38 protein-coding genes (1 of these 38 running past the window's edge) are annotated in these 57,671 nt (G+C 54.2%); 5 read left to right on the forward strand and 33 right to left on the reverse strand.

Annotation, left to right across the window (positions count from 1 at the left end; all coding sequences use genetic code 11):
* Both KI809_RS19525 and KI809_RS19530 read right to left on the reverse strand, forming a co-directional pair.
* Nucleotides 1-2,732, reverse strand: a 2,732-nt coding sequence (locus KI809_RS19525) for a CxxxxCH/CxxCH domain c-type cytochrome (RefSeq protein ID WP_214173286.1), incomplete at its 3' end; no start/stop codon positions are given.
* 8 nt (nt 2,733-2,740) lie between these two features.
* Nucleotides 2,741-10,240 (reverse strand): CxxxxCH/CxxCH domain c-type cytochrome, encoded by a 7,500-nt coding sequence (locus KI809_RS19530; RefSeq protein ID WP_214173287.1) that lies wholly within the window; start codon nt 10,238-10,240, stop codon nt 2,741-2,743.
* Between the two features lie 734 nt (nt 10,241-10,974).
* Here KI809_RS19530 and KI809_RS19535 point away from each other — a divergent pair.
* Together KI809_RS19535 and KI809_RS19540 are read left to right on the forward strand one after the other, a co-directional pair.
* Nucleotides 10,975-12,195 (forward strand): hypothetical protein, encoded by a 1,221-nt coding sequence (locus tag KI809_RS19535; RefSeq protein WP_214173288.1) that lies wholly within the window; start codon nt 10,975-10,977, stop codon nt 12,193-12,195.
* Nucleotides 12,196-12,277: 82 nt separating this feature from the next.
* On the forward strand, nt 12,278-13,858 hold the full coding sequence (locus KI809_RS19540; RefSeq protein WP_214173289.1) for an ArnT family glycosyltransferase: 1,581 nt from the start codon (nt 12,278-12,280) through the stop codon (nt 13,856-13,858).
* A gap of 10 nt (nt 13,859-13,868) precedes the next feature.
* Here KI809_RS19540 and KI809_RS19545 read toward each other — a convergent pair whose 3' ends face one another.
* The 11 genes from KI809_RS19545 to KI809_RS19595 all read right to left on the reverse strand — a co-directional run bounded on the left by KI809_RS19545 (nt 13,869) and on the right by KI809_RS19595 (nt 25,351).
* Nucleotides 13,869-15,746 carry a tetratricopeptide repeat protein gene (locus KI809_RS19545; RefSeq protein ID WP_214173290.1) on the reverse strand — a complete coding sequence of 626 codons (1,878 nt, stop codon included), beginning with the start codon at nt 15,744-15,746 and terminating at the stop codon, nt 13,869-13,871.
* Between the two features lie 11 nt (nt 15,747-15,757).
* Nucleotides 15,758-16,525, reverse strand: coding sequence for a formylglycine-generating enzyme family protein (locus KI809_RS19550; protein ID WP_214173291.1), 768 nt, complete (start codon nt 16,523-16,525; stop codon nt 15,758-15,760).
* A 95-nt stretch (nt 16,526-16,620) separates the two neighbouring features.
* Entirely contained in the window at nt 16,621-17,523 is a 903-nt protein-coding gene (locus KI809_RS19555) for a radical SAM protein (protein ID WP_214173292.1), read from the reverse strand.
* A gap of 9 nt (nt 17,524-17,532) precedes the next feature.
* Nucleotides 17,533-18,759, reverse strand: coding sequence for an FkbM family methyltransferase (locus KI809_RS19560; protein WP_214173293.1), 1,227 nt, complete (start codon nt 18,757-18,759; stop codon nt 17,533-17,535).
* A complete protein-coding gene (locus tag KI809_RS19565; RefSeq protein ID WP_214173294.1) occupies nt 18,756-19,601 on the reverse strand; it encodes an SDR family oxidoreductase in 846 nt (281 codons plus the stop codon). Before KI809_RS19565 ends, KI809_RS19560 begins: the two co-directional genes overlap by 4 nt.
* Nucleotides 19,602-19,620: 19 nt before the next feature.
* Complete coding sequence (locus tag KI809_RS19570; RefSeq protein WP_214173295.1) at nt 19,621-20,676, reverse strand: radical SAM/SPASM domain-containing protein; 1,056 nt, start codon at nt 20,674-20,676, stop codon at nt 19,621-19,623.
* Nucleotides 20,677-20,745: 69 nt separating this feature from the next.
* Nucleotides 20,746-21,735 (reverse strand): GDP-mannose 4,6-dehydratase, encoded by a 990-nt coding sequence (locus KI809_RS19575; protein WP_214173296.1) that lies wholly within the window; start codon nt 21,733-21,735, stop codon nt 20,746-20,748.
* Nucleotides 21,732-22,661, reverse strand: a complete 930-nt coding sequence (locus KI809_RS20900; RefSeq protein WP_214173297.1) for a transketolase family protein — start codon at nt 22,659-22,661, stop codon at nt 21,732-21,734. The genes KI809_RS19575 and KI809_RS20900 overlap by 4 nt, the downstream gene beginning before the upstream one ends.
* Nucleotides 22,658-23,434 carry a transketolase gene (locus KI809_RS19585; RefSeq protein ID WP_246559525.1) on the reverse strand — a complete coding sequence of 259 codons (777 nt, stop codon included), beginning with the start codon at nt 23,432-23,434 and terminating at the stop codon, nt 22,658-22,660. Before KI809_RS19585 ends, KI809_RS20900 begins: the two co-directional genes overlap by 4 nt.
* Before the next feature lie 8 nt (nt 23,435-23,442).
* The gene (locus tag KI809_RS19590; protein WP_214173298.1) at nt 23,443-24,228 is read right to left on the reverse strand and encodes a glycosyltransferase family 2 protein; all 786 of its coding nucleotides are present in this window, start codon (nt 24,226-24,228) and stop codon (nt 23,443-23,445) included.
* A 46-nt stretch (nt 24,229-24,274) separates the two neighbouring features.
* On the reverse strand, nt 24,275-25,351 hold the full coding sequence (locus KI809_RS19595) for a radical SAM protein (RefSeq protein ID WP_214173299.1): 1,077 nt from the start codon (nt 25,349-25,351) through the stop codon (nt 24,275-24,277).
* 196 nt (nt 25,352-25,547) lie between these two features.
* Here KI809_RS19595 and KI809_RS19600 point away from each other — a divergent pair, with 196 nt between their 5' ends.
* From KI809_RS19600 to KI809_RS19610, 3 genes are read left to right on the forward strand one after another with little or no spacing between them, the layout of a single operon-like run.
* Complete coding sequence (locus KI809_RS19600; protein WP_214173300.1) at nt 25,548-26,483, forward strand: glycosyltransferase family 2 protein; 936 nt, start codon at nt 25,548-25,550, stop codon at nt 26,481-26,483.
* Nucleotides 26,484-28,409 (forward strand): asparagine synthase (glutamine-hydrolyzing), encoded by a 1,926-nt coding sequence (gene asnB / locus KI809_RS19605; protein WP_214173301.1) that lies wholly within the window; start codon nt 26,484-26,486, stop codon nt 28,407-28,409.
* Nucleotides 28,406-30,778, forward strand: a complete 2,373-nt coding sequence (locus KI809_RS19610; protein ID WP_214173302.1) for an NAD-dependent epimerase/dehydratase family protein — start codon at nt 28,406-28,408, stop codon at nt 30,776-30,778. The genes asnB and KI809_RS19610 overlap by 4 nt, the downstream gene beginning before the upstream one ends.
* Before the next feature lie 10 nt (nt 30,779-30,788).
* Here the strand turns inward: KI809_RS19610 and KI809_RS19615 are convergent, their stop codons facing one another.
* The 20 genes from KI809_RS19615 to KI809_RS19710 all read right to left on the reverse strand — a co-directional run.
* Nucleotides 30,789-31,751 (reverse strand): SGNH/GDSL hydrolase family protein, encoded by a 963-nt coding sequence (locus KI809_RS19615; RefSeq protein ID WP_214173303.1) that lies wholly within the window; start codon nt 31,749-31,751, stop codon nt 30,789-30,791.
* A 10-nt stretch (nt 31,752-31,761) separates the two neighbouring features.
* Nucleotides 31,762-33,408, reverse strand: a complete 1,647-nt coding sequence (locus tag KI809_RS19620; protein ID WP_214173304.1) for a tetratricopeptide repeat protein — start codon at nt 33,406-33,408, stop codon at nt 31,762-31,764.
* A 46-nt stretch (nt 33,409-33,454) separates the two neighbouring features.
* Entirely contained in the window at nt 33,455-34,387 is a 933-nt protein-coding gene (locus tag KI809_RS19625; protein WP_214173305.1) for a glycosyltransferase family 9 protein, read from the reverse strand.
* A 40-nt stretch (nt 34,388-34,427) separates the two neighbouring features.
* Nucleotides 34,428-36,062, reverse strand: coding sequence for a tetratricopeptide repeat protein (locus KI809_RS19630; RefSeq protein WP_214173306.1), 1,635 nt, complete (start codon nt 36,060-36,062; stop codon nt 34,428-34,430).
* A 91-nt stretch (nt 36,063-36,153) separates the two neighbouring features.
* Nucleotides 36,154-37,635: a hypothetical protein gene (locus tag KI809_RS19635; RefSeq protein ID WP_214173307.1), complete on the reverse strand. Its 1,482-nt coding sequence runs from the start codon at nt 37,633-37,635 to the stop codon at nt 36,154-36,156.
* A 41-nt stretch (nt 37,636-37,676) separates the two neighbouring features.
* Nucleotides 37,677-39,560, reverse strand: a complete 1,884-nt coding sequence (locus tag KI809_RS19640; RefSeq protein ID WP_214173308.1) for a tetratricopeptide repeat protein — start codon at nt 39,558-39,560, stop codon at nt 37,677-37,679.
* A 10-nt stretch (nt 39,561-39,570) separates the two neighbouring features.
* A complete protein-coding gene (locus KI809_RS19645; protein ID WP_214173309.1) occupies nt 39,571-40,947 on the reverse strand; it encodes a B12-binding domain-containing radical SAM protein in 1,377 nt (458 codons plus the stop codon).
* Nucleotides 40,948-40,980: 33 nt separating this feature from the next.
* Entirely contained in the window at nt 40,981-42,462 is a 1,482-nt protein-coding gene (locus KI809_RS19650; protein WP_214173310.1) for a hypothetical protein, read from the reverse strand.
* A 48-nt stretch (nt 42,463-42,510) separates the two neighbouring features.
* On the reverse strand, nt 42,511-44,439 hold the full coding sequence (locus tag KI809_RS19655) for a tetratricopeptide repeat protein (RefSeq protein ID WP_214173311.1): 1,929 nt from the start codon (nt 44,437-44,439) through the stop codon (nt 42,511-42,513).
* A gap of 11 nt (nt 44,440-44,450) precedes the next feature.
* Nucleotides 44,451-46,073: a tetratricopeptide repeat protein gene (locus KI809_RS19660; RefSeq protein ID WP_214173312.1), complete on the reverse strand. Its 1,623-nt coding sequence runs from the start codon at nt 46,071-46,073 to the stop codon at nt 44,451-44,453.
* Nucleotides 46,073-47,731, reverse strand: a complete 1,659-nt coding sequence (locus KI809_RS19665; protein ID WP_214173313.1) for a tetratricopeptide repeat protein — start codon at nt 47,729-47,731, stop codon at nt 46,073-46,075. The genes KI809_RS19660 and KI809_RS19665 overlap by 1 nt, the downstream gene beginning before the upstream one ends.
* 48 nt (nt 47,732-47,779) lie before the next feature.
* Nucleotides 47,780-50,050, reverse strand: coding sequence for a tetratricopeptide repeat protein (locus tag KI809_RS19670; RefSeq protein WP_214173314.1), 2,271 nt, complete (start codon nt 50,048-50,050; stop codon nt 47,780-47,782).
* Nucleotides 50,051-50,138: 88 nt separating this feature from the next.
* Nucleotides 50,139-50,816 (reverse strand): FKBP-type peptidyl-prolyl cis-trans isomerase, encoded by a 678-nt coding sequence (locus KI809_RS19675; protein WP_214173315.1) that lies wholly within the window; start codon nt 50,814-50,816, stop codon nt 50,139-50,141.
* A gap of 74 nt (nt 50,817-50,890) precedes the next feature.
* Complete coding sequence (locus KI809_RS19680) at nt 50,891-52,363, reverse strand: B12-binding domain-containing radical SAM protein (protein ID WP_214173316.1); 1,473 nt, start codon at nt 52,361-52,363, stop codon at nt 50,891-50,893.
* Nucleotides 52,364-52,386: 23 nt separating this feature from the next.
* Nucleotides 52,387-53,115 (reverse strand): class I SAM-dependent methyltransferase, encoded by a 729-nt coding sequence (locus KI809_RS19685; RefSeq protein ID WP_214173317.1) that lies wholly within the window; start codon nt 53,113-53,115, stop codon nt 52,387-52,389.
* Between the two features lie 2 nt (nt 53,116-53,117).
* On the reverse strand, nt 53,118-53,876 hold the full coding sequence (locus KI809_RS19690; RefSeq protein WP_214173318.1) for a glycosyltransferase: 759 nt from the start codon (nt 53,874-53,876) through the stop codon (nt 53,118-53,120).
* A gap of 20 nt (nt 53,877-53,896) precedes the next feature.
* Nucleotides 53,897-55,048, reverse strand: coding sequence for a DegT/DnrJ/EryC1/StrS family aminotransferase (locus KI809_RS19695; RefSeq protein ID WP_214173319.1), 1,152 nt, complete (start codon nt 55,046-55,048; stop codon nt 53,897-53,899).
* Nucleotides 55,045-55,467: a cupin domain-containing protein gene (locus tag KI809_RS19700; protein WP_214173320.1), complete on the reverse strand. Its 423-nt coding sequence runs from the start codon at nt 55,465-55,467 to the stop codon at nt 55,045-55,047. Before KI809_RS19700 ends, KI809_RS19695 begins: the two co-directional genes overlap by 4 nt.
* A gap of 100 nt (nt 55,468-55,567) precedes the next feature.
* Nucleotides 55,568-57,178 (reverse strand): tetratricopeptide repeat protein, encoded by a 1,611-nt coding sequence (locus KI809_RS19705; RefSeq protein ID WP_214173321.1) that lies wholly within the window; start codon nt 57,176-57,178, stop codon nt 55,568-55,570.
* 15 nt (nt 57,179-57,193) lie between these two features.
* Nucleotides 57,194-57,671 carry the end of a glycosyltransferase family 39 protein gene (locus tag KI809_RS19710; protein ID WP_214173322.1) on the reverse strand. 1,241 nt of this gene lie beyond the right edge of the window, so the window shows 478 of its 1,719 coding nt (coding positions 1,242-1,719); its start codon lies off the right edge, out of view; the stop codon is at nt 57,194-57,196.

A 57,671-nucleotide genomic window follows, 5' to 3' on the forward strand; every position in this document is an offset into this window, starting at 1 on the left:
CCCCAGGTGGCGCTGTTGCCGAAGTGGCAGTTGATGGTGGAACAGGTCCGGTTGACGCCGTTGTCCCAGACAAACTGGGCGGTGGTACCGTTCTGGACGACGTTCCTGGTGCCGTTTATGTGGGTGGTGCTGCCGCTCTTGATGGCCGTGCCGTTAGTGGTGGTGTCGCCATGGCAGTTGGAGCAGGTGACCGCTCCGCTTTTGGTGTGCTTCTTGTGGCTGTTGGCCCGGAGTCCGACGTACCCGGCGTTCGCGTAGTTCGGCTCGCCGGCATGGGTGGAGTAGTGACCGAACTGCTCGTCATTACCGTGGCACTGCTTGCAGTCGGCATAGGTCGCTGCCGAGTTCCAGCCGTTGCCCGCAGTGAATGCTACGTTCTGACGCCCTTTACCGTCGCTGTGACAGTAGACGTTGGCGCAGATCCCGTCGGTGGCGTTGTAGCTTCGTCCGGCACGAACGCCGGAGTAGTCGCCCATTACCCCATTGGTGTGAACCAGCGGGTTTTTGATGGTGGTGTTGCTGGATACCGTCTTGGCGTGGCACTCGGCGCAGCCCAGCGCCGTGCCCAGCGACGGGTTGGCGCTGGTGGAGATGTGGGCGCTGTGCTTCTTGGTGGTCAGGGTGGCCGCATCGCTGCCGTGGCAACCGCTGCAATTCAGGGTTCCGCCCCACTGCAGGGTTTTGTTGAAGTGGCAGGAGGTGCTGGAACAGGTCTTGGAAACCTTTGCCCAGGTAAAGGTAACCGCAGGGCTCTTGACTACGTCGAGGGAGCCGTCGATGTGACGGGAGATTCCGGAGATTACTGCGCCGCCGGCGGTAACGGTCTCATAGTGGCAGTTTACGCAGGAGGAAGCGCCATAACCGGAAACATGCTTTCTGTGGCTGTTGGCCGAGTAGCTCCCCTGGGCGCCGCTCTTGTAGTTAGGTTCGCCGGCGATACTGGAGTAGCGACCTAAGCGGACGTCATTGCCATGGCACTGGGCGCAGTTCGCGTACACCGCTGAGGAGTTCCAGCCGTTGCCGGCAGTAAACGGTACATTCTGGCGCCCTTTGCCGTCACTGTGACAGTAGACATTGCTGCAGACACCGGTGGCCCGGGCGTAGTTCTTGCCGGCGCGCTGGCCGGAATACTCGGCAAAGGTGCTGATATGAGTGGCTACGGAAACAATGGTGGTGTTGTCATTGCTGACGGTCTTGGCGTGGCAGGCCACACAACCGATGGCGTTGCCGAGAGAGGCGTTGGCAACGGTGTTGACGTGCGCCGAGTGTTTGCCGGTCGCGATCGGGTTACCGTTCGCCAGGGTGCCGCCATGGCAACCGAGGCAGTTTGCAAACCCGCTGCTGTCACCCCAAGTGGGGGTGGCGACATTGGCCGGGGCCCCTTTGCCGTTGCTGTGACAGTAGACGTTGGCGCACTGGCCGTACGGTGCGCTCCGGGCAAGGTTGGTCCAGTTGGTTGTGGCAGAACCGCGATAGGTTGCTGCTGCCCCGAACTTGGGATCACTGGTCTGGAGCTGCCAGCGGATGGTGCCCTGAACGTGGGAGGAATCAGTAACAGGATGGCACTGGTCGCAGCCGACTTCATAGTAGCCAAGGCTCTGGAGACCGGCATGCTTTAAGTGGCTGCCGGTAGTCGGTGGATTGTTTTTGTCGGCATAGTGGCAGCTGCCGCAGGCAGCCTGGCCGGTGGCCGTCCATGACGGGTTCTTGTTGCTGCCACCGTCAAGCGGGAGAACAATCTGGGTGCCACCGACTGTTACACCGCCACCATGGCAGTACAGGTTGGCGCATTTGTTGGCGGCAGGATAGGTGGTGGCGACTGCGGCCAGGGTGGTGTTGGGGGTGCTGGCGCGAACCGCATAACCACGGTTAGTGGAGGAATAAGGTACGTAGACGCCGCTGGTGACCTTGCCGCCGAATCCGTAAAAACCGATCTGGAGGGTGTTTGACAGGTTCGGCATCTTGATGCTGCCGTCAGAGATATAATGGCAGTTGTCGCACACTGAAACACCATGCTGGGAATGTGACCGGTGCGCACCGACCTGGTTCGGTTCGAGGAGATGGCTGGCCCTTGGGGTGCCCACCATCCCGGAATAGCCGCCAAGAACTATGGAGGTCGGAGGATTGCCGTGGCAAGCGTTGGTCCCGTTACCGCACGAGGCCTTGAAGCCGGTGTTATGAGTATGGCAGCTGGTGCAGACACCCGCCTGTCCCCCTTGGGCAGGGTGCCCGAGTTTGGGGACCCCTTGGTTGTTCGCGGTGTCTGCGTTATGATAGGTCAGCTGACTGTGGCAGACTTCGCAGATCCGATTGGAGCTGCTGTGGGCCGCACGGTCGTTACCCATGCTGGTATTGCTCATGAATATGACATTCACCGACTTGCTACCGCCGGGAAAGGTATGGGTCGAAATCGGGTTCATGACCGATATGGTCCGCCGGATGTTCTTGATGTTCTCGGCATCGGGCTCATGGCAGGTGGCGCAGGTGAACTCACCGTATTTACCGCCGGAGATCCCCCACCGCCCGTTCCAGCGGCTGGAACCGGTATCCTTGCTGTTGTGCATCAGGTCGGCGGCGAAAGCTGCGTTGGCTATGAACAGCAATGCCAGCAGAGCTGCCGCCAATGTGACCGTTCCGTACATTCTGCCTGGAATACCGTGTGCCTTTTTCATGATCATTACACCCTTGGCTTTAGTCGTCATTTTTATATCGTCATCTTCTATTGGTAACATTAACCCTGCTACTGGTTCGCGTGGCAGCTGGAACACTTGAGCGGGTAACCCCACCTGATCGCCGGCTGGTTCACGTGACAGGCGGTGAGGCAGGTCTTGGTAGCGGAATCCCAGGTGGAGCCGCTCAGATCGGTGCTGTCATACGAGCCGGCCTCTTTGTACCCGCCGTTGCGCATCCAGACGCCACCGGCATTGGCAACATTGGCAAGCTGGGCCTTGGTCTTGTAGGCCGATGTGGTGAACTGGACATCTTTCTTACCATTGATGTGCAGACCGGTACCGACGATATTGCCTGCCTGCAGTTTGGTCGGGGTCGTAGCGGTGTGGCAGCTGGCGCACTCGAACTTTTTACCGCTGCCGAACATCGCGTAGGTGTCGGGTTTGGCTGGGTCTACGACGCCACTGTGGCAAGTGTCGCACGACATGGTGCTGGCTACGCCGGCATTGCCGTGGGCCTTGTCCCCGGCTGACGAGTAGCCGAGGAAACCGTATCCGCCCGGTCCTTTGTAGGTATTCTTGAAGTGGATGCCGACCATGTGCCCCGAATCCTTGTACGGACCGGTGCCGTTCTTGCCCATGCTGCTCTCGGCAACATAGTGCGACTGGCCGTCATACTGCGGCGGGTTGTCGTGGCACATGCCGCAGCGGTTGGCGGTTGAACCGGCTGCGCTGTACCAGTCAGGCGTGGTCTTGAAGTTGTTCTCTGCCTGGACTGTGGACTTGCCGCTGCTGTGGCAGTAAACCATGGAGCAGGTCACGCTGACCTTGGTGGTGCCGCTGATGCCGCTGTTCGCGGTGTTGATGCCGTCTGCGGTAGCGCTGTTGAGGCCGGCGAGCCAGCTCCTGCCGGTCTGGTTCTTGTTCATGGTGACATCAATTTTACCGTTTTTGTGATTGCCGGACTCAATGGTCGGGTGACAGTTGGCGCAACCGATGCGATACACACCATTGCTTGATTTAATGGCGGTGTAGCCATAGAAAGTTATGGAGTCAAGCAGATTGCCTACATGAGTGGCATGGACCCCTGGCTTGGTGAGCAGAGTGCCATGGCAGACCTTGCAGCCGACTGACGATGCATCGCCCCAAGTTGCACCTGAACCGGAATGGCACGTTATGGTGCTGCAGGTCCTTGAGGTGCCGTTCCATGAGGCCGTTGCCTCTATCGACCGGTTGAAGTCTACGTTGATACCATTTGCCAGGTGGCTTCCGCCAGGCTTGGCAGAAAGACCGTTGGTTGTCACAGTGTTCGTGTGGCAGTAATCGCAGGAGGCAGCACCGCCGTAATAAGAAACATGACTGTTGTGACTGTTGGCTGTGGCTGATCCGGGCAGCCCAGAGTTGGCATAGTTAGGTTCACCGGCAGTGCTGGTGAAGTTTCCGGGTTGGGTATCGTTGCCGTGACACCCCTTGCAGTCGCCGAAGACTACCGAGGAGTTCCAGCCGTTACCGGCATTGAACGGCACGTTCTGCCGCCCCTTACCGTCGGAATGGCAGTAACTGTTGGCGCATGCTCCTGTTGCAATGGTGTATCTGCCGGCCCTTGTCCCGGAATAGTCACCGTAAATGCCGTTGGTATGGGTCGGATCGCTGATCACGGATTTGTTGATGTCTACAGTTTTGGCGTGGCACTCGGAACAATTGATTGCCGTGCCAAGGCTCGCATTGGCAATTGTGGAAATGTGAGCCGAATGCTTCTTAGTGGTCAGGGTCTCTTCACTGCTGCCATGACAAGAGTCGCAGCCGACACTTGACGCATCACCCCAGATCGGGCTCTTGCCGGCATGGCACGATATGTTGGAACACTGCCGCAGGTCCTTGTCATAAGCTGATCCGGCTCCGGCTTTGCTGGTATTGAAACTGACAAGGTTTGCCGGTGCCGTGAGGTGAGGCGCACCAGGCTTGATGGCGGTGCCACTGGCAGTAACAGTATCAGTGTGGCAGGTGTCGCAGGACGCCGCGCCTTTCAGAGCCAACTTGGAGGTGTGAGACTTGTGGCTGTTGGAAGTAGCTGAGCCAATAGCTCCGGTGTTAGGGTAGTTCGGCTCACCGGCAAGACTGCTGAAGTTGTTTAGGACGGTATCGTTACCGTGGCATCCCTTGCAACCTCTGGAGGCCAGGGAGGAGTTCCAACCGTTGCCGGCATTGAACACCACGTTGTACTTCCCTTTGCCGTCGCTGTGACAGTAAGCGTTTGCACAAGCCCCAGTAGCGGCAGTGTATCTTCCGGCCTTAGCTCCGGAATAATTGCCCATGACACCATCAATGTGAACGGCAGAGTTCCGGATCGTGACATTATCACTGTTGACTGTTTTTGCGTGGCATTCAACGCAAGCAATGGCATTGCCGAGCGCCGGATTGATTGTTGTCGAGATATGAACGCTGTGTTTCTTGGTTGTGAGAGTTGCGGCATCGCTGCCGTGGCAGCTGTTGCAGTTGAGGACAGCGCCCCAGACCGCACTCTTGTTGAAGTGACATTCGATATTGGAGCAGGTTTTGCCTGCTACGCGACCGAATTTCTTGCCGGCAATGTTGGACGAAGAGTAGGAGATCTGCCGGTTGATATGGCTCACGTTGACCGTTGCGCCGGTAACACCGACAACATCGGCGTGGCAATAGTAGCAGGTCGTTGCACCAGCAGCGCCGACATGCTTTTTGTGGCTGTTGGCCGAATAGCTGCCCTGGGCACCGCTCTTGTAGTTAGGCTCGCCGGCTACGCTGGAGTAGTGGCCGAGCAGGTTATCGTTGCCGTGGCATCCGATGCAGTTGGTGTAGACTGTTGTCGACTTCCAACCGTTGGCAAGGGTGAAGCTGACATTGCGCTTTCCTTTGCCGCTTGTATGGCAGTAGGTATTGGCACAGTTTCCCGCAAGGTTGTCATAGCTTCTGCCTGCCTTGGCACCGGAATAGTTGACCAGGCCATTGCCATGCAGCTGGCGGTTCGCAAATGTCCGGTCGTCACTATTTACCGTGAGGGCATGGCAATCGGCGCAAAGATAGTTGATTCCGAGTGTTGCCGCATTGTTTATGTGAGCCTTGTGCCTGCCGGAGCTTATCGGCTGCAGGCTGGCTACGTTGTTGCCGTGGCAACCGGTGCAGGTTGTTGATACCGGTGTGCCCCAGACCTGGCTGTATGAACCTTTGCCGCCATGGCAATAGATATTCGAGCAGGTCTTGCTGGGCTTGTCATAATCGAATGTCTTGCCGTTGCCTGAAACAACATCGATGCTCCGGTTCAGGTGGCTGTTGACATCCTGCTTTAGATTCCCTGCCGCATCTACCGTGTCATTATGGCAGTCGATACAGGTTGCCGCCCCGAAATCCACATGGTTCTTGTGATCGTTGGCATAAACCGTTCCGGCACCACCGCTGAGGTAGTTAGGCTCACCGTTGACGCTGGTGAAGTCCGGTGAGGTGTCGTTTCCGTGGCATCCGGTGCACCCAAGAGTTGCTGTGCTCTTCCAGGCATTAGCGGGGGTAAACGGTGCATTGCGTTTCCCTTTGCCGTCGGTGTGGCAGTAAGTGGCGGAGCAAACTCCGGTTGCAGTCGTGTAGGTGTTCCTGCCGCCGGACATTACGCCGGTAACGTTCTTGAAGCCGTTGCCATGGACCACGGTGTTAAGGATGCTCCGATCATTGGAACCGGCGGTGAGTGCGTGGCAGGTATCGCAACTGAAGTTCTTGCCAAGAATGGACTTGTTGTTGATGTGAGCCTTGTGTTTACCGGTGCTGATCTGTTTTTGCGCCAGGGCGTTGTTGCCATGGCACCCGGTGCAGTCAAGCGGGAAGATCTTGCCCCAGCGTGCCGGGACACTGCCGGTTCCGTGGCAGTTAATATTGGAGCAGGTTCTGGTCGCCTGGTCGTATGCGAAGCTCTTGTCCCCTCCCGGCGCGACATCACGTGTCCGGTTCAGGTGACTGGCACCCGACAGTAGCGCTCCAGAGGCATCAACCGTGCTGTTGTGGCAGTAAACACAGGTTGTCGCGCCCGCGCCGCCCATGTGGCGCTCGTGGCTGTTGGCTCGGAGGCTGAGTTCTTCGGCATTGGTGTAGTTCGGTTCACCATAATTGCTGGTGAATGCAGGCGAAGCGGCATTGCCGTGGCACCCGATGCAATTGGAATAGGTAACTGCCGATTTCCAGCCATTGCCAAGACTGAATGCCGTGTTCTGCGATCCTTTACCGTCGGTGTGACAATATGTATTGGCACAGTTCCCCTGAGCGGAGTCGTAGCTTCGACCAGCCCGTGCACCTGAGTAGTTGAGTATGCCGTTGCCGTGCAGCTGGCGATTGAAAAAGGTCCGGTCATCAGGGTTTATGGTCTGACCGTGGCACTCGGCGCATTTGAAGTTGCCGCCAATGTCAGGATTTTTAATATGCGCGGTATGCTTGTTAGTGGCTATGGCGTTTGAACTTCCGGCATTGTTGCCGTGACAGCCAGTACAGTCTGCGGATACCGGCGTACCCCAGATCTGGGTGGGAGATCCGACTCCGCCGTGACAGGTTATGTTGGTACAGCTCTTTAAGCCGGCATCGTATATGAAGTTCTTCCCGTTGCCCGGCTTTATGTCGATCCTTTTGTTGACGTGGGTACTGGCATTGGCAAGGATGACACCCGTGCCGTTGACGGTATCGGCATGGCAGCTGATACAGGTCGTGGCCCCGAAATCGACATGGTTCTTGTGATCATTGGCCCTGAGCGATCCGGGGAGTCCGGTCGCATAGTTTGGCTCACCGGCCGCGCTGACGAAATCAGGACTGGCATCATTGCCGTGACAACCGGTACAGCTGAGCGTTGCCGTAGATTTCCAGGCATTGGCAACGGTAAACGGCACATTCTGCTTGCCCTTGCCGTCGGAGTGACAATAGTTGGCGGAGCAGACACCGGTTGAGATGTCGTAGGCGCCTCTGCCACCAGCCATGACCCCGGTAAAGTTCTTGAAACCGTTACCATGCAAGGAGGTATCGAGGATGCTTCTATCATCGAGTCCGGCTGTCAAGGCATGGCAGGTATTGCAGCGCACATTCTTGCCCCAGATATTGACGTTGTGATTAATGTGGGCAGTGTGCTTGCCGGTGCTGAGCGGCCTGAAGCTTGAAGCATTGTTGCCGTGGCAACCGGTACAATCTGCCGGGAAGATCTTGCCCCAGCGTGCAGAATTGCTGTAGCCGCCGTGGCATAAGATATTGGAACAGGTTCTTGTTGCAGGGTCGTATTGGAAGTTCTTGCCGGCACCTGCTTGCACGTCGATCCGGCGATTCGTATGGCTGGTGCTGTTGACCAGTATAGCCCCTGTCGAGTTCACAGTAGAAGCGTGGCAGTAGATGCAGGTTGAAACGCCGACTCCGCCCATATGTCGAGAATGGCTGTTGGCTCGCGGCTGGGTCTCTGTATCATTGGCATAGTTAGGTTCGCCGCCGAGACTGGTAAAGGCAGGAGCAACGTCATTACCGTGGCAGCCGTTACAGTTGCTGTAAACGGTCCCTGAATTCCAGCCATTCCCCGCGGTAAATGGCACGTTCTGCCGACCCTTGCCGTCGGTGTGGCAATAAACATTGGCGCATGTCCCGTCAACCGCAGTGTAGCTTCTCCCGGCATTCCTGCCGGAGTAATCCGAGAACCCGTTGGCATGGCGGAGATAATTGCTGATAGTGGTATTGCTGCTCACGACCTGGGCATGGCAGGCAGTACATTTGAACGCAGTACCGAGATTGCTGTTGGCTGTTGTGGATATGTGGCCGGCATGCCTCCCGCTCGAAAGCGTCGAGCTATCGCTGCCATGACAGCTATTGCAGTTAAGGGTGCCATCGCCCCACCCGACGCTTTTACCATAATGGCAGTTGACATTGGAGCAGGAGCCGAAACCGTCGCCAGGCACATTTGTCGTTTGGGTGTAACTGCCGCTGTATGAGCCGGCCATGGTTACTTCTATTTTCTTGTTGGCATGCTTCGACTGATCGTTTTTACCGGCTCCGGTATGACAGGAGTCGCAGCTGTACTGATAATAAGAGGTTGCAATATGCTTATTGTGAGCACCGGAGTTGATTGGAGTAGAATCGGTTCTCTTACCGCCATGACAGCTGTCGCAGGCAAGATAAGCATTACTACCGTTGCCGCCCCACTTAACAGCCCCCTGATAAGCGGTGGGAGCGCCGGTGCCGTTAGTTCCCTGAACGTTACTGTGGCAATACATGTTTGAGCAGGAAAAGTAGGAGCCGGAAGCAGCAAGGGTATGGGTGGAATAAAGGGTGAATCCGTTGTATTTGGCTTGTGCCGTTATTGCGGGGAGGTTGGCATTGGCCTGGGTCATGTTGAGATTGACGCGACCGTTAACCATATGCGGATCGGGCAGATCTTCATGGCAGGTTGTACAAGCTGAATTGAGCTTGCTGACATGAGTCCGGTGGGCGCCGGTCGAAACGTTCCCTAGAAGAATGGGGGTCGGGGGGTTCTGGGCACTGGTTCCATGGCATATTGCATTGCTGCATGCTCCGAGCGGCCCCTGGATCCAGGAAACACCGGTTCCGGTCCTTCCGGATGGCACATTCCAGTTGTCCCCATGGCAGTAGATATTGCAATTCATCGCATCAGGCGCCCTCAGCAACGTGGTGCCCGGGTTGTTCGGGGCCACTGAAAACTGAGTATTCAATCCCGCGGAGTTGCTTACCGTAATTGTACCGGTGGTCACCTCACCAACGAATGGTTTCCAGTTAGAACTGCTGATCCTGAACCCCAGTTCGACATAATCGTTACCGAGAAGTCCATGCCCATAATTATTGTGGCAAACCTGGCACTCGAACCCGAGAACATTGCGGTGCTTGCTGTGGGCGCCTGAGTGTGTTGGAGGGTCCCCGAAGGTATTCGTGTACAAGCCGCTGGGGGCGCCGATGGTGGCTGTTGTGGGAGGGTTGCCATGACAGGAGTCGCAAGATTCGACAGCCGGGCGTTTAAAGGCGTTCTGGTGGGCATGGCAACCGGTACAGTCCCTGTTATTGCTCTTATGGGCAGTATGGTTCAAGCCGCCCGCCTTCACCGCTATTTTGCTCGCACTATACTGATGATATTCGGTTCTATGATGGCAAACTTCGCAAATATTCTGTGAACGCTCCTGGTATATAGTTCTCCGATCGTTGCCAAGGACCCCGACAACATCGGTTGACATCGCAGTATACCTGCCCAGAACAGTCCGTGACATCGAAGTGTAACGGGACATTACAACCTTGCGCATGCCGGTCGGAGTCTTCACGGAGGTTGCTACTTTTTTGATGTTAGGAGTCGCAGATTTGGTATGGCAGGTAGCGCAGGTGTAATCTTGCCCCCACTCACCGTATTTACCGGTTCCGCCATAGGTACTGTTATGGATGAGAGGACTCACGGCATCTGCGTTCGTGACAAGTGGAGAGAAAAGGGACAGGGCGATGGCTATTGCCACTCCCCAGAATCCCGTCTGGAAAACTTTTCGGGATGAACATGCCATCCCGGCAAAGGTTTTCAGTAAACGATCTCGCATATCCTTGTTCTCCCTCTTCTCAAGTCGGCGATGCAGCAACTATCATCAAAACCTGCTCTCGATCGTTGAATCTCCGAGCACTACGTTCAATGAAACCTACACTCTCCGAGTCTTCATTCTGAATTAACCGCAATACCCCTGCACAAAGCTCTTATCGCTTAAGAAAACTGCTTTTTTTGCCTGGCAACCCAGCCAAAAGCACTAAAATTACAACCACCTAATTAAAGAGAAAGCCATCCCTGGCCATTTCACGGGAATACTCCTCCGAAAAATAAACAGAGCAGTAAAAGTGCCAGTCGTTTGACTGGCATCTAAACAGGTGCATGAAAATCAACTTATCTTAACCGGAATCGAAATGCCGAATAATGCCCATCAAACCTGGTTTTAATTAGTTTTACCCCCCCTCAGCATTACACCAACAATTCCCTATATATTAAATTTGCTTAATTGCCCTACAGGACAACCCAAACAGTAGAAAAAAAGCTAATTATAATTATTTAAGCGAGTTTTCACCAAAGCGTCATAAAACTTGTGGCCATAAGACGTACCAGAACCCTTACCTCTAATTATCTGTATTTAATTATTTTTCAATTACAGACTGCAATGAATTTTCTGGTTTAGACCGGGGCAAGATGACAGTACCCAAATAAAGCAAAAAATGTTCTTTACAGTTCCCGTCAATCTCATTAATGTAGGTAAGGTTTGAAATTACAGGAGTTTTTCAACATCCTCACATGATATTTTCTAAATTCAACATGCGCAGCACCCTGATTCTGGTAGCTGTATTACTTTTCCTTGTTGGCGGGATCTCAGCGCTGGCCATCGATTTTGACTTGGAAGGTGATTTTGAAGGCATCTATGTTTTAGAAGGGAAAAGCGGCAAATTCCTGGAGATAAAAGACGATGTACTGTTAGGAGAATACGACCGGGTCCTTTTCAAGAAGGATCTTCCCTGGCTTCATGCCCTTATCGAGAGAGAACCGGCTCATAGCAAGAATGAACCGCACCTGAAACTCTCATGGAACCGAAAGGCGGGGCACGGTTTTATTTACAATAACTCGCCGGACGGCACAAAATTCGTTATATGCCTCAGCCGATTTCAGGACAGTAACGGCAAGGCACCACGCGGAATCTTTATCGGAGGAGGCCTGCCTTATTCTCGCTATGAAGCCAGCACAGTGCAATTGAATGAGACAGGCGTTGCCTTTTACAACGGAGAGCGCTGGTTCCATATCTGGTGTAACGCCAATGAAGCAGTGGCAGGAGGCCGGACTCCCGAAAAAATGATTTTCCCTTCTTCATGGGAGTTCCTGGGTTCCAAAGTCCATTATGACACCTCGAAGAAGGCAATGCTCCAAAGCAGCCACAGGGTGACGCTTGACGGCGTTCCGTTTCAAATCGACCGATTCATAATTTACCGTGCCGGAGACCGGTACTTTCTTCTGGCCAATCGCTTCAAAAACCTGGGAACCACGCCATCAGCCTACTATTTTGTTTACGGGGATGAGCCATGGGTCGGTAATTACGGTTCTTCCGGAGGGAACGTCGGATGGACGCAAAACCGCCTTTACTTTTACGAAGCACTTATCGACACAAAAAAATATACTTTTGCCGGAATGTTCGACAAAGGCAACCCTCTGATCCTAGGGGAAAAAGGCCCCTACTCAGGGATGGCAAATTTCATCGAATGGTTTGGTGACATCCGGCCTGACCTTGCCTACTTCTCCAATAAAGAAGGCAAGGTTAACGATGAATCCGCTCGAATCCCGCTTTCCAGCAGGGACAATCGGGTCATGTTCCTGCAATGGGGACCGAGAGTTCTGGCGCCACAACAGTCGGAAACCAGTGTCATAGCCATAGGCATGGCTGACAAGGCTGCTGAAGGCATGCTGCCGGTAAAGCCGGATGTCCGTATCGACTGGTCGGACATCCATTACATCATGACCAACCAGTAAAAGACCTGCCCCTCCGTCCATAAAGTAGACACCCCCCGCGTTTTTTTGCTATCCTGCCGCAATGAATAAGACCGGTTTGCCTATGAACAACCCAGCCAAGATGGCCACCTGGGCCATCGCTCTCCTGATCATTGTGGCATCGGTAATTGTGCGAGTTCGCCTGCTTGGGGTCCCCATTGAACGGGATGAGGGCGAGTATGCCTACATGGCCCAGCTTCTCCTCAAAGGGATTCCGCCCTATACCTCCGCGTATACCATGAAACTCCCCGGCGTTGCCCTTATTTACACAGGGGTCATGGCCATTTTCGGTCAGAGTGCTGCCGCCATCCATATCGGACTGGCGCTGACCAATATTGCCAACGTAACCCTTGTATATCTGCTGGGTAGGCGTTTTCTCACCGTAGAATCGGCTTTTACCGCAGCAGCATTTTATGCCCTGCTCTCCCTGAGCCAGACAGTCTTGGGCATTTTCGCTCATGCTACACACTTTGTAGTTCTTTTTTCCCTGTTAGGGATATCCCTGCTGAGTCAGCCCCTGAAAAAATATCATGCGGCAATAGTCTTCCTCGGCGGCATCTGTCTCGGCATGGCAGTCTTGATGAAGCAGCACGCCGCCATAATGATCATCTTTGCCCTGGCTTTTCAATTATGGCCCCAGAACTCCGGCAATAAGAAACTATTTACCAGGGATTGTTCTGTCTTTCTGGCCGGAGCAGTAATCCCCTATGCAGTGGTCGCCTTCTGGCTTTACCATGCCGGAGTATTTACCAACTTCTGGTTCTGGACAGTCAAGTATGCCGGCGCTTATGCTGCCAGCTTATCGTTGGCAGCAGGGCTCAACGAGTTTGCCCGCCAGTTTGGCGCCATCGCCTGGTCGAATCTGCCGATATGGCTGCTCGCAGTTGTCGGCATTGTCAAACTATGCCGGAAGGGCTTGGCTTCTGAAAAGCAATTCCTCATCGGATATGCGGCAGCTTCACTTTTAATGGTCTCACAAGGGCTCTACTTCCGACCGCACTACTTTATCCTGTTGCTGCCGCCGATTGCTATCCTTGGCGGTTATGCCGCTCAAGCGCTAAGCCGGTTACTACCAACCGGCCCGGGGAAGTTACTGCTGCCACTGGCTATGGTAATGGCCATCGGTTGTTTTTACTATTTTGAAAGCGATTACCTGTTCCGCCTGACCCCGCAGGAAGTCAGCCGGAAGATTTACGGCACCAACCCTTTCCCGGAGGCACCTGTAATCGCCGATTTCCTTAAAAGGCAAACGACAGGAGAAGACCGGATAGCGATTCTCGGATCAGAACCGGAAATACTCTTCTATGCCGACAGAATTTCGGCTACCGGCCATATTTACATGTATGGCCTGATGGAGAATAACCGGTATTCCGGGCTGATGCAGTCACAACTGATCAGTGATATCGAAGCAACAAAACCGGCTTATATCGTCGTTGTTAATAATTCGGCATCATGGCTGTTACGGGAGGGGTCCCTTAACAAGGTGCTTGATTGGGGAGACAGCTACATCCCTTTGAGATATGATGAAGTCGGCATCGTGGAGATCTTTTCCGACAAGCCGGCCCGCTACCTGTGGGGAGAAACACCGGCAGGCTTTGTACCGACTGCAGAGTCTTTTGTGGCCATATTCCGGAAAAGACTGTAGCCCATGAGCGTTAAGGCTTCGGGAAGTATTTAGTCACCAGATCGCCAAAACGGCCATCCGAGCGGATCGGGGTCAGCTCCTCGTCGGTCATTATGCCGGCAAAATTGCCGTAGCCGCGCTGCAAAGCTGTTTCCAGCCACCGGATCGCACCACCGGCATCCCCGGCAAGAGCCTCTAATCTGGCAAGCTCATAAGCATTAATGGGATCGTTCCCACCCTGAATCTCCTCAATTCGCAAATAGCAATGCCGCGCCTCATCGAACCTTCCGAGAACAATCATCAGGTTGCCGATTTTCTGGTGTACCTGCACCGCCTCGGGTTGCAGAGACAGGGCCTTCCGGAAACGGGTCTCCGCTTCCGTGAATAGAGACCGGCGCAGGGCAAGATCCCCGAATGCCGCCCATCCCATCACATTGTTTGGACTGCGCTTCAATAGTTCCCGAAGCACCTGGTCGGCATTAGCAAAATCGTTCAGCGAGGTATACAGGAGCCCCAGGTTGTAGCGGGTTATATCACTGTCAGGGCTAAGCTCAACGGCTCGCAGATAGGCCTTCTTTGCCCCCTCATAATCCGGCTGGGCATTATAGTGCAAAGCCTCTCCAAGCCCTTCCCAAGCTAACGCAAGTTTTGGGCTTTTGCCGACCGTATCTTTCCAGAGAGAAATTCCGTTGCGCCAGACATCAATCCTTTGCATGGAAACGCCTGCCAAGAAAAACAGCAAAATCGTCAGAGAGATGATAATCGGCCGTAAACGCCCTGGCCAACGCACGCCGGCCAGCTTGACACCGTAGGCCAGCAAAGCGGCAACTCCAATCATGGGAAAATAAAGGTAACGATCGTTGATCAGCGTTACCAGCGGCACAATCTGCGAAACCGGCAGCAAGGCCACAATTGCCAAGAGGGGCCAAAAGGCAATGCGTCGGTCATATTTGTACAAACGGTAGAGCAAAAAGCAGATGACACTGAGCACAAGCGCCGCAGCAAGGACATAAGCGTCAATGCTCTTATGAATAGCCGGGTCGTAAAGTGCACTGAGGTTAAAGGGCCAGACAATGAGGCGGATGTAGCTACAGAATACGGGAAGCATGGTCAGAAAAGTCGCCATGGCGCTACCGCCGTGATAACCGGCACGGCCGCCTCCGGCACCCCACTCGGTATAGTTGGGCGTCTGGCTGAGAACGGCAAGTGCAGCAGCAGCCACCGCTACAAGCAAATACGGGACCTTGTCCAGAACCTTGAATCGAGCTGACAGTGATGGATAACAGTTGTCATAAATGAGAATAACAACGGGAAAGATGACCGCTATTGATTTGGACAAAACTGCCAGCAACAGGGCAACAACGGAAGCCGCAAAATAAAGACGGCCACGCTGCGAAATGCTGTCCCGGTATAAGCGGTAACAGTCCCACGCCCCCAGAAAAAAGAGCATTGCCAGCAGATTTTTTCGCTGGGAAATCCAGGCAACCGTCTCCACTTGCACAGGATGCAGCAGGAACAAGGCCGCGCCCGACCAAGCGGCAAGGCGCTCTTCAGTGAGCTGGAAAAAAAACCGGTACAATAGGACAGAAGCAGCAAGATGCAGCAGAAGATTGGTAAGGAGATAGCCCCCGGGCCACAGTCCCCAGAGAAGATAATCAAGCATGTAGGAAAGCATCTGCACCGGGGCATAGTTGCCTACATAATACCGGGAGAATACCGCTTTAATCCGCAGCCAGGAAATCCCTTGGACATCGAAATTTTCCAGGATGTACCTGTTATCGTCCCAATTACCCAGGAATTCATGGCCGAGAATCGGTCCATAGACGGCAAAGGCAGCCGTTGTAAGGAACAGGACAGAAAAAAAGTGGGGGCTGCATTCCCAATACAGTTTTTTTAACCAGTCAAGCATTTTTACTCTAATCAGTTGGGGACAAACAAAAGACGTAATCCTAAATTGCCGTTCCTTGAATCAGGGGTCAGATTGTCCCTGTTCGCCACGCGAAGACTGGTTTCATCATTATCGTAGCTCCCTCCGCGTGCGGCACGGAATACTCCGGTTGCAGGCCCTGACGGATTGTTCTTCGGGCTTTCGGCGTAATAGGTCTCGCTGTACCAATCCTGGCACCACTCCCAGACATTGCCGCTCATGTCATAGAGCCCCAAACCGTTGGGTTTTTTCTCTCCTACTTTATGGTAAACACCGTTGCTGTTTCCAGCAAACCACGCGTACTCTCCCAATTTGGCTTTATCAGCAGTTCCGGGCCAGGGTTCATTCTTACCGCCATTGCCGGCTGCGTATTCCAATTCCCCTTCTGTCGGCAGACGGTATGTTTTATTGCTTTTCTCATTGAGTTTTTTGATGAACACCTGCGCATCATTCCAAGACACATTATCAACAGGACACATCGGGCCACAATCCTTTAAACTGCTGGGATTACTCCCCATCACCTTTTCCCATTGAGCCTGAGTCACCTCATACTTCCCAAGATAGAAATCATTTACACAGATCTCATGAACCGGTTTTTCACTAGCGTTTTCCGTGCTCCCCATGTTGAAGCAGCCCCCCTTGACAAGCACGAACTCCATGCCGGTTGCAGGGTCAGAAACAGCTTTAGTTTCAATGGCAGAGACTGAACCGATGTGGCAAACCAAGTAACATATCGAGAAGGCGATTATTCTGTATTTCATAAAATCCCCCTGTTCTTTTCACTCAGTAGCTGTCGTTACAAATAAAAACTCCCTGCCGATACAGTCGTTAGTCTTCACCTCTACATGATCTAATTTTACTTTATAAAAGGCTCTATTACAATCTCCACCGAAGTATGGCCGTACTCCTGGAAACGGTTGGTCTTGAGCTTGACATCACAGGGGTTGCAGAATCCGTAATGGTCGCAGCGCCTGAAATCCGAAGACAAAACCAGCTCCGGATCAAGAATGTGCCCCACCGGGGTCCGCTCGGCATAAAGATCGCTGTGGCACCTGTAGACACCACCGTCAGGCCCAATAATCAGTTCCGAGGTTCTGCAACTGACCCTGCTTCCCTCTCTTCTTTCCAAGGCCCCTTCATAGGAGAATTTGCCATACATCACCCCGTCGTACTCGCCGAGAAACTCTTTGGTACGAAAATCAATCCCCAAGGAATGGCAGTATTGCTGAGCTGTCACGACCTCAGCCGTAAAACGCGGATGCATGATCCCCCAGATGCCGATACTGTAGCCAGCCTGGAGAAAGGCGAGAACCTTGGCGGCCAGTGACTCAATGCTCATCACTTCAGGATGATAGCTGACCCTGATGGAGGCATAGGGAGCATCCCGCTTGAGACGCTCCGGAGCAATTTCCGTCATGAACCGTGCCCCATCAATCTCCAGATTTGTCAGCAGATCGACCTGTAGATCAGGACGGATCCCGTTGATGATAGCAAAGAAATCCGGATGCAGGGTTGGCTCCCCCCCTTGCAGTGTAATGGGCAGATCAGGGCGCGAGCTGAGACGGTTCAAGCCCAGCAACCACTGGTCTCTGGTCATAAGCCGGTGACCGGCGGATTGCACGCCGAACCGATTTATGCAGTAGCTGCAATGCAGGTTGCAGTCAAGGGTCAGGAACACACCGATATAATTGTAATTTTCGGGCAGATGGAGGAGAGGGAGGGAACTTTTGCTTGAAAATGACGCTTCGGGCAATGACATAAAACGGTTTCACCTTGGTTCGCAATAGAGGAAAATGCTCCACGGCCCAGCCATTTTACAGCGGACATAAAGGTTATAGGCAGCCATGGAGTGCAGCATCAGAGGCAGTTCGGTCAGATCGACAAGATTGTGATAAAGGCTCACCGCCATCTTCGGACGGAATGTTTCGATGGTCTTTTTCGCACCGATGATGGCATCGAGTTCCACCCCTTCCACATCCAGCTTGATGAAGTCAACCCTCTCCAAGTGCTCTGCCGCAACAAACTCATCGACCGTTGTAACGTCTATATCCTCCACACCCCGCTCCTCCGAGAGGAAAGCCCACGGTGATCCTTGTGGTGCCGTGGCAATGCGCAGCCTGCCAGGACTGCGGCCACACCCCTTGTTTACCGGCACAACTATATCATCCAGTCCATTCTGGCGCACGTTGAGAACAAGGTCGGTAAAATTTGCCTGCACCGGTTCAAAGGAGAACACCCTGCCGCTACTGCCTACCAGATCGGCAAAATAAATTGCCGTGTCCCCTTTGAAAGCACCGATATCCAAGACGGTATCTCCGCCGACAGCGGCAACAGATCCAAGGGAATAAATATCTACGGCGAGTTCTCTGATTATATCAACCGGCAGGTTGTTGAGCCGGTAACCTTTATAGGAAACCGCCCCTTCCGCAAGAACTAAGTTCTGATCCTGATCATTGGCAAACAACTGGGTCAAATTCTCATCATTCAGCAGCCTTGCCAGCCAGGCCAGCAGATAGACCGCCCTGGATTTCTCGTCTGCCAGCAGATCAAGAACCTTGCGGATGTCCGCAATGAGCTGTTTCGGGTCAAGACCGGCAAGTTCCAGCTCAACACCTGAAACTTTGACCATCGGTACTGCCGGACCGACAAGCCTGGTTATCGCCTCGGACTCTCGCGCATGAAAGACATTTGAGGTTACGATGATGGCCGCAAGCGACGAGGCAACTTGAGGGAGTTGATCCAGTGGATACAGGTCGATGCCGGCTTCAGTAAAGGCATCCGGCGATTGGTCGAAGCAACCGGCGATATTGACCAGGCATTCGGGAGCATGCTGTTTCAGCAGCTTTAAAAGATCATTAGAGCAGCGATTACAGGGGTAAAAAGCGACTTTACCCTGCGCGGCAGGTTCAGTGATCCGGTCAAGGATCGCTGTTACCGGGGGGCGATTGTCGATAAGATCCTCAATAAGGGCCAATGCAAACCGATTGAACTTCAAATGCCCCCCTCGTTTTCAAGATATGCTTGCAATGCATCCTCCCACGGTCTCAGGTTGTGAAGCTTTGCAGATGTCATGGCAGTCTTCAACGGCTTTTTCCCCTGAAAAGGAAAATCGCTGTCCTTGGCCGCTAAGAGCACTGCGGCAGCGCCTTTGATCTGGAGGATTTTCGCCACGAACTCGAAATAACTTGCCGAACCATGGTTTGCCAGGTGATATACCCCATAAGGGAGAGATTCCTGTAAAACAGCGATGATTCTTGAAGCCGCATCAAGGGAATAGGTCGGTGAATCAATCTTGTCAACAGCGATCCGCAGCGGCTCCCCTTTACCGATCCGCTCCAGCACCTTGTCTGCGAACCCCAGCCGGTCATTCCGACGAGGGCCGAAGAGAGTCGGAAGCCGCACTACATAGTGGCGGGGACAAAGGTTACGGCAAAAAAGCTCTGCCAGGTACTTGGTCGCGGCATAGCTGTTCAGAGGATTGGGGCTGTCCTGTTCAGAATAGGGGCCGTCTTTCGCGCCATCGAAAACCGCATGAGTGCTGAACTGGACAAAGGTTATCTCCCGTGCCGCACAGGCCTTTGCCAGGTGCGACGCCGGCAGGCTGTTTATCCGGAAAGCTTCAACCGGATCGTTCTCGCAAAGGTCATAACCGATCAGGGCCACCGCATTCATTACCACTGCCGGTGCAAACTTATCAATCGCGCCGGCCACCGCATCGGCATCGGTCACATCAATTGCGGCATGGCTTGGCTGAAGGCACTCGAAACCAACAGTGCGGCAAACGCGATCCAGCGCTGTCCCCATCACCCCGCTCCCACCGAACAGGAGAATTTTCATGGCATCCTCCGAAGTCGCATCAGATAAAATCCAGGTGCGGGGGGGGATTTCTGAGTTTCCAGAGAAAACCGCAGATATAGTAGTGGCGACAATTGGTCTCGCACTCCCGGTTGACATCTATGGAGGCTATTTTATCCTGGACCGACCAATATCGATCGCTGGACAAGATCTCCCCGAAGGAATTCTCCAGGATATTCCCCATACAGAATTCCTCGCGCCTGGTGCTGAAAAAATGACCGCAGGGGAAGACGCTGCCGTCACCGCTGATGTTGATGATAAACCTGGTACCAAAGCAGCGGGGAAAATCCTTTAGTCCGCTATTGGCCAGCTTGTTGGCTTTCACCACGACGTTGTAACCGTTGCTGCTGCAAGCCTCCGCCGCTCTGAAGACCTCTGCCAGCTCAAGGTATTCACCGGTAGGGGCATTGAGGCTCTTCTGTGGATCATCCGAGCATGGCTTGATAACCAGATAATCCACTCCGAGTTCAGCCCCCAGTTTGCTCAGCGGGACAATATCGTCAAGGTTGTCATAGGTCAGGACCATCTGCATGCCGATGGTGGTTGCCAGGCCATTGTTATTTCTGGTTTCAACTGCCAGCCTTATATTCTCAACGACCTTGTCGAAAAGAGGCGCTCCGTGAATTCTCCGGTAAGATTCTGGAGTTGCTGCACTGATATTAATGCGGAGCCAGGTGAGTGGGGCAAGCAGCTCTGCCATACGTTCCCGCCTCAGCAAAGTGCCGTTGGTGGCGAGCGCACAGCTCAATTCTATCTCTCCACAACAGGCAACCGCATCATAGAGCGCACTGTTCAGCGTGTTTTCACCTTGTCCGTCAAAAAGCACGGAACGGACCCCCGCCTCTTTGGCCTCCCGCAGAAACCGCAGCAATGGCCCCTTCGGCATGTCAAACCGTGAAGACGCGCCGGTTCGCCCCTGGAGAACACCGTAACAGAAGCTGCAGTCAATATTGCAGCCGGTGGTGATTCCCAGGTCGATATGCAGAGGGGCGATCCGCTCCCCTTTGACCCACTGGTTCACCCTGTCAAGATGCCAGAGCAGCTTGTGGCCGTCCATTAAGAATTCATCCCGGGATTGGCTCGCAGCCGTGCTTATTGTTTGGTTCATAAAGTTATCAGCCGCTTCTCAGGGAGTGTGAATATATTCGTGGTCCAGCCGGGAGATGGCGTCCCAGTTGCCGTCGATCCAAGCAATTACCTCCTGGAGGCCGTCCTCCAGAATAACGGTCGGCTGCCACCCAAGCATACGCCGAGCTCTTGAAGAATCTATGACATAGGCGGCATCCTGTCCGGGTCGCTCCGGGACTATCTGTACGGCATCGGCAAACGGGACTCCCATTTTGCGGCTGATCAGGCTTACCAGATCCTTGATGCTGATACCCTGATCCGGCGAAAGATGAAAAATGTCCCCTGGGTTGCCATGGAGCATTGCGGCAAGTTCACCGCGAGATACATCCCGGATATGAATGTAGGATTTCACTGCGGCCCCGCCGCCATGAAGCTCGATCTTCTGCCCAGCGCGCATTCTTATTACTGACTTGGGGATAATCTTGAAAAGCTGCTGATGAGCCCCGTAAACATTGGTCGCCCTGATCAGCACGACGGGAAAACCGAACTGCCGGAAATAAGCCAGGAGGCACATGTCAGCCGCGGCCTTGGAGGCCGCATAGGGAGTACTCGGATTGTACGGTGCATCTTCCAGTACGGATCCACTGCAGGTCCCGTAAATTTCCGGTGAAGAGATGTGGACATAGCGCTTGAGGTAACTGCAATCTTTCAGGTAGTCGACCAGTCCAGCCAATGCAACGGCATTCGTCTGAAACCATTGGCCCGGGTGGAGCCAGCTCGGGGCAACCTCACTCTGGGCGGCAAAGTTGACAATGTACTCAGGCCTGAAGCTGTCGAGCGTAGCCACCAGCTCCACCAGATCAACATTCAGGTTCAGCTGCCGGAATAAGAACCTCGGGCTTTCATGCCTTCTGTAGGGGAGGAATAGAGGAGATTTTTCCGCGGATCGGCTGATCCCAAGCACTTCATTTTCCGGATCCTGGAGCAGCAGATCAATGAAATCGCTCCCGGAAAATGAGTTGCTGCCGATGACAACAATTTTTCTCATGACGCAAATCCGGATACGGCCTCAACCGAGCGCACGATATATTCAGTGGCAATACCCAGGCTAGCTCTCAACCCGGCTGTTTTCCGGACATCGTGGATATAGCCATAGGGAATCCCCATGCTGGTCAGCTGCCAATCGGCACAGGTTTCCGCTTTGAGCCGCGCCAGCATGCCCCCCAGACCACAGTTGCTATAATGCTCTTCGACCGAGACGACATTCTTGAAGCCAGACAGGATCCCGGCGATTGCCGGCACATCAAAGGGCTGCAAAGTAGGCACGGAAACAACAAGCGGAGCCCGAGACCTATCCTTGAGGGTTTCATAGGCAGCCATCACTTCATTGGCAACAGAACCATGGAAAAGTATTGCGGTATCAGCATGTTCCCCATTCCTGATGATCTGGGGCGCCGCAATATTCGTGACCTCATGCTGGTGGAACAGCGGTTCGCCGTTTTTTGCCAGCCTCACATAGACCGGCTTGTGGCAATCGAGCGCATAAGAAGCGGCAGCCCGCGCCTCGCAGGGATCTATGGGAGAGATCGCAACCAGATCGGGGAGGGTCTGTACTAGGCCGAGATCCTCAACGGAATAATGGCTCATCCCCTGAGGGGCGTAGGTAATGCCGCTGCCGATACCAACAAGGACAACCGGCAACCCCTGGCAGCAGATATCGTTGCGCACCTGTTCATAACAGCGGTAAAGCAAAAAGGGGATGATATTGTAGACAATGACCTTGTAGCCGGTCATTGCGAGACCAGCGGCAAAGCTGACGGTGTTCTGCTCGGCAGCCCCCATGTTGCGGAATCGATCGGGATACTCTTCCTTAAACCGGTCGAACACCCCAAGACCGGCGTCACCGCTCAGAATGAAGATATCGTCGCGCTCCTTGCATGCTTCAAGGATTGTGTTGATAAAGGTATTTCTCACCCGATCTCTTCCAGTGCCTTGGCTCTATGCTCTTGCGTTACTATGTAATAGTGCCAAACCAGCTCATTCTCCATGAATGATACCCCTTTGCCCTTGGTAGTCCGGGCAATGATTATCTTGGGCTTGCCCCGGCTCTCCTCATGCAACGCATCCAGCAATGAACCATGATCATGACCGTCCGCCCGGCAGACATGCCAGCCGAAAGCCTCCCATTTCGGAGCAATCGGCTCAAAACTGCAGATCTCTGCCGGCCTGCCGTAGGCCTGCAAATTATTGTAGTCCATGATTACCGTGACATTATCAAGCCCCTGCCGAGGCGCAAACAGAGCCCCTTCCCAGACTGAACCCTCCTGACACTCGCCATCACCGATCACGATGAACACCCGCCGGGGGGAGCGCTGTCGCTTGAAACCGAACGCCATCCCCAGACCGATACTGAAGCCATGCCCCAGTGAACCAGCCGAACATTCAACCCCATAGCCTGTCTGACGGTCGAGATGCGCCGGGAGCAAACCGCCTTCCTGACAGTAGGTGGCAAGCATCTCTGGCGGCATTATCCCCCTCGCTGCCAATGCCGCATATAACGAGATCGACGCATGGGCCTTGCTGAGAATAAAAATATCCCGGTCATGCCACGGATCTAGGCGCAGTTCGGCACCGTAAAGAGTGGCCAGGATATCGGCACAGGAAAGCGCAGAACCCACATGCGGCCCCCCGGAACAATAAGCCATCTCGATAATTTCCCGGCGGATGCGGCGTGAAAAACTTGCCAACTCCGGCATCATGGGTGCTTGCCGGTTGCCGAAGACAGCACACTCTGCTGCTGACGGGCGGTGATTGATAACGGGGCAATCACAAAGCGTTCGCTTCTGAGGAAATAGAGCTCGCAGATCAAGACAAAGTATCCCTTAACCACAGGCAACAGAGACTTTATGGTAACGGACTTGGATTTGCCGTCTATCCGGCGCTGCTGAGCATAAGGGACCTCAGCATAGATATAGTTCCTGCGCAGGGTCTTGATGAGCAGTTCCGCCTGATAGAAAAACCCGGAGTTTCTGATGGTGATCCCTTCCAAAATCGCCTTGCGGTACAAGACTGTCCCGTTCAGGTACCGAAGGGAGACGGAAAAGGTTCTATTCATGACCTGGGTATAACACGCGGAAAGCACCCGCCTGCTCCACCGCCGGATCTCCGGATTATGAACATAAGGGACTACCAGGTCTACCTCCTTCATGAGAGGCACATAACGCAGGATCTCCGCAGCATCGATCTCGCCATCTCCCGGGATATAGACTACCAACTCGCCGCACGCCAGGCGCAAACCGGCCCGGAAGGCAGCACCTATCCCCTGGGGAGTTGCCTGATGATGGACCCTTACGAAACCGTAGCGGCCGGCGAAATCCTCGGCAACCTCTCCAGTCTGGTCGCTGCTGCCGTCATTGACAATGATCAGCTCCCCGTCCAGAGAAAACCGCTGGAACGTATCCAAAACATTGGCCACGGCATGGGGAAGAGACCGCTCCTCATTTAATGCCGGCATAATAACGCTGATTTTATTTCCAATCATGTTGTAAGTCCTGCATCCTGTCCTGTAATGCTTTGAATTCCTTTTGTCAGATGAAATTGACATGACCTGACGGATGGGTCAACTCCCACAGATAGCGGTTAATTTCATCCATTCTGCAGTTCAGGCGACAGCCGGCAGTATCCATCTCTTTCGCTACGAACTCAAGAGAGATTCGCCGGCGATCGCTGCTCCAGATGTTCTGGAAATGTTCCTCAGCGATATTGCCATAACGAAAGAGCTCGTCCCCCAGATAAGAGCTGCACCCCCAAACTTCGCCATCGGCATCGATGTAAGACCAGAAAGGGAGTGCCAGGCAGCGGTCATAGCCCCGCTCACGCTCCTGCAATTTCCTGAAAGTATTCATGCGGAAAATAACGCTGAAAGCGTCGTCATTAAACCGGTCGAGGCGCTCCGGTAAATCAAGATAGGCAGAGTAGTCGATATCCGCATACCGGCAGGTGCTGCTTTTATGATGTTGTGAATAGGGCTTTATGACCAGATAGCTGGCGCCGGAGTCCTTTGCCCGTGCCGCAAGCAGTTCCATTTCCGCCGCGTTTTCCGGCAAAAGAATAGCCTGGGTGCCGAGAGTGCACTGCCAGGCGTTTTTCTCGATCAGGCGTGCAGCAGTCTTTATGTTGGCAAACACCTTATGGAAATCATCCGGATTTGTCTGATGAATGGCGGCATAGCCGGCAGGCGAACCGGCATCAATGCTTACCTTTATCCAGCTCGTATGGGGAAGAATCCCCTCGGCCAGCTCCGGCCCAAGAAGCACGCCGTTAGTCGTCAGCGCTGCATCAATGCCCACTGAACGGGTATGACTGATAATTTCGGCGATGTCCCGGTGCAGAAGCGGCTCGCCTTCTCCGGCATACATAACACTCTTGAGACCGAGTGCGGCAAGTTCGGTCAGTCTTTCCAGCAGAATGCCGGTCTTCAGGAATTGGGGGCGATAGCCTCGATAATCCTTGGCGCAGAAGGTACATCTATGGTTGCATGCACCCGCCGGGGATATCTCCGCGTAAAGAGGATATACTGTTTCAGAGTCGAGCCATTGCACCACCCGGCGAGGATGAAACATGAGTTTGTGGCTGTCCAGCCTGATTCCATCGGAATGCTTCATTACGTGAAAATATCATCCATAGGAACTGAACGTCAATTGTTGTTTCCAGGTCATTACCTTGAAAAACTTTTTCTTATCAAGGTTTACAGAAATGTCATTATCCGGGACCTTTGACGCTGTGGATTGTATTACACCGCTAAATACGGTATAAAAATAATCTTTGGATATTGATCTGTCTTGCAGACAAGGGGTCTTTTTGAAGGAAGAGCTTAACGAAAAACGCCTGGCCGAGCTGAGCATCGTAATACCGGCATACAACGAAGAGGCCGCCATTGGAGGCATTGTATCCGGTTTGCGCAACATCCTGCCCCGCTGCGCGATTCTCTGGGAGATCATTGTCGTCTCCGACTGTTCAACCGATACCACGGCTAAAGTAGCTGCATCTGCCGGAGGCCGCGTCATAGAACACCCTCTCAACCAAGGGTATGGCAACGCCCTGAAGACCGGCATCAGCAATGCCCGCTACAAAACGGTGGCCATAATCGACGCTGACGGCAGCTACTCGCCTGAAGATCTGCTGCTGCTTATCTCGTATGCGTCGAGTTTTGATATGGTTGTCGGCCAAAGAAGCGGCATGCACTTCTCCGGGGGCCTTTTCAAAAGGGCCGGTCGCTGGCTGCAACGCTTCCTGGTTGAATTCACAACCGGCACCAAAATTCCGGATGTAAACTCCGGGCTGAGAATTTTTCCGAGAGATGCAGCCCTTGGATTCTTCGATACTCTCTGTGGCGGCTTCTCCTTCACCACCAGCATAACCCTGGCGATGCTCATGTGTGGCTACACCATCAAGTTCGTCCCGATATCCTACGTTGATCGCATCGGCAAGAGCCATGTCAATTATTATCGTGACACCCTGCGGTCTCTGCAGATCATCACCCACGCAATCCTCAAGTATAATCCGATCAAGGCGTTTCTCCCCATCAGCTTCATTCTGCTCGTGCTTCTCATCATCACCGCCCCTCTTGCCCTTGCAGCAGCCATGCTGGGCCACCCGCTGTTGGCCCTCTGGCTTGGCATTACCGGGACATTGAGCTTTATGACTGCATTGCTGGTCTTTGCCCTCGGCCTTGTCGCCACCGCAGTTTTTGTTGCCCATCCTGCCACAGGCATGGCTGACAAGCGAAAACTTTAAATGTGCGGCATCTGCGGCATATTCTCGCAGGACCCGGCTGCTGCCGATGCATCGATTGCGGTGATGAACGATCTCCAGGGCCTGCGCGGTCCTGATGACAGGGGCGAGAGCACCGTCCTGGCTGGTGCTTACACCTGCCGCCTTGGCCACACCCGGCTGGCCATCATTGACCGGGCCGGCGGCACGCAACCCATGACCTCACCGGATAGCGGCGTTTCCCTGGTGCATAACGGGGAAATATACAATCACCAAAGGCTCCGGAAGGAGCTGGAAAAGGCTGGTTATTTTTTTGCCGGCCGCAGCGATACTGAAGTGCTGCTCCACGGTTATCACGCCTGGGGTATAGAAGGCCTTTTGCAGCGTATCGACGGGATGTTTGCCTTTGCAGTGGCCGACCCCACCCAAGGCCGCATAATCCTTGCCCGCGACCCGGCAGGGCAGAAACCACTCTACTACACTGGAGAGAGCGGAAAGGCTTTCGCATTTGCCTCCACACTCCAGGCCCTTACGTCTCTGCCCTGGTTCGATCGACAGATTGACCAGGACGCGGTGGAGTTGTTCCTCAACCTTCGGGTGATCCCGGCACCGTACAGCATTTACCGCAGTGCCCGCAAACTCCATCCCGGCTGCTATCTAGTCCATGACGGTAACACAACAACGATAAGAGAGTACTGGTCGCCGCTTACGATCCCACCCGCCCCCCACGACGCAAACGAAAGCGCTCTGCTCGAAAGATACTGCGATCTCCTCTCCTCATCGCTTGCGGAATCCCTGATTAGCGACGAACCGGTTTCGCTGCTCCTCTCATCCGGCATCGACTCCGCCTCCCTTGCCTGCGCCCTTGCCAAACTTCCGGAAATGGAGAGCATCACCGCCTTTACCGTTTCCTTCTCGGCAAAGGGATATGATGAATCATCGGCTGCCGCCGCCATTGCCGGGCATCTGGGACTCAGCCACCAACTGCTTTCATTTGACGGCGACAGCTTTGCCGAGCAGGTTGACACCCTCGCCAAGATTACGGATGAACCGTTCGGCGACCCCGGCATGCTGCCGGCACTGCAGCTGTCCAGAGCGGTAGCCTTAAGCAGCCGAGTGGCTATCGGCGGCGATGGAGCGGATGAACTGTTCGGAGGCTACCAAACTTTTGGCATTCTACCCTTTTGGCCCCTGTTGAAACGCTTTCCGGGGTTTTTCCGTAATGCGGCACAGGTTGCGCAACGGATGCTGCCGGTTACCGGTGCCCCCCATCCCCTTGGCACTAAAATAAGGAGGTTTTCTCTCGGACTCGGCATGCCCGACCACCTGGCCTTTGCCCACTGGCTCTGCGTCTTTTCGCCCGAAGAAACGGCTCAACTCCTGGACAAACCGGGAACCACCCTGTTCAAAGATTTTGTCGCGAATCGACTCACCGGCCTGACAGACGAAGACCCGGTAACTGTCATGTGCAAATCTTACTTCCGCCTCTTCCTGCCGGGCGTCCTGGAGAAGATGGACCGGGCAGCCATGAACTATTCCCTGGAAACCCGTGCGCCATTTCTGCAGCGCCGGATGATCGAGTTTGCCCTCTCCCTGCCGCCGCAGTTCAAGATTCGCCTGGGGAACACCAAATATCTGCTGCGAAAATCTCTTTCTAGCTGCCTCCCCGGCGAGATCGTCAGGGCCGGGAAAAAGGGGTTTCTGCCCCCCCTCGCCGATGAATTCGCCGGGAACTGGGGCGCTGGCATATCCGGTACGCTTTCCGCAGCCTGTCATAATTTCGGCATTGACCACAAAAAAATCATGACCCTGCTTGATGACCACCGGAAGCGTCGCGGTGACCACTCCCAACAGCTCTGGCTTATCTACCAGCTCGGGCTGTTTCTGCAGAACAGTCGCAAAAGCGCCGCCTCCTCCCCTCATGAACACCGGAGAGCATCAGCACCATGATATGCATAGTCGGATCAGGCCCGGCAGGGATATCCGCCGCTGTCCCCCTGGTAAAATCCGGGCAAAAGGTTTTGATGTTGGATGCCGGCCTGACCCTTGAGCCTGACATCCAGGAAGTGGTCACGCGGATGAAGGGACTGGACAAATCTCTCTGGCGACCCGAAGACCTTGAAGTGATCCGCGGCAGAATGCAGGCGACCTCTGACGGCGTCCCGCTGAAGTATGCCTTCGGATCGTATTTCCCCTATCGCGGCGCCGAAGAAGGGCTCGCCCTGGTCCGCCGCAACGCAGGGCTGCAACCTTCCTTTGCCCGAGGTGGCCTCTCAAACCTCTGGGGCGGCGCCATTCTTGCCAACAGCAATGAAGACATCACCGACTGGCCGGTGTCACTTAAAGATCTTGAACCTCACTACCGGGCGCTGCACGACTTCATGCCCCTGGCAGGGGCCAGAGATGAACTGGAGCTTAGCTTCCCCCTGTATGCTGACCCAGTAGAGCTACCGGTATCAAGACAGGCGGACAGACTGCTCCGGGATCTCCGCAAAGCCGGAGTTCCGGGGCTCTCCTTCGGCCGGTCCCGGCTAGCGGTAAACAAAGGGTGCGTCGCTTGCGGCCTCTGCCTTTACGGATGCCCCTACGGCCTCATTTACAATACAGCCGAGACTCTTAGTGAACTCTGCTCCCGGCCAAACTTTTCCTATCTGCCGGCGACAATTGTGCGTAGGGTTGAAGAGACCGGCCAAGGGGTCATCATCGAAGCTGAAAACAGTGACGGCACAGCTAGGTTTCACGCCGATGCCCTCTTCCTTGCGGCTGGAGCTCTTTCCTCAACGAGGATCATTCTGCAATCCCTGGAAGCATATGAGCATTCCGTGCCGCTGTTGAACAGCCAGTACTTTCTCTTTCCACTGCTGCGGCCAGAACGGACTCCAGGGGCTGTCAGCGAAGAGCTTCACTCACTGGCACAGGTTTTTTTGGAAATTTCCGATAGCGAGCTGTCGCCCCATACGGTGCATCTGCAATGTTACACCTATAACGATCTGTTCCGTAAAGCTCTACAACAGCCACTCGGTTCCCTGGCAAAGTTCCTCCCACTTGAGCCGATTGTTGAACGGCTGCTGCTTGTTCAGGGGTATCTCCACTCCAACCACTCCACTCCCATGCACCTCACTCTACGCAGAGACTCTCTTGAACTGTCAGGTCAGCCCGATGCCCACATTCGAGGAATAATCAAGGGGGTCATGAAAAAACTCCGCGCCATTGGACTCCCCTTTGCGCCGAAGATCGGCATACCAGGACAAGGATTCCACTCCGGCGGCTCCCTCCCCATGCGCCATGCCCCGGCACCGTTTGAAAGTGATATCTGGGGACGACCGGCCGGTTTTGCAAAGGTTCATGTTGTGGACGCAGCGGTGCTCCCCTCCATCCCGGCCACGACAGTAACTTATACTGCCATGGCCAATGCCCACAGGATTGCCTCGGAATACACCGCCACGCCACGCACCAGCAGAGGCAAACAACGATGCGCCGTCACCGGAGCCACCGGCTATGTAGGCAAGGCTATTGCTGCCTATCTGCGCGAACAAGGACTTGAAGTCATCCCCCTGGCCAGGGAGGTTATCGGCGCCGGGCGGGAGTACTCGCTGGAAGGGCCGGTAACTCCGGAAACCTTGAAGGGGATTGACCTACTGGTCCATGCAGCCTACGACTTTGCCATAACTGACGAGGATAGCTTGCAGCGAGTGAATGTTGAGGGGAGTAGCCGCCTCTTTGCTGCGGCCAAAGAGGCTGGCGTCAAGAAAATCGTTTTGATTTCTAGCCTGAGTGCCTTTGCCGGCTGTCGATCAGCCTATGGAAGAACAAAACTTGCCATTGAAACCGTGGCAACGGCTTATGGAGCGGCCATAATCCGGCCGGGGCTGGTTTATGGATCTATGCCCGGTGGCATGGTGGGAGCTTTGCGCCGCTTGTCCGGGAAGAAGATAGTTCCGGTAGCGGGGAATGGCGGCCAGTTGCTCTACCTGACCCACCAAGAGGATCTAGGCCGACTGGTCCATTATCTGCTGACAACGCAGTCTGCTTTGCCGGAAGGGCCGATAGCTGCGGCTGCGGCAAAGCCCCTGAGCATCAGGGAGATCATTGACCGGCTGGCCGGCAGAAGCCATGTCTTCATCCCGATTGCGGCACCGGTGCTGCTGAACGGCCTGCGCTTGCTGGAAGCATTGGGCCACTCTTCCAGACTGCGCAGCGACAGCCTGGTCAGCCTGCTGACGCCGGCACCGCCACCGGATTTTTCGCCACTGGTTGCCACCGGTGTCACCTTCCGCCCGTTTGCCCCACACGCGCCACACCAGAAAGTTAACCCCTGACCAGCCAGGGTTAACGCTGCGCCGTACCGGCTGCCCCCTGCAGATACCCGCCCCGGACAATGAACTCATGGATTTTCTCGGCGACAAGCCGGTGCCCAGCCGGTGTCCAGTGCCGACCCGGATCGTCGAAGACCTGATCAACAGTCAAATCCAGGCGGGGAATCCGTTCGGCATCGAGAAATCGCTCCAGAGCAGCGGATCGCTGCTGCAGGCCGACCAGCAGGACCGCCCCCTTGGAACGCGCGTAATTGTTCATAGCCCTGATGATAGCTTCCGTAGGATCGGCAAAATCAGCTGGCGGAGGGTATCGATGCTGGTAGTACGCCTTGACCGCCAGCCGGACAAGGTAGGAACGGGCAAGCAGGCTGCCGCCTGAGACAAAGTAATTGAAACCGCGCGGGACCGGCACACCGCAAAGTTTCAGCCCTCCCCCCTCTGTCCGGAAGTACGGCTTGAAATAGGTGCCATAGCGCATGTCCGTGCCATTGTCATCCATGTCGTTATCAGTGGTAAACTCCAGAAAGACGATGGCCGGATGATAGAAGTCGAACTCCCGCTGCAGGAGCAGATACTCCTGGTCGGTGCCGTACCCGCTAACCCCCAGGTTGTAAACCGGGACGTCGCGGAACATCTCCCGTAACCGGTCCGTAAAACGCGCCTCTTGGTCAACCTCGTACCCCCAGACAAAGGAGTCGCCGAGCACCATGATTCCGCGACGGGTATCGACATTATGCTCGATGTCCCGGAAGCCCCGGCTGTTGTGGCTAACCCGGTCCCCCTTGCCGGTAAAGGAGCTGTTCGGCTGCGGGAACCAGCCGAGCAGAGGATCGTGGCGGTACATCAGGTTGCGCTCATCCCAGACATCAAGCCCGGACTTCATCAGTTTCCGCAGCAGCAGCTCACCCGCCCCAAGGCTGAGGCAGAGCGACACACAAAATAGCAGCAGGGTCAACAGACCCCTTTTCTTTACCATCCCGAGCACCTCACTCAAGAGGAGTCCCCGCGGGGAACCAGGTCATCTGCCCTGAGGCTCGTCCGGCCCGCTGCAGATCGCGTTCAGCTTCCGTGAGCCGTCCCAGCTTCCGCAGAGCCATTCCCCGCTGGTAATAGTAGAGCCGATGGGGAAACAGGGCAATGGCCCGGTCGAAGTCTGCCACCGCCTCGCCATAACGCCCCGCCAGCGCCAGGGCCTCTCCACGGAAGGCATACAGATTGTAGACCTCCGGTCGGCTCTCCTGAGCGAACAGGTCAAGGCAGGCGGTGTAATCTGCCACCGCTGCGGCATAATCACCCGTCTCCACATGAAACAGGCCACGGTAGAAATAGGCCCGGTCGAAGGGGTGGGAGGCAATGACCCGGGACCACATGGCACCCGCATTCTGCCAGACCCCGATGAGCTGCAGTGTCACCCCGCCATAGGCCAGGAGGACCAGAAGCGTCCCGCCGCAGACCAGCCTGGCGGCAAGCTGCCGCCCATCGGCCCAGGCCTTTGCCACATATGTGGCAAATTGGCCGGCGATGAGAATGGCGGGGATCAGGGAGGGGAGATAGGTATAGCGGGCCGCCAAGGCGATTGACGCGCCGTTCCCAAGAAACGGCAGGACCGGAACCAGGGAGATAATGAACGACCAGAGGGCAAGGGGTACCCATCGCTGCCGCCGGCCCCAGTAAGTTGCCCCGGCCAGAAAGAGGAGCACTGCCGCTGTCTTGACAATGAAGATCCGGGGGATGGCCAGGGGCAGGTCATAGTAGGGGAGAATCCCCACGGGGAAAAAGGTCAGGCGGAAATATTCGAACAAGGCGTTGCCGGTAACTATCACCCGGATCCATAGAGGAAAGAAGCCAGGGGAATGGAAGGTATCCAGCTCGGCAAACCTGACCATGGTCGCCGGAACGGTGGCAGCAGCGCAGAGGAAGAACGGGACTTTCTCCAGCAGCAGGGCCGGCAGCGCGGTCCGCGTCATTCTCCCCAGCGGGTAACGGTCCAGAAGGAGCAGCAGCAGGGGCACAACAATGCTCGACGGCTTTGCCATCAGGGAGCAGGCAAAAAAAACAAAAGTCAGGACATATTCCCGGCACCAGAAGCCCTCACCGGCCAGTCGCTTGCGGCTGTATCCGGCGTAACTGAGGAGCGCCAGCAGGACGAAGAAACCGTTCAACACATCCTTGCGCTCCGTCACCCAGGCAACAGACTCAACCCGCAAGGGGTGGAGGGCAAAGAGGAGCCCGGCCAGAAGCAGCGTAGCAGTGTACAGCTTGCTGCGAACCGGCACAGACTCGCTGAAGGGGGTAAAGGCCAGCAGTCTCGCTGCCAGCAGCACCAGCAGGCCGGCATTAGCCCCGTGGAAGAGGATGTTGGTCAGGTGATAGCCCAGGGGATTCATCCCCCAGAAATGATAGTCAATGGCCAGGGAGAGGGTCGTCAGGGGAATATAGAAGTCATAGGGAATGGAGGTAAAAATAGTCACCAGGAACTGCCAATTGAGGCTCCTGATCAACTCGTTGTTGAGCACATAGTCAGGATCATCCCAGTTGACAAAATCGCAGGAGAGCGCCCGCAGGTAGACCAGCAGGGTTATAATAACGGCGGCACACGCCACCCCCATCGCAGGATGCTTCTTCAGACTCATCACGACGCCCACCGCTGCCCCACTAGGCCGGACGATCGCTGTCGGCTCACGGAATTGCCCCTGTCAAACGTTCGATGGCCGCCATGACGGACGAGGCTGCGATGAACTCCATGCACCGGCTCTCCCGGCTGCAGCGCAGGTCAAGGCATGGGATGCAGGGGAGCTCCGCGGTCGGGTAGAGGATTTCTCCTCTGCCGTAAAAATACGTTTCATTGGGATTGGTCGGCCCATACAGCACGACCACCTTCTTTTTCAAAGCGAGTGCGATATGCAGGCCAAGGCTGTCATTGGTCACCAGAAGCCGGCAGGAGTTGATCCAGTCCATGTAGGCGTAGAGGTTGTCCATCCCTTGCTGCTGCGAATAGGTAAAGCGACCGCTGAGCAGTTCCTTCAGCTCGGCCCACCTGCCATCGGGCCATGCCTTGTTGGGCCACTTGGGGCCCACAGCCCAGTTGAGTCCCACATCAAACTCTTCCGTGGTCTTCGGTTGGTATCCCAGCAGGTACTCCTGGCCCTCCCACCGGGCGCCGACAATCTGCAGGAGAGACTCCTGCCAGCTCCCTTGATACGTCCTTTTAAGATCTCCCCCCTTGCTCAAGGTAAAGACCTTTTCGCACCCGTCATATGCTTCTGCGACGCCATGCAGTTCGTCGAAACGGAAGCCGTATCGCCGCCAGGCAGAGATGGAGTCGGCCAGAGCACATATTCCCGGCACCTTCTCCAGATTGATGACTGTATCAAATCGTTCCCGCTGCAACTGTAGCACTGAGGTCAGGTCATACGTAAGAATCCGTTGAATTAAGGGATTGCCTTCGAGCAGAGGATATGCCGCTTCATCAACCAGCCAGGTGATCTGGTCTGAAGCAAACGGGTAGAGGATAACCGTGGTCCGCAGGACATCCCCCAAGCTCGATACCTTGCCGATACCCGGATCAATAGTCTCCGAATATCCCAGTTTTATGATAAGTACTTTTGCCATGCAACTCCCTGCCCTGTTTGGATTACAATCCTGAGGCTTCCTACTGCAGCCAAATCAAACTGCCGGTAGCTTGGCCGGCTGCAGCCAGATCAGCATTCGCCTCGCTAACCCTGCCCATTGTTCGCAAAAGCTCTCCGCGATGATAATAATACAGCGGGTGAGGATAAAGGGAAATGGCCGTGGTAAAATCATCCACCGCCGCCTGGAAATCACCTGCTTTAGCCAGCGCATCGCCGCGAAAAGCATAGACGTTGTGAATATCGGGCAGGGTAAATCTGGTGGCCAGTTCAATACAGGTTGAGTAATCTTTGATCGCTGCGCGATACTCCCCTTTTTCAGCCAGATAAAGCCCCCGGTAATAATACGCCTTGTCAAACGGCTTGGTCGCTATCACCTTTGACCACATGACCCCTGAATTTTTCCAGTCAGCGATCAAAATCACGGTAGTTGCCGCGTAAAAAGTCAACAGTGCCGCAACAAGGCCGACAGACACAGATAGCTGATACCTGCCCGCTGCCGGTGCAATCTTCCGGCAGGCAAACACCAGCGCCGGTGCAGCAACGATACAGGCAAGAATGGACGGAAGGTAGGTGTAACGGGGAGAAAGCACAGTCTGGTAGCCATCGGTTAGGAAATGGAGCGAAGGCAGAATGGTTACCACAAAGAACAGAACGGATACGGTTAATGCAGGAAATCTCTTCCGGAAAAGTATGATGCCGAAGATAAAGCAGAATGCGGCTAGTGCCTTGTATATATAGTAGACCGGCACGGCCCGCGGGAGAATGTAATACGGCAGGATGTTGACCGGGAACAGCATCAACCGGAAATACTCGACGAGGGAATTGCCTGCAGCCACCGTTCTTACCGCCATCGGGAAATCAGAAAGGGAGTTGAATCCGCCCTGTTTCATTCTGAAGATGATGCTGATTGCAACAATAATCGCCCCCAAGAGCATGAACGGTATCTTCTCCAGGAGCAAGGTGCTGAACTTATCGCGGTCGAAACGGCGCAGGGGATACCAGTCCAGAAACAGGAGTGCTATCGGGATCAGAAAACTTGAAGGTTTGATCAGCATGGAAAAAACGAATAACAACAGAGACAGGACATATTCCCGCCACTTGCCACGCCCATTGAGATCATCACTCTTTTTCTGCAGATACCGCAGATAGCAGATAAGAAACCCGAGGGTGAATGCGCCATTCAGGACATCCTTGCGCTCCGTCACCCATGCGACCGATTCCACGCGGGCAGGATGCAAAGCGAACAGGAGCCCGGCAACCAGAACGATCCCGAGATACAGGCGTTTTTCATGGCGCGTTTTTGCCATGCCGGGGCTCTGGCCATAAACATGATCCGCTAACAGCACAAAAAGCGCAGCATTGAGCGCATGGAGCAGGATGTTGGTCAGGTGGTAACCGAATGGGTCCAGCCCCCACAGGCGATAATCAATGGCAAATGAGATCCAGAGCAGGGGAGTCCAATAATTCAAGGGGATTGTGCAAAATGACCAGTACCAGAAGTCCAGCCCCAGACTCCTGATCCCAGTGTTTTCAATGACATATTGCGGATCATCGAAATTGATAAAATCGCAAGACAGGGCACGCAGATAAACGGCCAAGGTGACAAGCCAAGCCACGCCGGCAACCATGAGAAGATGTTTACGCTTCAGTTGCAACCTCTGCCACTCCCACCATTAGTAATGCTGCGATTTCTATAATGCGCCGGCCTCTGTCAAGGGAACAGGCCGGTACTCCGCCAACGCGGCCTTAGGGACCGAGGTCAAAAAGAATCCAAAAGTCTTCAACTATATAGGTCTTTACCCGTGGATCCGAAGCAAGCCGTTCAAAGAAGGGAGTCCATTCCTGAGAGATTACCTTGATGGGATAGAAACATACCACAAATCGAGCGGAAAATTTCTTACGAATCTGGTCTATCGTATCAGGCGGGGCATCATGGGACACCCCATACCAGAGCCGGTAAAGGTCAGGGTCTTTCATGTAAAAAAAAGTCGGATCCAGGCCAACAATAAAGCGGCGGTTGGGGAGTGCCAGCATCAGCCCCCCGGTTGAAGCCCAATCTGCAGTAAACACCTGAGACCCAGGAGGAATCTTCTCCTGGAGAAACTTGACAACGCTTTGCGGCAGGCAATCCGGGGAATCCCCGAAAGAACGGAGAAAGCGGTAATTCAAACTAAAAGTATAAATCAGTGACACCAGCAACAATATGTGGGGGAAAAAGCGCCACCGTACCGACCTCGATGCCAGCGCCAGAGCGGCAACGGAAAAAGGGACAAAGTACTCCAGAAAGCGGCAGGACTTCGCCGTCATCAGAGCAAACCCCAGCGCCGCAAGCGCAAATGCCAGCGGCAGTTCCCCTTCCCTTCGCTCCCGCCAGGCAAGAACCAGGGCCGCGATGAGCATAATGACGCAAACCAGCAACCCTTTGGTCCACCCCTCAATGGTTTCGGGGAGGAACTCAAGACCGAGATCAAACCCCTCCTTGGCCCCCCAGGCAGTCCTGAAGAGCACGTCGACAATCTGAATCCAGGCAAGACGAACCAGATTGACCGAATTCGGATGCAGTGCCAGACCGGTCGCCATGCCTCCGAGAGCAACCAGCATCGGTTTGATTCTTATGCCCCGGCCGGACAGATACCGTGCTGTTTCGGCAATAACGACAAGAACAACCGGCATGAGCCAGGCCACATAGGCCCATGGATAGATGGCTGAGACTGCAGCAAGGAGTTTTGTCTTACCTCCGGTTGCCGCCCAGAGGACCAGAATGGCGAGGATGATGGACAGCAGGTGGGGCCGGACGATGGAAAACCTGTAGACAAAGGTATGTGATGCCGCCAGTGGAATCAGCGCCCATAGCCAGGGATATTTTACCCCCTCCCGGCGCAGAACCAGACAGATCGTCAGCAGAATGGCTGCTCCGCAGACAGTATCAATGATCTGTGCTGCCCGGATCCAGCCGAAATCGATAAGAGGCACAAACAGCAGGTGGAAGAGCAGCTCCTTATCGGCATAATTGTCGGCAAGCCAGCTGAACGGTGTCCATGGAAAAGCCTGCAGTATGCCATGGTCGCGGATGAGTTGCCCGACAGCGGCATGATACGAGGTATCTCCATCCATGGGCGACGGGATATGCCACTGGATCGCACCGACCAACAGCAGATAAACGACTCCCCAGAATGGCAACAGCCAGCGGTTTTCAGCAACTATTTCATGCTTGTGCAGTGTATTCATCAGATGTTTCTATCCATACCGCATGGTTGACGCGTCATCAGTCAGCGCCGTGAATATTTCTCCAGCAAAGCAGCAAAACGTGGATCGACGCCTGCCCGAGAAAACTCTCTGATATTGCAAACGCCGGAATAATTGCGAAAACCCCGGCGCAGAGATTTTTCCAGCCAGGCATAGGCCTCATCTCTTCGCCCGGAACGCAACTCGGTACATGCCAGAAGAAACGCACTGTCCGGGGCGCCCCCTCCCTTGCTTTCCAGCTTGCCGTAGAATTCTCTGGCCTTGTCAAACTCACCCTGGCCAAGCGCCAGGTCCCCCAATAATGTCAAGATCTGTACTGATTCCGGTTGCAGGGCAAGAGCCATGCGGTAGGACTTTTCAGCTGCCGCAACTTCGCCAAGCTTCTGCTGTGTGTAGCCGAGCGCAGCCCTCCCCATGACGTGATTCGCATTGACTGCCAGCAGTCTCGTCAGGGCATCGTAGGCTGTTGCGTAATCTCCGGCTTCATTACTGAGGGCTCCCACACTGTACAGTGCCTCGATTAAATAAGGATTCTTTTCCAGGGCCCGCAGATACGCCTGCATCGCCATTTCCTTCATATTTTTGTCGGAAAAGTAATAGGCGTCCCCCAGTTTCTTCCAGTTGTCCTCGTGAGGTACCTTGCTCACCGCATCGCGCCACAAGACTATGGAGTTTGCCCAGACCGCACTTCTTTGAAAAGAGGCTGCAGACAACAAGATAACAGGAATGGCCAGCAAGACACCAAGTACTCCGGGTGACAGTGCCGGGAACCGGTTACGGATACTGTCGGCCGCCACTCCAGCGACGACAGCAACACCAAGCATCGGAAAGTAGAGATACCTGTCATTCATCATGGTAACGAGCGGTACGATCTGAGCTACCGGAAGCAGCCCCAAAAAGAAGAGTAGCGGCCACAAACCAAGCCGGCGGTCATGTCGGTAAAGCATTAGCGAAAGGGCTGTCACTGTCGCAAGAACGGCACAGGAGATCAGCACGGGCAGCTGAGGTTGCAGGTAGATATCAGGCCGGTATTGGGCGCTCAGATCGGCAGGAAATACCAGCATTCTCAGGTAGCGGCAGAAAACCGGCAACATTGAATAAAAGGTAGCCAGTGGCGAGCCGCCATGATAGTCAGCCTTGCGCCCTCCACCAACACCTCCCCAGCCGGCGTCCTCAGGGAGCTGGCTGTGCATGGCCAACGCAGCAACACCGCCGGCGGCAAGCAGATAGGGCAGCTTGTCAGACAGTCTTAACCTGCGCTGTTTTGCCGGGTAAAACCAATCGTAGCCGATCAGCACTGCCGGCAAAATCACCGTTACCGATTTGGTGAGAAGTGCCAAAATTGAGGAGACAAGCGAGGCGGCGTACCACCAACCGCCTCTGGCCGAAGAGCCTTCACGATACCGGCAGTATGTAAGCCAGGCGATCAGGAAGAACAGCATTGCCAGCAGGTTTTTCCTCTGGGATATCCATGCGACAGACTCAACCTGCACCGGGTGCAACAGAAAGATGGCGGCAGCATAAGTGGCAAGCAAACGGCTCCCATGAAGCCTCAGGAGCAGCCAATACACAAGAATACCGTTGCCGGAATGGAGCAGAATGTTGGTAAAAAGATAGCCGCCGGGCTTCAGCCTCCAGAACTCGTAATCCAGCATGTACGAAAGCATCTGTACCGGCGCATAATTGCCCGCATAGTAGCTGCTAAATACCGCTCGCAGGTTGTCCCAGGAAAAACCATGCACGTCAGGATTGGCAGAAACGTACAGGTTATCGTCCCAGGTATTTATGAACTGATGATCAAGGATTCTGCCGTACACGACAAAGGTCAGCCCCAGCACTATGACCAAGGCCCAGTGCCGCCGCAGCAATTCTCTGCCATTAGCGTTTTTGAGAGTCTTCAAAAACATTCACCCGCTCTTACAAAAGGGTATCAGCGAAGCGCTTCAACAGATAGAAAAAATGCCTCGGCGAACGTATTTCCGCCACCACGCCCAACAGGATTTTGGGGCGACCATAGAATCTGAGAACCGCCATGCGGTGCAGCCGTTTCAGTTTTGCCGGCAACACTGAACCATCGGTATACGCCACATCATGAACAAAAAAATGGTCCCATTCCAGATGTCCAAGGTGACCGGCTTTTTTAAGTTTGTCCCATTCGACACTTCCCGGAAGCGGCATGAAAATATTGAACTGAGCCCGGTGAATCGGCAGTTCCATAGCAAATTTAACCGTTTCCTTCATTTCTTCATAGGTCTCCCCCGGGATGCCGAACATGAAAAACCCGGTCAGCTTGATGCCAACCCCTGCAAAAAGCTTGAGTCGCTCCCGGATAAGTTCGAGAGTTACCCCTTTCCCGGTCAGGCGCAGCAACCGGTCGCTGCCGAACTCCACACCTACGGCCAGGGAATAGCAGCCGGCATCGGCCAAGGCAACCACCACATCGCGGGTCAATGTATCCAGGCGGACCCCTGAGGGTAGGCTCCAGCTCATGCCGAACCCCTCAGCCTTCAGGCGACCGCAGAACGCCAGCACATACTCCGGCGAGGCCGTGAAATTTTCATCTTCAATGTGGAACTCGCGTATCCCCCGCCCGGCAAGATGATGTAACTCTGCCATGACATTGTCCATGGAGCGTCGCCGAATGCGCTTGCCATTGATGCAGCTGCCGGCGCAAAAAGTACACCTGCTGGAGCAACCGCGGGTGATGACTATCGGCGCTGTTGGAAACGCTCTGGTAAAAGCGCCGTGCGGAGCCTCAGGAAAACTTTCCGGGCAGAGCAGGTCCCAGGCAGGCATTGGCAGGGTATTCAGATCTTCGATAAATATGGGCGGATTTTTCCTGACAGCGCCACTGTCGCGCCAGACCAGACCAGGAATCGCGGTGAGATCGACGCTGCCCCCGGAAAGTTTGTCCAGCAGCAGGGGCAGGCCAGTTTCGGCTTCCCCCTGGAAAGCAAAGTCCAGTTGATCAAGGTAAACCAGGGTCCCTTCCGGGTCACCGGAAGGATGTGGTCCTCCGGCAACAGTTATGGTGTTGCCCGATAGGCGCTTGATAATATCCAGGTGGCGTTTAACCGGATTGAGATCATAGGTGAACAGCTGAAACCCGATGATATCGTACTGCTCCGCAATCACCAGAGCGGAAAAACCATCGAAAGTCATCCGCTCTTTTGCCGTATTCAGAACCGAAACTTCATGACCCTCTTCCTGCAGGATTGCAGCAAGATAACCTAACCCAAGGCTGGGCATCACTACATATGTCCGGTTGATCGGGTTGAGCAGCAGAATTTTCATTAAAGTCCTTGATAGCCCCTTATAGGACGGTAGTTATCTGATGTACTCGTAAAGATAAAACACTTCGTCTTCAACAACGGCATCGCGAGTACGGGCCAGCAACCTTGCAGGCCCTTGCTCCAAAGGATAGTTCAGGAGCAGCAATACTCCGCGGTTATTGCCGGCAGACAATTCACCGGCAAAATTGAGTGCATCTTCCGGACCGCCGCCAGTGCGCTCGGTATTCCATCTGATGTAGGTTTGCTGTTTACGATTGGCGGCATAATAAAGCGGCCGATTGAGATAGCCTGCCACAGCCGATGCGGCACCATCGGCATCGGCAACAATCGGCTTTTCACCAAAACCTGAACTCTGTATGATCCGGGCCATTTCACGCGATCCGGAAAAATCATATGTTGCGTGATAATAGGACGCCATGCCCCAGGCAAGGACATTCGCTGCCAGAATCAACCAGACCGCGCTCCGGGACCACCATGAAACAACGTCCTCTGCAGCCCGATTATTGGTAGCAAGCCAGATACAGGCAAGAAAAAGGATCATTTCAGCACCGATGTGCCTGACAAACCCGTAATACTTTATCACAGTAAAGATCCAGATCCCGACAAAACCAAAGGCAAACAGTCTCAAATAGCGCGGGGCAGAGCGTAATGCCAGCCATACAGCAGCGCTGACCATTAGGGAACTCGGGATGATCATCCACCTCTGGAAGCCGTCGGAGTCCATCAGGACCAGGGAATTCCAGAATGTCGGTTTCGCGATGGGCACTGGCACCATGAAAATGAGGTTCCGGCAAAACTGGTAGACCAGTTCATTCAGATCAGGATGCAGCCGCCAACTTCCAGAGAAGTTTCCGTCAGCAGGCGGCAGCATGGAGGCAACAGAACCAGCCAATAACACGCCATAAATCACCATGAATCCAACAAGGCTGCCTTTGTATCGGCAATCAGACCTGGCTGCCCACCAGTTCTTGGCCAGCATCAATATTTCATCAGCCATGAATGCCAGCGAAAGAATCGCCCCATACACCGAGGTGTTTGCCAGCAACCCCAACATCAAGGCGCGGATGGCGGGACGGGTTGTCAACCATGATTGATACGCACAGTAAAGGAAGATGAGGAGCACGCCCAGCACATAGGCCCTGCTGATAATGCAGTATTCGAATGAGATATAATATCCGGCAACAATGGCCAGCTTCATGTTCCCGGAAAAAGGGGCGCGGCTCACGACAAGGAGTTGCGCTGCAAGAGAACAGGCGAATTGAAAGAGCTGCATTGCCAGTGGGGCTGCAGTAAACAATGAGATGACCCAAAGCGACAGGTACCAGAGCGGCGGGAAACCGTCATAGCGCATGTTGTGAAACAGCTCCGGGATGGTACTGCTTTCGCGAACAAGCGACCAGATCTGCAGTTCATCACGCCACAAGACGTGATTCAGCAGTTGATACAGGCTAAATATCTGTAACACGACAAAGAGAGCCCAGTGCCATCTCGTCATCTCATTGTTTTTATTACTCATTACACTTTGCACAGCGGATTCTCCGTTCCTGTAATATGCCAGTAGAGATTATTGCAGTGACGGCTTCCCCTTTACCTTGACCACTGACGCAAGAATCCGCTTGATCTCTTTCTCATCAACAGGATACCCGAGCAGCTTCGCTTTGGTTAAATCAGCTGAGGCATTGTCGGCATTTCCCATAGCGGCAAAAACCAGTCCTCTATTGAACAAGGCTGCAGCCAAGTCAGGCCGCAAAGCGAGGGCCTTGTTTAAATCGGCAAGCGCCTCGTTGTGGCGTCCCTGCCGAAAAAAGATCAGACCGCGATTTGCCCATGAATCGGCCTCTTCAGGGTCAAGAGCAATCGCCTTGTTCAGATCTTCCAATGCCGCAGGATATGCTTCACCCAGCATCTGAATCGAAGCGCGAAACTGGTAGTTGGCAGCATTGTCCGGTTCGAGTTCAATCACTTTATCCGCGTCGATGAGTGCGTTGTCCAGTTGCCCTGTATATCGGTAGGCAACACTCCTGTTCTTGTAATAATCGGTGCGCCAGGGTCTCAGGACAATTGACCGGTCAAAGTCGGCAAAAGCCCTGTCCGTGTTTTTTTGCTTCAATGATATGACCCCCCGCATGTGCATGGCATCTGCCTCATCAGGGTTGAGTGCAAGGGCCTTCTCAAGATCAACCAGTGCCAGGTCTTCCCTGCCATTGTTTGCATAATAGGTTCCCCGATTAGCATAACTGAACCAGCTGGCGGGATTTTTATCGATAGTGTCGCTGAACAGCGTCAAGTTGTTCTGGTATATCCGCCCCTGATACCAGGTCAGTATGGTACAGGCCAAGACAACCGACCATAAAAAAACGGTAACGACATAGGTGGGAAGCTTTTGCTGTAGCCGGTCGGCTCCAGCACAGAACAGCACAATCACGCCGATACTCGCAATATACTGGAAATGATCGGCAACAAACGAAAACCGCATGGGGTAAACATTGAAAAAACCGAGCGCAGGGAAAAGAGTTCCGACAAAAAAGAGTGTTGCCGCCAGCGGTCCCCGCCCGATTCTCAAGCGCATAAACCAGAGAGCCGCCAGCAGCAAGAGCAAAGCCAGCGGGAATAAATACTGCCACCAGTCACCGGAGTCAATCACCCACCTTGGATAGTTGAAGATCAGTGGATAAGGCCACAGCAGTTTGCAGGCATAGAACCAGACGGCCCGACCGGCAATCAGGAAGCGATCGACAAGTGAGAAGTCCCACTCGGCGCCCCTGGCCAGCACATGAGTCACCTCCAGCTTGGCTGTCAGCAAGCCGAGGATCAGCGCAAGGGAGAAAAACGGCAGCATCTCCAGCAACTTCCGGCGGCTGACCTGACCGGTCTGCCACCAGTGAAGCAACAGGATTGCGGCAGGCAGAGACCCGCTCACGGTTTTGCTGAAAAGAGCAAGCAGAAAGAGGAGCAGAGATCCGGCATAATAAATCCGGCGCGGCAATCCAGATTGCGAGCCTTGTTCTGGATCGACATAGCGGAGGTAAGCAAGCAGTGAGAGCAGATAAAAAAACAGCGAAAGAACATTTTTCAGCTCGGTAATCCAGGCAACAGACTCCAGATGAACCGGGTGCAAGGCAAAGACCGCCGCCCCCCAGAATGCCGCCTGGATATTGATGCGTCGCAGGCACGACCAGAGAAGGATGGCATTAGCAATGTGCAGCAGGATGTTTACCAGATGGTATCCGAGAGGATTCAGCCCCCAGGCCTGGAACTGTGCCCAGAAGAGGGTGAACACCATCGGATAGTACTGAGGAGTGGCCCCCGGCTCCAACCAGATACTGAAGAGGCCGTCAAATGAGCGCAGATGCAGGTTATTGATGACATAAGCATCATCGTCCCAGATAAACCCCGCAGAAAATACTGATGAATATGCCAGCAGAACCAGCAGGGCAATGACTAGCCCCCACGTTGTAACGCTATGATCACTCTCTGTCCTCAAGCCGCTCACGGCACTGTTCCTCATGGTGGCGGCTCAATCCACTTAATAGGTCGCGTATCTCCAGCTGCACGCTGGAAGTCTTTATCAGCCTCAGCAAACTTCCCCAATGATTGCAATGCAAGCCCACGCTGATAGCAATAACGCGGGTCTGGATACATGGCTATTGCTTCAGTGAAATCGACTATCGCCTCGTCATACCGTTTCAGCGCCAGCAGCACCTTGCCGCGATGGGCAACCAGATTGAACCCCAATACCCCGTTTGCCCTGGCGATTTCCATGGCAGCGGCCAGATCATCGGCGGCGGCGGCAGCATTCCCATTGTCAAAATTGTACAATCCCCGCTCCTGGTAGGCTCTGCCCAACGGTTCCAAGTCAATGACCCTTGACCAGAATGTCCCCGAGTTATCCCAGACTGGGATCAGTCTGCGAGTTTCAGCCCCATACCAGCACAAGACCAAACAGGTGGCAACAAGCAGCACAGTTTTCCTGGTACCAGTCCCCCTCTCTGTTGCTAGCAACGGAACGAAGAGCGTGGGGATAATCGATCCCAGATAGGTGAAGCGGGCAGCGAAGGCCTGTTCGCCATTTTGAAAAAACCCGAGCACGGGGAGAAGCGGCAGCACAAACAGTAGCCACCCGGCTGTCAACCATGGACGCTTCCGCCAACTGAACACCATGACGCCGGTAAATAGCACAATAATGACCGTTTTAACGATAAACATGGTCAGAGCTGCCATGTTCAGTACGTAAAAAGGGACAATCCCCACGGGGAACAACATCAACCGGCAGTACTCGAACAACCCATTCCCTGCTACTAGGCACCGCATGGCAAAGGGGAGCGAACGTACCGAGGTAAAACTACCCTGCATGGTGGCTGCTAACAGGGAGATAACAACCATCGCCACGGAAAAAACCATGAACGGCACCTTTTCCAGCAGAAGTCGTTTTATTTCCCCTGAGCGCACCCGTGCCAATGGGTACCAATCGAGTACCAGCAACATAAACGGCAGGGCAAGACTTACCGGCTTCACCATGAGCGAACAGATGAACCAGAGGAGAGATGCTCCATAAAACCACCAGAGTTGGCACCCCGGTCGATCAGCCCTTTTCCCCCTGACATAGGCGAGATAGCAGAGCATTGAACAGAGCGCGAAAAACCCGTTCAGAACATCCTTGCGTTCGGTAATCCAGGCCACCGACTCCACCCGCAGGGGATGAATGCCGAAGAGCAGCGCCGCGGCAAGTAACATGCCACCCCGAAAGAGGCTCCCGTGGGACATGCTAGTTTCCGGTTCGCCGGTGACCGGCTGATAAAGCCGGTCGGCAAGTAAGACGACCAGAAAAACGTTACCCCCATGGAGGAGAATATTGGTCAGGTGATACCCAAAGGGGTTCAGGCCCCAGAAATGGTAATCGATTGCCAGGGACACCCAGGTCAAGGGCATCCAGAGACTGACCTGGCTGTTGGTGAATGCCCAGTGCAGGAACTGCCAGTCCAGGGAACGTATGGCCTGGTTGTTAATCACATAGTCGGGGTCATCGAACCAGACGTAGCCACAGCCGAGGGCACGGAAATAGACCAGAAAACAGCAAAGCGCCGCCAGCGTGGCGACCATAGGGGTCGACAGTCTCCATTTGGCCATCAGTTTCCCCTATCAAACCAGGCAATCTGACCGGGATCGGGACCGGAGCGCCGGAAATCCAAATCAGCCTCGCCTATCCTCCCCAACGACTTCAGGGCAAGGCCGCGATGATAAAAGTAGGCGGGATGTGGGTACATGCTTATTGCCGTGGCAAAATCCGCCACCGCATCTTCGTACCGGCCGGCACCCCGCAACGCCTCCCCCCGGAAAGCGTAGAAGTTGTATTCATAGGGCTTCAAAGTCGGAGTGATCATGCCCAGGGCAGCAGTAAAATCAGCCACTGCCTCGGCATAGCGACCTTCTGAGTGATAATACTTGCCTCGTTCCTTGTAAATAATTGCCAGCGGTTCAACCTGGATTATCCTGGTCCAGAAGGACTCCGGGGACCGCCACACTCCCTGTTGCCGATAAGTTGCTACCATGAAAATCATCACAACAATTGCCGCGGCAACAATCACTAAGCGGCGGTTGACGAGCTTCCCGGCAACACCTTTGCCGGTGAAGAGCACCAGCGCCAGGAATATCGCCGGTGAAAGAGACGGCAGATAGGTAAACCTGTCGGCGTAGGATTGATCACCGTTTTGGAAGAATGCCAGCACCGGTAGCAGCGGCAGTATAAAGCAGAGCATGCAGGCGCTGAGCCGCGGCACTTTCCCTGAAAAAAATATCCCCAAAAGGGCCAACGACACCAGCGATGCCTTTAACGTGTATGAGCCCGGGATGGGATCAGGGATTACATTGAAGGGACTAAGCCCTACCGGCACCAGCAACATGCGCCAGTATTCCCAGATCGCGTTACCTGAGACTGCAATTCTCTGGCTCAAGGGGAATGCTTCGTAGGTCACCAGATAGCGACTCTGAGCCGCAAAAAAGAAGGTGAACAGTGTTATCAAAACCGATGCCGCAAAGAACGGCCATTTCTCAAGGATAAGCTGGCGGAAGGATCGATTCGGCATGCGCCTCAGCGGCTGCCAGTCCAAAACAAGGAGCATGGCGGGCAGGACAACACTAACCGATTTCGCCATCAGCGAACAGACAAAGCACAGTAGCGACAGGGCATAGAACCTCCCGGCTTGCTTCCCGGTAATGCCCATATCTTTTCGCTTGGCATAATGGAGATAAAAAAGTATCGATGAAAAGGCAAAAAAACCGTTCAGCACATCCTTACGCTCGGTTACCCAGGCAACAGACTCAACACGGAGCGGGTGCGCCCCAAAACAAAGACCGGCAAAAACCAGAATGGCGGCATAGTAATGTCCGGAATACTTGCCTCCTTCAGGCAGACCATTTGAGGATTCGCCGTTTACCCCCCTTGCTTGCCGCAAAAGGCCGTCGGCTATCAGCACCACAAGGCCGGTGTTAGCGGCATGGAACACGATGTTGGTCAGGTGATAACCAAGCGGGTTAAGTCCCCAGAACTGGTAATCAATGGCAAGTGATAGCCAGGTCAGCGGCATCCACCAGCCGACATGGGATTGGAAAAATGACTGGTACAAAGTATTCAGGTCGAGGTGACGGATAACCGGATTATTAAGCACATATTCCGGGTCGTCAAAGTTGATGAATCCGTAGTTAAGCACCGGCAGATAGAGCAGCAGACAGACTAGCGACGCTGTCAATGCTGTCAGCAGTGTGGCTTTCTCTTTAACTTGGGACATTGCCTGTTACCACCAAAGATTATTTGTTCTTCCGACAACGCACAACAGCTAATGCAGCGAATCAGCCTTACGACAACCGACAGCGCTGCCCATACGACAGGCAGCAAGATAATCCTCTTTTGCCATTGCCGTGCTTCCTCCCAGCAGGTAGGAGTCACCTCGGCCAAGATAGGCTTTTTCCGAGCCTGGATTCAACTCCAGCATTCTAGTAAAGTCTGCTGTGGCATGTGCATAGTCCCCTATTGCCCGGTAAAGCGCGCCTCTGTTGTTGTACGCGGCAACACTGCCCGGATTCAGAGTTACTGCTGAAGTGAAATCCTCCAGGGCGCGGTCGTATTCCTTGCGATTGAACCGGAGGATGCCACGATTGGAGTGGGCATTTGCAGTCAGCTCCGGGGTAGGTTTCTGCTTTATTACAAAGGAATACTCGTTTTCCGCCAGGTCGCTCCTGCCCATGGCGGCAAAAGCAATCCCCCTGTTGATATGAATGCTCGCGTCAGATGGATTCAGAGCGCTTGCCCTATCATAGTCATCAACGGCCAGAGAAAACTCACCCATACCGGCGTATGCAAGCCCGCGGTTATTATAGGCCTCCATGTAATCAGGCTGCAACGCTATCGACTTGCCATAATCTGCCAAGGCATGGTTGAACTCCCCTCTGCCGGCGAACAGAAGGCCGCGGCTGTTGTAAATTACCGGGTCAGCGGGCTTGAGCTTGATCGCCATGTTGTAATCGACAAGGGCACGATCGTATTCCCCTTTGGCAGCATAGGCATTGCCCCGATTGTGATAGGCATCAGGGAACTCAGGGGCAAGACCTATCGCTTGGGTGGCATCTGCAATCGCCAAATTCAACTCACCCTTGTCGAAAAAAAGTATCCCCCGGTTATGATAGGCGAAAGGCAGCCTATGAGGCACCTTGTTGATAACATGACTCCACATCACCATGCTGTCCTTCCAGATAGCGATCTGCACCACGGTCATATACCCCATCACCACCGCCATCAAGGCGGCAAGGGATGCTAATGACAGCCGGGCAAGCGTTTCTGCCGAACTTTTCCCCCAAAAGATGGCGAATGCGACACCGACTAAAATGAAAGGGCCAAGGCTCGGCAGATAGACAAACCTGTCCGCCAGAGGCTGCGGCCCCGACTGCAGCAGCCCGATGACCGGAAAGACCGATAAAAGGAAAGAGCCCCAAACAGCCAGCCACAAACGTTGTCGTTTTGCGATAGTGACACACACCAAGGTAACGCCCGTGATGAGCAGCATGGAGCCGACATACTCCGGCTTCAGCAGGGAGACATTATCAGGATAGGGGTAGAGCGGCAACAACCCCACCGGAATCATCATCTTCCAGCAATAGATCACCAGGGACTGGAACGCCACCAGCACCCTGACGCCAAAAGGGATCTCTCCCATGGCAACCATTGCGCCGACCTTTGCCTGCGCGACAACAGTAATTACCGATATGGCTCCCCCCAGAGCAAAAAAAGGGAGCTTTTCCAGCAGCAAAGTCCGCCACTGCGCCGCAAAATCTCTCCGCAAAGGATACCAATCCAGCAGCATAATGATCGCCGGAAAGCTTACTGCCATAGGTTTGCTCGCAAGGGATAAGAAAAAGCAGAGCATAGTAAGATAGTAGCCTCGATTGCGTAAAAACTCCCAAGTACCCTGGTCTTTCCCATACTCGCAAACGTAAACCATATAGCTGAGCAGACCGAGCAGGTAGAACAGGGAGTAAAGGAGATCCTTACGCTCCGCGACCCATGCGACTGATTCCACATGCAGGGGATGCAGGCCGAAAAGGACTCCCGTGACCCCTGCCGCAACCAGTATCGCCTGCCCCTCCTTGGCAAAAAAACCGTCCCGGCAACAACCGGAACGGGCATGATGTTGCGCTGTTTGCAATAGCCTCCAGGTAAAGATGACAACCAGGAACGTATTAACGGCATGGAAAACTATATTTGTAAGATGGTGCCCCAAAGGATTCAGGCCCCAGATAGCAACGTCCAAAGCGTGAGATATCCAGGTGAGCGGATGCCAGTAAACAATATCAACGTTGGTCAGCGCCCACTTGAAAAATCCCCAATTGATTGCGAGGATATGGCGGTTTTCATACACATAGTGCCCATCGTCCCAACTGACAAAACCGTTACGGAGAGTGGGCAGATAAACCATGAAGGTCAGGATAGCGACAAATGCAGCCAGCAAAAGCTTTCTGCGCTGTTCAGCACCAATGTCACTGCCAGTCAGCGATTCTCCTGCAAGATTGCTGCTCGCGAGCCTCCTCATATTTGGTTTTTTTTGCTGTTTCATCTCAGCTTCTTTGCTGTCATATCAGAATGATGACAGCTACTTCAGGTGAATAGCTGCCGACCTCAAGCATGATTCCGGATATCACCAACTATTTTGTAACCTCGAGCAGTTCCAAATCAAAGATCAGTGTGGCGCCGGGAGGAATATTATCGGTCCCTTCGTTGCCCAGGGAAATTTCCGGAGGACAGATCAACCTGGCTTTGCCGCCCTGCTTCATCATTTGCATCCCTTCAGATAGACACTTCATGAATTCGTTCAGGACCGACGCATCAGCCTGACCGATTTTGTAAGTGTTCGCCATCTCTTTGCCGTCGATCAGAGTACTTTTGTAATGGACCTTAACCTTGTCGGTCAGCGCAGGAGCAGCCCCATCCCCCTCTTTGACCGACTGAAAAATAAGTCCGGACGCTGTTTTGACCGATCCTTCCCTTGCCTCCTCCTGAGCCATGAAAGCAGCTACTCGTGAAGCCAGCTTTTTCCCATGTGCGTCGCGACGGGCAATTGCCAGGTCCTGAGATTTTTTACTGTAAACAGCAAAATCTACTTTCGGCTTCCTGCCTCTGGCAGCGTCATTCAACCCTCGCTTCACTATCCGCAACTCTGCAGGGGTTAGATCAAACACTTCCAACTGTCTCGCAAGAACGAGTCCTACGGCATAAAAGGCCTTTTGATCTTCAGTCAATGGCCTGGTAACCGGTTTTTTCTTTGCGGCATATGCCGGGAGCGCAATAAGCAGAATGAGTGCTGTGATAAAAATTCGTTTCATAGGTATCACCTTTGCCTGTTTTATTTTTCCACGAATTAAATTCCGAGTATTATGTCAAAAACTGCTTCGGATTTCTAGCGGAACAGCTTCACCGCCCCTTGTAGTTTTGTCGTGAACTCATGCCAGCTGCAGGTGGCCAGCAGGCTGCGCCAGACATAGCGGGGCCTGAGATAAAAACGACGGTAGGACTCCCTCTGCAGACGCAGCAGATCGGCCATGCTTAATGACTCCTCCCAGTGATCCAAGTAAAAATCCGCTCGCGGCGCCCGGGCGAATTCCGCCCACCGCTCCGACCGAATCAGCCCGCGTCGTGCAGCCTCGGCAAACAGCTCTGTATTGGGAAAAAGCGACAGAATGGAAACCTGGGCATAATCAGGATCGATATCCAGCATGAAATCGATATTGCGTCGCACATCCGCGGCGCTCTTCTCGAAAGGGAGGCCGATCATGAAATCGGCTATGGTCAGGATGCCCAGGGAACGACACCACTTAAAGACCGTCCTGACCTGCTCGGTAGTGCAGTTTTTTCGCAGCTGCATCAGCCCGTCGTCACTACCGGTTTCAACACCGAAGGAGATCATGCGACAACCAGCTGCCTTGGCCTTAACCAGCGAGTCATGGGTCACGGTATTTACCCGGCCGCGAAAATCCCAGGTAAAGCGGTAGCCGCGGCGGGTTATTTCGTCGCTGAAGGCGATTACCCGCTCGGGGGTAATATTGAACAGATCATCGTAAAAGTGGACTTCCTTGTACCCCATATCCAGACAAGCTCTGATTTCGTCGGCAATGGCCACCGTCGACCTCTGCCGGTACTTCTTGTACGGCACATCGCAGAAGGTACAGCTGCATGGGCATCCGCGGCTGCTGATCATGGTAGCAAGCCGATCCGATGCACCGACGATACTCCGATAGTCTAGGTGGCTAATAACCGAGCGGTCGGGTGGAGCCAGTGCATCCAGATTTTCCACATAAGCCGGTGGCGGCATCCGTCTGGCCAGAAACCTGTCATCTGTCAGTAACTGTCCCTGATAGCCTCGGATCGAAGCGGCGGTATAGACCCCCCTGATCCCGGTAAAATCAGCACCGGAGGTCAACGCTGTGACAAGTTCGGGAAAGGCCTCCTCCCCCTCGCCGACTATTATTGAATCGAATTCGGGAAGTTCTGCCGCTTCATAGGGAAAAGCAATGGGGTGATGGCCGCCGAGACAAAGATGGGCCGCTGGGAAACGCTGACGTATCGCTCGCGCAGCCAGGCAGACGTCGTACATGGAGACAGTAAAGCTGGTGATCCCCACCAGATCCGGCCCTATCTCCGCCACTCTCTGCATCAGCTCGCCGTGTCCCACCTTTTCAGCAATACAGTCAAGCAAGAACGTTTCATGCTCCGGCGTTGCCTTCCTGAGAGCGGCAAGAATATAGAGAAGCCCCAATGGCGGGAAACGCCCAAAATCCTCGGTATCCAGCAGCCCATGGTCCGATGGGTTGGCAGGATCCACATACTCTCTTGCAGTGTATTCCGCCGGAGGATTAAGAAGAAGGATACGCATAGATTGGGTTCAGTCCTCCTTCCTCACTTTTTCCCAAGAACCTGAACTGACAGCCCAAAAGGCAACCCCCAATACCCGGCAAGTACGGCCTCAAGCCTGAACCAGCTGACAACCAGGGAGTTGAGCGGTCGCCAGGTCTCAGCCAACTCCCCACCCTGCTCCTCCCTGACGCCAAACAGGGACTTAAAGCGGCGCAGCAACCAGACAATGGGGAGTATCAAAGCATAGGCATAGGTGGCATGAACTACCTCAAGTCCGGCTGATTGCAGGGCAGCAACCAACTCACCCTTGGTAAACCTCCGAGCACCGTGGGCAATTTGATCATGCCCTGAATAGCAACTCGAATAAGCCGAATCGACAATAAGCAGCGCACCGCCTGGCCGTAAAACCCGGGCAAACTCACGTACCACCGCCGCTACATCGCTGATGTTCCTGTGATAAAGGACCTCGCATGCCGTCACCAGCGTAAAACTGTTGTCCGCAAAGGGGAGCCGGCTACACTCTCCCTGGAAAAGCGGGCCGGAGAAATGGCTGCGACTCATCTGCAGGGCTGGCAAGTAGCGATCCAGGCCAACGACATCGCCATACCTGCCAAAGTAATGCAGCATTGACCCTGGTCCGCAACCAGCATCCAGCACAATCCCACCACGTGGCACATCGCGCAGCAGAATGTCCAAGAACCGCTCCCTACTCCGGTACCACCAGTGGGTTTTCTGTAGCTGAAAAATTCTCTCGTAGAGCGATGGCTCCATTTTCAGCCTCGCTCCGTCCGGAGTTTTCTCAGCCCGGCTATGGTGGCAAGATACTTGCGGCCACGTTTTATGTAATGCACCAGGTTCGATCCGGTCTTGGATTCGCCACTACGACGGGGCTGCATCATATACGGCAGCTCACAGACCCGGAAGCGTCCGTCACGCAGCACCCGGTAGATGAAATCAATGAAATACTCGCCGTAATCCCCGCGCAGGCGGATATCCCGGAAAACTTCACGCCTGACGGCAATGAAGCCGCTGGTATAGTCGGTAAAGGAAGGATCGAGAAGGTAACGCAGCGAGTAGTTCAGGCATCTGCTCAGAAACAGATGGAACCAGGAGCCGTCACCGGAGCGGTTCTCCCCTCCTCCGGGAAGATAGCGGGAGTTGACCGCCACATCATACCCCTCACAGATCTTCTCCAATAACTGAGGGATACATTCAGGCGGCTGGGAAAAATCGCAGTCAAACCAAACTATTATATCGTTTTTAGCGGCGGCAATAGCATCATTAAGTGAGGCGGTGAGTCCATGGGCCTCAACTCTCCGCAAAACATTGACGGTTGCCCCAGGGCAATCGGTTTCTGCCGCAATCTTCCAGGTGAAATCCAGAGAATCGTCATCGGCAACTATTACCTCAATTTCGCTAGCCCCGGTTTTTTGCACATTCGCCACTGCAGCCATAATCAGATCGGCGATATTGCCGGCCTCATTGTAGGTGGGCATAATGAGCGACACACTGAACGATCGATCTGTCGTCATCGCTGTAGCACCCAAACCCATTACCTGCCAGCCTTTGCGATCTCTGCAACAACGGTTGAAGAGACCTCCTCAATCTGACTTTCGCTTAGCGCAATGCCGCTTGGCAGGTAAAACCCCCTCCGCGCCAGGCGCTCCGCCACAGGGAAACGATAATTGTCAGTCGGCAGGGTTCCCATCCGTTGCAGCACCGGCTGCTCGTGCATCGGCCAGAAGAACGGCCTGGTGCCAATCCCACGCTCTGCCAGTCGCCCCATCATTCCCAAAGCATCGGTCGCCACTTCATCACCAAGAACCACACCATAGACCCAATAGATATTGTCGGCATAATCTGTCCTGGCATGGGGTAGTTGCAGCCCGTTGCAGTCGGCAAGAAGGGCGTCATAGCGTGCCCCCATAGCCCGCTTGCGAGCGACAAACATGTCAAGCCGCTCCAGCTGGGCAACGCCGACAGCCGCCTGTAGATTGGACATCCTGAAATTGTACCCCAGCTCTTCATGCACGAAACGCCTTCCAGGCTGAAAACAGAGATTGCGCAGACTACGGCAGCGCTCAGCCAGCAGGGGATCGTCGGTCAGCACCATCCCTCCCTCGCCGGTGGTAACCAGTTTGTTCGGATAGAAACTGAAAACGCTCAAATCGCCAAAACCGCCGCAGGCCACCCCCCGATAGGACTGTCCATGCATTTCTGCAGCATCTTCGATAACCTTGAGGCCATAACGATCCGCAAGCACCAGCAAAGGATCCATATCAACAGGCAAGCCATAGGTATGCACAGCCATTATGGCTTTAAGCTTGCGATTCCCTTGCCTCTCAATCTGATCTTTCAGCAGTTCTGCAAGCTTTTCAATATCAAGGTTCCAGGTAAGCGGATCGGCATCCACAAAGAGCGGAATGCACCCATTCCTGATAACCGCTGCCACGCAGGAGATAATGCAAAAAGTCGGCATTACCACCATGCTTCCGGGTTCAAGCCGCAGGGCAGCCATTGCCAGCTCCAAGGCTGTCGTGCCGTTGGTCAGGGCGAAGGCAAATTTCCGCCCGGTCCTGGCGGCCATCTCTGCTTCAAAGCGTTCAACAAAAGGGCCTTCAGAGGAAATCCATCCCGAATCGATGCACTCCTGCAGGTATCGCCCCTCGTTGCCATCCAGCAGCGGCTCATTCACCGGAATCATTTTGTCACACCATCAACCTTCATGACAAATCTTGTCTTGTCACTCTCTCCAGCATACGGCCCCTGCTTCACTTCGATCATCTCCAGCTCTTCGAGCACTTCGAAACCGTGCCCCCCCTCTGCCAGGAGGATCACATCCCCAGCTCCCAGCTCCCTGCTATCAACAAATTGCCGGTCGTCATCGTAAAAATTAACCCTGAGCCGCCCTTTCCTGACAAGCAGCACCTCCTGGGTATAAAGCACTTCCCGGGGAACCGGATTATGAATGTGCGGCTCAATCAAATGGCCCGGCGGGTGTTTGATAAAGGCCAGCTGCTGCGAGAGGTTGTGCGGAGTAAAAAAATTGACCCCCGGCTCGCTGAAATTATGGGGAATAATAATCGCGAAGAGCTTGTTCGCAAAACTGACTGTTTCGATCATGCCCGGATCACCTCTCCGCTACTATAATATAAATTATCCAAATCTCTGTAAAAATGATATCAGTGCCTTTACCCGAACATCACAAAATAACGGTCGAATCTCAGAACCAATCAATCGGCGGCGGATTCGGCCCGGCCCGGCGAAAATCCATTTCCGCCTCTGCCGTTCTCCCCAATGCTTTCAAGGCAACCCCGCGCTGGTAAAAGTACGTCGGATGCTGATAGAGTGCGATTGCCCGGTCAAAGTCGGTTACCGCTTCGGCAAAGCTGCCGATATCTCCTAAAGCAACCCCCCTGAAGGCATACAGGTTGTATATCGAGCGGACTCCTGCTTTTTCGGCGATAGCTATCGCGACATTGAAATCCTCAACTGCCGCAGCGCTTTTCCGGTTGATGAGGTAATAAACCCCCCGATCGCCATAAGCACGTCCGACCGGTTCAATCTCGATCACTCTGGACCAGAAAGTACCAGTGTCTTGCCACACCTTGATCAGCTTCAGGGTAATGCCGACGTTGATAACAAGAAAGAAGGCCAGGGCGATAGCAAGCAGCCTGCGTCCCTGTGGCGGCAATCTCCTGGAAAACAGCACCAAGGCCGCTGCAACGGCAATACTGAGTGCTATTGCCGGGAGATAGGTGTATCTGGTTGCCATAGCAATGTCATCACCGGTCTGGACAAATGCGAGCATCGGTGAAAACAGGATGACAAAAGCAAACCAGGAGGCGGCAATTGCCTGCTTGGCCTTTGAGAAGCGCCACAGAAGCAGAGTGGCAGTGGCAACAACCACTGTTTTTACGAGATAACCGTATGGAAGGGGTTTAGGAAGCACGAAGTACGGGCTAATGCCGACAGGGAAAAGCATAAACCGGCAGTATTCGAAGATTGCATTGCCGGAAACCAGCACCCTGACATAAAACGGCATATCCTGCAAAGAGGCCATATACTTCTCAGATGCCGCAAAATAGATGGTAAGCATGGTTATAAAGATGGCGACTGCAAAAAACGGAATCTTTTCCAGCAACAGCGACGCAACTCTTTCTTTTTTGAACCGCCCGAGCGGGTACCAGTCCAGGAGCAGCATCACCACCGGCAGAGTGACGCTAACCTGTTTTGCCAACAAAGATGAGATGAAACAGGCCAGTGCCAGCAGGTATGGGACAATAGAGTTATTCCCAGTCCCGGCTTCTTTGCCGCGTGCATAACGAAGATACGCAAGGACTGTGGCCAGGGTGAAAAAACCGTTGAGCACATCCTTACGCTCCGCGGCCCAGGCAACTGATTCAACGCGCAGGGGGTGAAGTCCCCACAACAATCCAGCCAAGAGCAAGACAAGTGGATAGCAATACCCTCCCTCACCCAGTGCCTCTCGGCAGCAGGTCAAGAGCCTGTCGGCCAGTAGCACCACCAGCGAGGCATTGGCTGCATGGAGAATGATATTGGTAAGATGATAACCGGTCGGATTGTCCCCCCAGAAATGGTAGTCTATGGCAAAAGAGAGATAGGTGAGAGGCAGCCATGCGCCAAGATGCGCTTCGGTGAAAATCCTGCGAAGCGCATGCAGGTCCAGGCTTTTGATGAGAGAGTTGTTGGTAATGTAAAACGGGTCGTCAAGGTTTATGAAGCCGCACGACAGCGATCCTAGATAGACAAGCAGCGACGCAATGCCCACAGCCACGCTGATCCGTATGACGGTTTTTTCGTCTGTTCTCACTAGCGCTCCGTCATCTCAATCAATTCGGTAAATCATTATTGAATACCCTGCCCGTCCCACCGGCTGAAGGTTGCGCATTGCGCGGAACTGATCGGCTTCGGCAATACGGGGCGGATCAAGATAGGTCAGCAGGTAGGGATGCCCCTGGAGCAGAGAGACACTTATAGCCGTATAGCCAGGTTTTGCTGGCATTGAGAGAGACTCGTAATTTATGCCGTAAACCTCTGGCAGTCCATGACCAAAATAAGCCAGCTGGATCTTCTCTATACCATTCTTGGACATATACTTTTTCAGGCTGGGAAGATCCTGTCCCCAGTCGGTGTTCGAATCGATCAGGTAGCGATATCCGTGTGCCGCACCGCCGAAGAGTTCATTGAAATATGAGGTATAGTGCGGTGTTATGCGCAGCACCGAAACAGAGTGTAACATAAACAGGAGCAGCAGTGCCAGTCGTGCGCCATACCCCCTGCCGGCCTGAAACAGTCCGGCAATG

Origin of the sequence: Geoanaerobacter pelophilus (assembly GCF_018476885.1) — a bacterium.
GTDB lineage: Bacteria > Desulfobacterota > Desulfuromonadia > Geobacterales > DSM-12255 > Geoanaerobacter > Geoanaerobacter pelophilus.

What these genes read in the sequence shown, in the direction of transcription:
- KI809_RS19530 (WP_214173287.1), bottom strand. Translation starts at nt 10,240, where the DNA reads ATGCGAGATCGTTTACTGAAAACCTTTGCCGGGATGGCATGTTCATCC.
- KI809_RS19535 (WP_214173288.1), top strand. Translation starts at nt 10,975, where the DNA reads ATGATATTTTCTAAATTCAACATGCGCAGCACCCTGATTCTGGTAGCT.
- KI809_RS19540 (WP_214173289.1), top strand. Translation starts at nt 12,278, where the DNA reads ATGAACAACCCAGCCAAGATGGCCACCTGGGCCATCGCTCTCCTGATC.
- KI809_RS19545 (WP_214173290.1), bottom strand. Translation starts at nt 15,746, where the DNA reads ATGCTTGACTGGTTAAAAAAACTGTATTGGGAATGCAGCCCCCACTTT.
- KI809_RS19550 (WP_214173291.1), bottom strand. Translation starts at nt 16,525, where the DNA reads ATGAAATACAGAATAATCGCCTTCTCGATATGTTACTTGGTTTGCCAC.
- KI809_RS19555 (WP_214173292.1), bottom strand. Translation starts at nt 17,523, where the DNA reads ATGTCATTGCCCGAAGCGTCATTTTCAAGCAAAAGTTCCCTCCCTCTC.
- KI809_RS19565 (WP_214173294.1), bottom strand. Translation starts at nt 19,601, where the DNA reads ATGAAAATTCTCCTGTTCGGTGGGAGCGGGGTGATGGGGACAGCGCTG.
- KI809_RS19570 (WP_214173295.1), bottom strand. Translation starts at nt 20,676, where the DNA reads ATGGACGGCCACAAGCTGCTCTGGCATCTTGACAGGGTGAACCAGTGG.
- KI809_RS19575 (WP_214173296.1), bottom strand. Translation starts at nt 21,735, where the DNA reads ATGAGAAAAATTGTTGTCATCGGCAGCAACTCATTTTCCGGGAGCGAT.
- KI809_RS19590 (WP_214173298.1), bottom strand. Translation starts at nt 24,228, where the DNA reads ATGATTGGAAATAAAATCAGCGTTATTATGCCGGCATTAAATGAGGAG.
- KI809_RS19595 (WP_214173299.1), bottom strand. Translation starts at nt 25,351, where the DNA reads ATGAAGCATTCCGATGGAATCAGGCTGGACAGCCACAAACTCATGTTT.
- asnB (WP_214173301.1), top strand. Translation starts at nt 26,484, where the DNA reads ATGTGCGGCATCTGCGGCATATTCTCGCAGGACCCGGCTGCTGCCGAT.
- KI809_RS19610 (WP_214173302.1), top strand. Translation starts at nt 28,406, where the DNA reads ATGATATGCATAGTCGGATCAGGCCCGGCAGGGATATCCGCCGCTGTC.
- KI809_RS19615 (WP_214173303.1), bottom strand. Translation starts at nt 31,751, where the DNA reads ATGGTAAAGAAAAGGGGTCTGTTGACCCTGCTGCTATTTTGTGTGTCG.
- KI809_RS19620 (WP_214173304.1), bottom strand. Translation starts at nt 33,408, where the DNA reads ATGAGTCTGAAGAAGCATCCTGCGATGGGGGTGGCGTGTGCCGCCGTT.
- KI809_RS19625 (WP_214173305.1), bottom strand. Translation starts at nt 34,387, where the DNA reads ATGGCAAAAGTACTTATCATAAAACTGGGATATTCGGAGACTATTGAT.
- KI809_RS19635 (WP_214173307.1), bottom strand. Translation starts at nt 37,635, where the DNA reads ATGAATACACTGCACAAGCATGAAATAGTTGCTGAAAACCGCTGGCTG.
- KI809_RS19640 (WP_214173308.1), bottom strand. Translation starts at nt 39,560, where the DNA reads ATGTTTTTGAAGACTCTCAAAAACGCTAATGGCAGAGAATTGCTGCGG.
- KI809_RS19645 (WP_214173309.1), bottom strand. Translation starts at nt 40,947, where the DNA reads ATGAAAATTCTGCTGCTCAACCCGATCAACCGGACATATGTAGTGATG.
- KI809_RS19650 (WP_214173310.1), bottom strand. Translation starts at nt 42,462, where the DNA reads ATGAGTAATAAAAACAATGAGATGACGAGATGGCACTGGGCTCTCTTT.
- KI809_RS19660 (WP_214173312.1), bottom strand. Translation starts at nt 46,073, where the DNA reads ATGGCCAAATGGAGACTGTCGACCCCTATGGTCGCCACGCTGGCGGCG.
- KI809_RS19665 (WP_214173313.1), bottom strand. Translation starts at nt 47,731, where the DNA reads ATGTCCCAAGTTAAAGAGAAAGCCACACTGCTGACAGCATTGACAGCG.
- KI809_RS19670 (WP_214173314.1), bottom strand. Translation starts at nt 50,050, where the DNA reads ATGAAACAGCAAAAAAAACCAAATATGAGGAGGCTCGCGAGCAGCAAT.
- KI809_RS19675 (WP_214173315.1), bottom strand. Translation starts at nt 50,816, where the DNA reads ATGAAACGAATTTTTATCACAGCACTCATTCTGCTTATTGCGCTCCCG.
- KI809_RS19680 (WP_214173316.1), bottom strand. Translation starts at nt 52,363, where the DNA reads ATGCGTATCCTTCTTCTTAATCCTCCGGCGGAATACACTGCAAGAGAG.
- KI809_RS19685 (WP_214173317.1), bottom strand. Translation starts at nt 53,115, where the DNA reads ATGGAGCCATCGCTCTACGAGAGAATTTTTCAGCTACAGAAAACCCAC.
- KI809_RS19690 (WP_214173318.1), bottom strand. Translation starts at nt 53,876, where the DNA reads ATGACGACAGATCGATCGTTCAGTGTGTCGCTCATTATGCCCACCTAC.
- KI809_RS19695 (WP_214173319.1), bottom strand. Translation starts at nt 55,048, where the DNA reads ATGATTCCGGTGAATGAGCCGCTGCTGGATGGCAACGAGGGGCGATAC.
- KI809_RS19700 (WP_214173320.1), bottom strand. Translation starts at nt 55,467, where the DNA reads ATGATCGAAACAGTCAGTTTTGCGAACAAGCTCTTCGCGATTATTATT.